Genomic DNA, 56,840 nt, shown 5'->3' with positions numbered 1-56,840 from the left:
GGCTTCTTGCTGTCGCTGTCGTTGTCCGACTTCTGCTCGGACTTCTTGGTCGGCGACGGCTTCGGCCGGTCCGGCACGACGGGCGGCGGCGGGGTCCGCTGATCCTTGGGCAGGTCCGCGTTCTCCGCGACGGCGATCTTGTTCGCGACCGTACCCCGGATCACGCCGAAGTCAGGATTGCCGGAGTGGATCAGCGGCGGGACGAAGGCGACGCTGGCGACCTTCTGTTCCTTCGTCTTCAGGGCCAGGCCGAGCAGCTTGTCGATCTCGGAAGCGGGCACGTCCGACTCGACGATCTCCTCACCCGCCTTGGCGATCTCGTTGAACTTCGACAGGACGGTCAGCGGCTCCAGCTGGTTCAGCATCGCGTTCATCACACACTTCTGCCGGGCCATCCGCTCGTAGTCCGACGACCCTTCGCGGGACCGGGCGAACCAGAGCGCGTGGTAGCCGTCCATCTTGACGTTGTCGCCGGGCTCGATCCAGCCGAAGATCCGGGACGAGCCGCCGCCGATCGGCACCCGCTTGTTCACGTCCAGGGTGATCCCGCCGACCGCGTCGATCAGCGCCTCGAAGCCCTTCAGGTCGACCATCGCGTAGTAGTTGATCTTCAGCCCGGTGGCACCCTCGACCGCCTCCTTGGTGGCCTGGACGCCGGGATCCTTGACGCCCGGGTAGAGCTCCTTGTTGTCGCTCGCGTACGTGTAGACGGCGTTCAGCATGCAGGAGTGGTCCGGGCAACCGAAGCCGTTCGGGAACTTCTCCCTCATCGGCGAGCCCTCCGGGAACGGTACGTCCTCGAGGTTGCGCGGCAGGCTGAACAGGACGGTGCGCCCGGTCTCGGCGTCGATGCTCGCCACGGTCAGGCTGTCCGGCCGGAGCCCGGTCCGGTTCTTGCCGGCGTCGCCGCCGAGCAGCAGTACGTTGATCCGGCCGGCCTGCGCCTCGGTCCGGCCGCCGCCGGCGAAGACGCCCGCGATCAGCGTCCGCTGGGACGACACGATCCCCGCGGTGGCGAACAGCGCACCGCAGATCAGCACCACCAGCACCAGGTGCGCGATCGCGAAGCCGAGCCGATGGCGCCGGGCCAGGTCCGGCGGCCGGGACAGCCGCCAGGCGTCCAGCAGCAGCAGCGACCAGCCGAGGCCGACGACGATCAGCAACACCTGCACGACCCGGAGTACCGGGTCGGCCGTGAAGAGGGTGATCGCCACGCCGCGGGCGAACACGGCCAGCAGCACCGCGATCGCGATCAGGCCCCACAGCACGGCCCAGGCCCGGAGGGCGAACCGGCCGACCCGCTTGTTCCCGGCGGCGAGTTGGGCCGAGCCGGGGAGCACCAGGGTCATGCCGAGGTAGGTCAGTCCGCGGCGGAGTTTGATCCGGTCACCGGCGCGCTCCACCGCGTCCGGCGAGGGCCCGGATTCGTGGCGTCTGAACGGGGAAGTATCCGACACCTGTCTTCCTTTCTGCCTGGTCAGCCCGCATTGGCAGATCGCCGTTCAGTATTCGTTCCTGTCGGCTCGAACGCACGCAGGCGCGCCGATCCGGACCCCTGAAATCGACGGGTACGCTTTCGAGTTATGCCGCCTAGCCAAGACGACTTCAACTGGCTGTACGGCCGCGACCGCAAGCCTGAATCCGAGCCGGAACAGACCCGTGCGCTGTCGCCGGCCGATCAGTCGACGGACCCCGGGCTGACGCCGGCGCAGCCGTACCAGGCGCCCGCGCAGCCCCCGCCGGGCCAGCCCTATCCGGCTCGGCCCGTGCAGCCGGCCCCGCCGCCCGGCGGTGGCCCAGGCGGTCCTGGTCGTCCCGGCGGCCCGGGTCGTCCCGGTGGACCCGGCGGCCCGGGGGCGCGGCCGAAGAAGCGGCGGACCGGCCGGATCGTGGCCCTGGTGGTCATCGCGGTCGTGGTGCTGTTGATCGGCGGGCTGATCGCCGGCCCGATCTATGCCTGGAACCGGATCGACCGGGTGGACAACGAGCCCGGCGGGGAGCGGCCGCCGGAGCAGCCCGGCACCGCCCTGCTGCTGGTCGGCTCCGACTCCCGGGAGGGTCTGACCCCGGAGGAGCAGAAGCGGCTCGGCACCGGCGACACGGCCGGGAAGCGGACCGACACGATCATGATCCTGTACACGCCGCCGGTCGGCCGCCCCGCACTGATCTCGGTGCCGCGGGACTCGTTCGTCGAGGTGCCCGGCAAGAGTCAGAAGCACAAGATCAACTCGGCCTACGCCTGGGGCGGCGCGAAGCTGCTGGAGCAGACCGTGGAGCAGAACACGGGGCTGCGGATCGACGGCTACCTCGAGGTCGGCTTCGGCGGCTTCGTCAACGTGATCGACTCCGTCGGCGGCATCGAGATGTGCGTCCCCAAGGACCTCAAGGACAAGAAGAGCAAGCTCAACGTGAAGAAGGGCTGCCAGCCGTTCGACGGTGCCACGGCGCTGGCGTACGTCCGGATGCGTTACAAGGATCCGCGCGGCGACCTCGGCCGGATGGATCGGCAGCGCGAGATGATCAGCGCCGTCGCCGAGAAGGCCGCCTCGCCGGTCACCGTGATCAACCCGGTCCGCTACTGGTCCCTGCTCACCGCGAGCTCCGACGCCGTCACCCTCGGCCAGGACACCACCTTCGGTGAACTCTTCGGCGCCGCGATGGCCATGCGCTCCCTCACCGGCAGCGGCGGCGGCATCACCCTCACCGTCCCGATCTCCGACCCGAACGCCTCCACCTCCGCCGGCTCGGCCATGATCTGGGACGAGGACAAGTCCAAGGCCCTGTTCTCCGACCTGGCCAAGGGCGACACCAGCAACCTCGAGAAGTACGCCAACAAGGAATAACCACCGAACGCCGACCGGGCACAAGAGCAGCCGTATTCGCGGCGTGTCGCAGCCGAGGTGACCGGTCGATCCGACCACGGTGGGGCAGCCGTCCTTGCGCAATCCCGGGCCGGCAGGCACGCTCCTGCTCATGCCGCCGATCATCCTTGACCTTCCGGTACGCCGAGCGCCGATCACGGGAGGGCCGATCGCGTGACGCCCGACTGGCTGACGGCGCGGCTGGACTGGCTCGGAGTGCCGCCCGCCGAGGCCGAGGAACTCGTCGCCACCTTCCCCACCGACCCGGCCCACCGCCGCGAGATCGTCCGGGCGGGTGAGGCGATCGGCGCCTCGATCGGTGATCATGATCACCACCCGACGGTGCCCGAGACCCCGGCCGACTGGGGTGCCGCGGCCCGCTACTTCGTCGCCTACGCGTGCCTCTCCGTGATCGAGGAGGTGATCCGCGATCATCGTGATCATGGAGTGCCGGACGCGATCTCGGCCCATTCACTGAACGCGCTGAGCCTCAACCTGGAGCGGCACCGCCGGATCTTCGGCACCGGCGGGCTGGACGGTCCCGCCTGGGTGATCGACGTCTGGCGCGGGCTGATCTTCCGGCTCGGCCGGCTCGACTACCGCCGCGAGCCGGTCGGCCCGGTGGCCGGCGCGGCCGCCGGTCACCCGGCCGACGAGCCCGGGCTCAGCGTCCACATCCCCATCGGCGGGCCGCTCGATCCGGCCGAGTGCGACGCGTCATTGGCCCGGACCGCCGCCTTCTTCCGCCGGCACTTCCCCGACGAGTATCCGCGGGACCGCCCGATCATCGGCCACTGCCGGTCCTGGCTGCTCGACCCGCAGCTCGCGGACCGGCTGCCCGCCGAGTCCAACATCGTCCGGTTCGGCCGCCGGTTCATGATCACCGACGACGCGGATCCGGGCGACCGCCAGACCGTACGGTGGGTCTTCGAGACGCCCGAGCCCGGCGAGCTCGCGGCGCTGCGCCCGCGGACCCGGCTCGAGCATGCGGTCCTTGATCACCTCACCGAGGGCGGTCACTGGCGGATCCAGTTCGGCTGGCTCGTCCTTCCCTGACTCAGCCCAGCTGCTGCGCGAGGACGGCGAGCTGGGTCCGGTTCTGGCAGTCCAGCTTGGTCATCAGCCGGGACACGTGGCCCTTGACGGTGCTCTCGGCCAGATAGAGGGTGCGGGCGATCGCGGCGTTGGAGGCGCCGTCGCCGATCAGCCGGAGCACCTCGCGTTCCCGGTCACCAAGATCATCGAGCAGCGGCGACGCGACTGGCTTTGGGCCGCCGGCCAGCGCGACCAGCCGCCGGGTCGCCTCCGGGGAGAGCACGTCGGTGCCGGAGGCGGCGGCGCGCAGCGACTCGACGATCGCCGCCACCGGCGCGGTCTTGATCGTGTAGCCGCGGGCCCCGGCGGCGAGCCCGCCGAGCAGCGCCTCGTCGGTGTCCAGCGCGGTCATCAAGATCACCGCGGGCGGCGAGTCCAGGCCGACCAGCTCCCGGGTGGCCGCGATCCCGTCGACCCCGGGCATCCGGACGTCCATCAGCACCACGTCGGGACGGGTCCGGATCACCAGGTCGACCGCCTCGGCGCCGTCGGCCGCCACGCCCGCGACCTCGACCCCGTCGGCCCGGCCGAGCGCGTCACTCAGGTAGTCGCGGACGTACGGGTCGTCGTCGGCGATGATCACCGTCACCCCGGTCATCCGGACACCGCCGCCGTCGCGGCCGCGGGCAGGTCGACCCGGACCGCGTACCCGCCATCGGGTTCGGGGCCGCCGTTCAGAGTGCCGTCGAGCAGCTGGCAGCGGCTGTCCAGGCCGCGCAGCCCGGTGCCCGAACCGGACCGGTGCAACGCGGCGTCCGGGCCCGCCGGCGGAGCCGTGTTGATCACCGAGAGCTTGACCCGGCCCGCGGCGGCGCCGAGTTCGATCACGACCGCGGCACCGGCCGCGTGCTTGGCGGCGTTGGTCAGCGCCTCGCGCACGGCCCGGACGAGACAGCTCCGGACGGCGGAGTTGATCATGGTGTGGTCGTCACCGTCGAGCTCGGCCAGCGTCACCTGGCGCCCCAGATCCCGTTCCCCGGCGACGATTCCGGCCAGCTCCGCCCGGAGTTCGGCCACCGGGGTGGCGCCGTGATCGGTCGGGGTCGGCTCGGTCGGCCGGGCCTCCGTGAGGTAGTCGCGCAGTGCGGTCAGGGTCTCCGTCGCCGTCCGTTCGATCTCGGTCAGGCCGTCCCGGACCGGCGGCTCGGTGGTGGCGGCCAGCTGCCGGGAGCGCAGCACCACCCGGGTGATCCGGTGCGTGATCAGGTCGTGCAGGTCGGCCAGCAGCCGTTCCCGGTCGGCCGCGCGGCGTTCCTGCTCGAGCGAGGCGAGTCGGTCCCGACGGGCCTGGCCGAGCCGTCCCAGCAGCGCGAAGCAGAGGCCGCCGAGCACCGGTGCGATGCCGGCCAGCACCGTGGTCGGCGACGGCTCGGCGTTGCCGATCGTGACCAGGCACCACAGCGGCAGCGGGGCCAGCCCCAAGATCAACTCCAGCCGGCTCCGCGACTCTCCGATCACCCGGTTGCTCGCGATCGTCGCCGCAAACGGGATCCAGACGATCAACTGGTGGTCGTACACGACCTGCCAGCCGGTCGGCAGCCAGGACGCCGCGACGGTGACCACGAGCAGGGCCAGCGCGGCGAACGGCGGCCGCAGGTAGCCGAGCACCACGACCCCGGCCAGTTGCACCGCCAGGCCGACCGCGCCGGTCAGCGGGTCGAGTTGCGGGAAGATCAACATCGCCGTGACCGAGGAGAGCACGGTCAGCGCGGCGAGGCCGAGGGTGTAGACCCGCTTGATCATTCGTTCACACTAGGGAACGGCGCGGGCCGGGACAACCGTACGAAAGTAGGTTCAATCGGCCGGGAGGTAGGCCTCGCCGGCCAGCACCGGGACCACGGTGCTCGCCCCGGTCCGGGCCGCGATCGCCACATCGTCGGCGAATCCGGCCGCGGCGAGTTCGCGGCCGCTCGCGCAGTCGGCGAGCGCGGCCGGCAGCCGGTCCCGGACCGCCAGGTAGGCATCGGCTGCCGCTCTCGCCTCGGCGCCGAGCCCAGCGGCGCGGCAACCGTCCAGCACGGCACCGGCACCCCACAGGTCCTCGACGGCAGGCCGCAGGGTGTCGTCCGGCCAGCGCTCCCCTGCCGCGACGACGGCGAGGGTCGCCCCGTCGACCAGCCGCGGCGCCAGCCAGCGCCCGACCGCCGCAGCGTTGCGCAGGCAGGCGCCGATCACGGTCGCGCCCGAGTCGCGGAGGCGGAACGAGAGGGCGGACCCGTTGGGTGACGGCAGCACGATCCGCTCGATCCCGGACACCGAGGCCATCGCCGCCGGGGACAGGCTGACCGGGGCCCGGAGTTGATCTTGCTCGAGGCGTCCGACGGCGAGCACGGCCTCCCGTTCGGCGGCGTAGTCGACGGCACGCCCGTCCTTCCAGCGGTACGGATACACGGTGATCCCGCGTTCGACGGCGACGGTCAGCGTGGTGGTGAAGGACAGCACGTCGACGACCACGGCGTAGTCCGCGCCGGCGACGATCGCGTCCGCGCCGGCCGGACCCCAGTCGAACCGGATCCGCTGACCGGACTGGCGATGCGCGGGCAGAAGGTCCACCACACCACCCTAGGAGGACGTACGAAAGTCGCAGCATCACACCGACGAACGGAACATCGGCCGGGCCGTCCGGTGCTGTCGCCCGGCCGGGCCGCGACGACACGCTGGTGATCATGATCAACGTCACGAAACTCGGCAAGCGGTACGGGGAGCGGTGGGCGGTGCAGGACCTCGGCTTCACCGCGCCGGACGGCCAGGTGACCGGCTTCCTCGGACCCAACGGCGCCGGCAAGTCGACCACGCTGCGGATGGTGCTCGGGCTCACCCGGCCGACCACCGGACAGGCCACCATCGACGGCGCCCGGTTCGCCGACCTGGCCACCCCGGCCCGGACCGTCGGCGCCCTGCTCGACGCCACCACGCTGCCCGAGCACCTGACCGGCGAGCAGCAGCTGCGCTGGTTCGCCGCGGCGGCTTCGCTCGACCCGGCCCGGATCCCGGTGGTGCTGGACCTGGTCGGTCTCGCCGATCATGGCCGGCGGCGGATCGGCGCCTACTCGCTCGGTATGCGGCAGCGGCTCGGGCTGGCCTGCGCGCTGCTCGGCGACCCGGCGAACCTGGTCCTCGACGAACCGGTGAACGGACTCGACCCGGCCGGCGTGCGCTGGCTGCGCGAGCTGCTGGCCGGGCTTGCCGACGAGGGCCGAACGGTGATCGTCTCCAGCCATCTGCTGACCGAGGTGCAGCTGCTCGCCGACCGGGTGGTCGTGATCGGCCAGGGCCGGCTGCTGGCCGACCAGCCGCTGGCCGAACTGGTCGGCGGCTCGGCCACCGTCCGGGTCGGCTCGGCCGACAACGACCGGCTGGCCGAGGCCCTGCGCCCGTACGCGACGATCGGGCCCGACCGGCCGGACACCTTCGCAGTGACCGGGCTCGACCCCGCCGAGATCGGCCGGATCGCCCTCACCGAAGGGATTCCGCTGGTCGAGCTGTCCCGGACCGGCGGCCTCGAGGACGCCTTCCTCGCTCTGACCCACGAACACACCCTGACGGAGGCCGGCCGATGATCACCATCCTGCACGCCGAACTGATCAAGGTCCGGCACTCCCGGACGCTGCGCGCCGTGCTGGCGATCACCGTCGGGCTGTCGCTCGGGATCACGGCCCTCGTCACCGCGTTCGGCGGTGCCGACGTGCTGGCCGAGTACCAGGCCGTCGACGGCGGCGGGCGCTACGAGATCCTGTTCTTCGGCAGCACCTTCGGGGTCTGGGCCTACGCGTTCTTCGCGGCCGGATTCGCCGCCGCCGAGTTCCGCAACGGCATGATCAACTACACCTTCGCCGCGACCGCGAACCGGAACCGGGTGCTGCTGGCGAAGGCGATCCTGGTCGCCGCCGGCGGCCTGATCATCGGCATCGTCACGTCACTGATCAACTTCGCGGTGACCCAGGGGGTGCTGGTCGCGACCGGGCATCCGTCGCTGTCGCTCGGCGAGCCCGGCCTGCTCCGGGTGATCCTGGTGTTCATCCCGGCCCAGCTGGCGGTCTGGGGCGTGCTCGCCGTGTTCCTCGGCGGGGCGCTGCGGGTGACCACGCCCACCGTGTTGATCTTGCTGCTGGGCTCCCTGCTGCCGGTGCTGGTCGCCGAGTTCCTGCCCACCGCCTGGGGCGACACCGTGCCGCGCTGGATGCCCGGCGCCCTGATCGAGAGCCTGGCCGGGCTGTCCGTCCCCGGCTCGCCCGGTTACCTGCAGCTGCCGCTGGCGATTCCCGCCGTCGCGGTGTGGCTGATCGCCTTCGCCGTCGCCGGGTTGCACTGGTACCGCACCCGGGACGTCTGAGGATCAGCTGCCGGACTGCGGGTAACCCTGCGACGGCGGGGTCTGCGGCGGCTGCCCCTGCTGCCCCTGGTGCGGTTGCTGCGGCTGTTCGGGCGGCAGCGCGCGCTGGGGCTGGGCCGGTGCGGCGGGCGACGGCTGGGCCTGCGCCGGAGCCGGTCCGGACCCCTGCTGCTCGTAGCCCTGCTGCTGCTGGTCGTAGCCCTGCTGCTGGTCGTACGCCTGCTGCCCGTACCCCTGTTGCGGGTACGAGCTCGCGGCCGGCCGGGCCGGCGCCGGCGCGGCAACGGGGGCCGGTGCCGGGGCGGCCGCGGTCGGCTTCGGCCGGCTCTCCGGGCGGACCGCGATGATCAACGCGGAGAGCAGGACGACCATGGCCAGGTAACCCCTCGCGTCGTCCTCCGAGGAGTCGAACACGAAGAAGATGATCACGACGGCGCCGATGATGCAGAGAATTCCGGCGATGGACCGCAACGCCCTCACCCCCGGCAGCAGGTAGGCCGTCAGAGTCGCCAGCACACCCAGCAAACCCAGGCCGGCGGCCGCGATCTGCAGAATCGGCGCGTCGAACACAGTCATTCTCCCGTCATCCGTGGACGATGCCGAACCCTACCGGGCCGGACGGCCACCGGACTACTGGTTCAGCGCTACTGGTTCAGCCGCGAGATCCGCTCCCCGAGCAGCAGCGCCAGCACGCTGTCGACCACCTGGACCAGCGAACCGCCGCGCCCGTCGGAGTGATCATCGAGATAGTCGTCCACCGGACCCTCGACGGGATGGATCTTCTCCTCCAGCGGCAGCGGCACCGAAGAACAGATCGCCTCGTCGGTCGCCGAGCCGTTGATCAGGAAGTTGTTCACCACGCCGTCGACGCAGTAGTTGCCCTGGATCGCGTACTGGCCGTGGAACGGGCTGTCGTCCACCCGGACCACGTTGACGCCCGGCGCCTTGCGGACCGCCTGCATCGCCTGCTCGTACGAGGTCTGCGGATCGAACTCGCCCTGCACCACCAGGATGTCGTCGCGGACCTCGCGGGGCAGCGTCGGCAGCTCCTGCAGCGGCTCATCGGTCCACGGGCCGCACACCTCGCTCAGGCCGTATTGCCAACCACCGTAGGGATACCGCGGACCCTGACGATCACTGAGCCGCTGGTACCACTCGGTCGTCTCGGTCGGCTGATCACCGCAGGCGACCGCGAACCGGGTCAGCGGAGCCGGCAGGTAGTCGTCCTGGCCGAGGTTGTTCTTGATCACCAGGGCGCGGGTCAGCTTCGTCGCCGGCACCCCGAACCGGTCCCGCGACACCCGGTCGAGGATGGAGCGGTCCTCCTTCGACAGCGAGAGGCCGTCCAGCGCCTCCTCGTCGGCGGCCATCGCCCCGATCACGAGCAGGGTGAGCACCCAGCCGGTCTGGCTGCCGTTGCCGATGAACATGCCGTCGTAGCTGTTGCCGTCGATGCCGTACTCGGCGGCGACCTCGCGGCCCCGTTCCACCGCCGCCCGCGCCTCCGCGACTGTCTCGCCGAAGATCTCCGGCGCGATCCGGGTCGCCCAGGGCAGGAACACGTCGTCGATCTGGCGCTGCCCCATCCGCGGGAAGTCCTCGAAGTCCTCCATCAGCCGGCCCTGCCAGTCGACGTTGGAGTCGAGCACCATCCGGCCGGCGTGCTCGGGGAACATCGACGCGTACTTGGCGCCGAGCCAGCTGCCGTACGAGTAGCCGACGTAGTTGATCTTGTCGACGCCGAACAGGGAGCGCAGCAGGTCAAGATCGTGAGCGGTCTGCCAGGTGGTGATGTACGGGGTGACGGCCAGGCTCTGGCAGGCCTCGGCGATGGCGCGGGCCGTCTTCTGGTTCTCCGCGATCGACTCGGGGGAACGATCCCGGGCGTCCAGCGGCCCGTCCGGCAGCCGGCCGGCCGGGACCTCGCAGGTCAGCATGTCCTTCGGCAGTTCCTCGTAGGAGCCGAGCCGGCCGGTGCCGCGGGGATCCATCCCGACCAGGTCGTAACCGGCGTTCAGCTCCGGCTGCAGTTGCGCCAGCGCGGCCGGCAGGTCGGTGCCCTGGCCGCCGGGACCACCCGGGTTGGTCACGACGATGCCGAGGCTGCCGTCCTCACCGGTCGCGACGACCCGGCTGACCTGGACCTTCAGTTCGTCCCCGGATGCCGGGTCCGCCCAGTCGCGCGGCACGGTCATCAGCGCGCACTCGACCGGGACCTCGGCCTGGAAGCCGCACGCGCCCCAGTCGAGTTTCTGTTCCGTATAAGGGGAAAGGGTGGTCTGAGCCGTGGCCGGCGGTGCCAGGGTCGCGATCATCGAGAGCGTCGCGATTGTGGCCAGGCCCGCAGTCACACCGGTCTTCCAGCGAGGCATATCCCTGCTTTCGTGTCGGAGTCGCCGCCGACACTATCGATCACGGCACGCCACCGGCGATGGGCAACGCCGGGGCCGCCTTGATCAATTCAGGACTTGAGCAACTGCCGCGCCATCACGATCCGCTGCACCTGGTTGGTGCCCTCGTAGATCTGGGTGATCTTGGCGTCGCGCATCATCCGCTCGACCGGATAGTCCTTGGTGTAGCCGTACCCGCCGAGCAGCTGCACCGCGTCGGTGGTGATCTCCATCGCAGCGTCGGAGGCGAAGCACTTCGCCGCGGCCCCGAAGTAGGTCAGGTCGGGATCGTCGCGCTGCGACTTCGCGGCCGCCGCGTAGGTCAGTTGCCGCGCCGCCTCCAGCTTCATCCCCATGTCGGCGATCATGAACTGGATGCCCTGGAAGTCCGCGATCGCCTTGCCGAACTGGGATCGCTCCTTCACGTACGACGCGGCGAAGTCCAGCGCTCCCTGGGCGATCCCGATCGCCTGCGCGGCGATGGTGACCCGGGTGTGATCAAGGGTGCGCATCGCGGTGGCGAAGCCGGTGCCCGGCTCGCCGATCATGCGGCTGGCCGGGACCCGTACCTGATCAAGGTAGACCTCGCAGGTCGGCGAACCCTTGATGCCGAGCTTCTTCTCCGGCGCCCCGAAGGACACTCCCTGATCGCCCTTCTCGATCACGAACGCGCTGATGCCGCGGCTGCGTGCCTCGGGATCGGTGACCGCGAACACGGTGTAGTACTCGGAGACCCCGGCGTTGGTGATCCACCGCTTCACGCCGTTCAGCACGTAATGATCACCGTCGGCGACCGCCCGGGTCTTCATCGCCGCCGCGTCCGAACCGGCCTCCGGCTCGGAGAGACAGTAGGAGAACATCGCCGCGCCCGACGCCACCGGCGGCAGGTACGCCTGCTTCAGCTCGTCGCTGCCGGACAACAGGATCGGCATCGTGCCCAGCTTGTTGACGGCCGGGATCAGCGAGGAGGACGCGCAGGCGCGGGCCACCTCCTCGATCACGATGGCCGTCGCCAGCGCGTCCGCACCGACCCCGCCGTAGGACTCCGGCACGTGCGGGGCGTGGAAGTCGGAGGCCCGCAACGCGTCGTAGGCGGCCTGCGGGAACGTCGCCGTCTCGTCCACCTCGGCCGCGTTCGGAGCGACCTTGGCGTCACACACCTCGCGTACCGCCGCCCGGAACGCCTCGTGTTCCTCGGTCGGCGTGTAGATCTCACTGAAGTCGGTCACCCTGGACACAGTAATCGGCCGATGAGTTTCGGGCGTATCGCGAGTCGATCACCTGGTGAACCGAGGAAGGGAACCCCTGATGTCCGAACCGAAATCCTTCACGCTGGACGTACCGGGTGCCGTGCTGCACTACGACATCCGGGAGAGCGACAGCACCGAACCGCCGCTGTTGCTGATCGGCTCGCCGATGGACGCGGTCGGGTTCACCACCCTGGCCGGCCACTTCGGCGACCGCACCGTGGTCACCTACGACCCGCGCAGCGCCGGCCGGAGCCTGCGCACCGACGGCGCCGCCCGGACCACGCCGGACGAGCACGCCGACGACCTGCACCGGCTGATCGACGTCCTCGGCGGCGGCCCGGTGGACATCTTCGCCAGCAGCGGCGGTGCCGTGAACGGGCTGGTCCTGGTCGCGCGGCATCCGGAGCAGGTCCGCACGCTGGTCGCCCACGAGCCGCCGGTGACCCAGGTGCTGCCCGACCGCGCCGCCGCCCTCGCCGCGGCAACCGACATCCACGAGACGTACCTGAAGAGCGGGATGGGCCCGGCGATGGCGAAGTTCATCCTGCTGGTCAGCCACCAGGGCGAGATCCCGGCCGACTTCCCGCAGTGGCCGGTCGACCCGGCGCAGTTCGGCCTGCCGACCGAGGATGACGGCACCCGCAACGACGCACTGCTCGGCCAGAACATGATCGACTGCAATTACCACGAGCACGACTTCGACGCCCTGCGCGACTCCCCGACCCGGATCGTGCTGGCGGTCGGCGAGAAGACCGGTGCCGCCCTCCCTCGCCGTACCGGAGAGATCGTGGCCGAGCGGATCGGCCAGCAGCCCGTGCTGTTCCCGGGCGACCACGGCGGCTTCGGTGGCGGCGAGTACGGCATGCCGCCCGGTGAGCCCGACGCCTTCGCCGCCAAGCTCCGCGAGGTGCTCGCCGGCTGACCGGGATCAGGCCAACAGTTCCCGCGGCAGCGCCTCGGCCCACCACGTCTCGATCCGGTCGGCCGACCAGGAGCGCTCCACCCGGAGCGTCGTGAAGACGTCGATGCTGCACAGCGCGGCGTAGACGTCAACGGCGGTGCGCACGTCGAGGCCGGCGCGAAGGGTGCCGTCGGGCCAGGACCTGAAGACCTCCCTGCGGTGCTTGCCGACCCGGCGCCTGCCCTTCAGATAGAAGTCGGCGAAGTCCGGTTCGGTGCGGCCGGCGTCCCGGATCAGCGCGATCAGGTCGCCCGCCCGCTCGAACAGGCGCCGGTCGTAACCGGCCATCGCGGCCAGGTGCTGCCGCGGGTCAGCGGTGGCCTCCAGTTCGTCGAGCTGCTGCGGAAGGCCCGCGGCCAGGTCGGCCGCGTCGGCCAGGGCCCAGACCAGCCCGGCCTTGTTCTGGTACGCCGCGTACACGGTGGGGACGGCGACGCCAGCTTCCCGCGCGACGTCGCGCACCGTGGTCGCCGCCCAGCCCTGAGCCACGAACAGCCGGCGCGCGGCCTCCGCGATCTCGGCGCGGGTCTGCTGCGCCTGCGACACGCGCCGCAGCGAGGTGTACCGGCGCCGGCCCGTCTCGTTCTCCACGATTGCGGTCCGACTTTCTGTAGCTTACATTCGATAGATGCACTGTAACGTGAATTCGTGGTCGCCGTGAGCATCACCGCGCTGGCGGGCGCGGCGGGACTCGGCTTCGTCCTGCTCGCCGTCGTGATCAACGTCGTGTACGTCCGCGTCGGGCTGCCGATGCCGGGCGCCCGGCTGTCCCTGGCCGCCGCCACCGACGCGCTGGCCGGAGCCGGGACCAAGATCAAGTTGCCGTCGGTGTTCGCCCCGGCCGGCTGGCTCTGCACGACCCTGTTCGCCGCCGGGCTGCTCGGCGCGCTCTGGCGCAGCGGCGCGCTCGAGAGCAACAGTTGGGCCCTGGTCGGCTTCGCCGGCGTCCTGATGCAGAACGCCGCCTTCATGGTCGTCGAGGCGCTCCGGTTCGGGGCGGCCGCGGCAGCCCGTCAGCGGCGCGACTCCGTCGCCGGCTGGTGGGCGGCCGGCAACGTGCTGTTCGGCTTCAACCAGGTCTTCCTGGCCGTCGCCGTGCTCGGCTTCACCGCCGCCGGGGCGAGCCTCGGCTTCATCCCGGCCTGGCACGCCTGGCTCGGCTGGATCAGCGCCGCGCTGCTCTTCGCGTCGGCGACCGCCGCCCCGTACAACGCCGACGGCACCAACCGGATCGCCGTGATCGGCCTGATCGGCTGGCTCGGCTGGGCCGCCTGGATCGTCGCCTACGCGATCACCCTGCTCCGCCTCTGACCTCGCCGATCTTGAGTGAATTTCCGCCGGTCAGTCGCGGCGGAAATTCACCCAAGTCTCGATGGGTCGTGGGTCAGCCCTTGCGGAGCAAGTCGCGGAGGACCTGGGGGTAGTTGGTGATGATGCCGTCGACGCCCCAGTCGCGGGCCCGGCGCATGCCCTGGCCGTCGTTCACGGTCCAGACGTGGATCTCCAGCTCCTGATCATGAACGAGGTCGACGGTCGCCTGGTCGATCACGCCGAGGGCCGGGTTCACCTGCTCGGCCCAGCCGGCGGCCGCCTCGATGTCAGCGGCGGTCGGCTTGGCTCCGTAGAGCAGGCCCACCGGAACCTCCGGGGCCAGCTCCTTGTAGTCGCGCAGCCACGCGTGATTGAAGGACTGGACGACGATCCGGCCGTCCTTCAGCGCCTTCTGCAGCGCGGGCACCGTGTTCAGTTCCCGGTCCAGATCCTTCTCGATCCCGGGGTAGAGCTCCGGCGCCTTCGGCTCCAGCAGCATCCGCGCGCTGCCGACGGCAGTGCCCCACTCGGCCAGCGTCGGCACCCGCTGGCCGGCGAAGGCGGAACCGAACCAGGAGCCGGCGTCGAGCTTCTTGATCTCGGCCAGCGTGAAGTCGCCGACGTTCCACGGCGCGCGGTCCGGGAACACCTGCTCGACGTCGGTGGTCCGGGCCAGCGTGGTGTCGTGCATGATCACCAGCTCGCCGTCCTTGGTGCGCTGGATGTCGTTCTCGACGGTGTCGGCGCGGTGCCGCAGCGCCTGCCGGACGGCCGCCAGGGTGTTCTCGGGAGCGACGCCGGAGGAGCCGCGGTGGGCGATCACCTCGGGGTCCCGATTCCGGTCCGTGGCGTACGAGCTCGGCGCCGTGGCCGGCACGATCAGGGCGGCGGCGAGAGTGGCGAGCAGGGGTACGAGGGCACGAGCAGGGCTGGGCATGGCTACCTCCGAGACGGACCGGGACGGATCGACGCGCGTCATGCTGGCCCGCCCGCGCCAACGCCCGGTTACCAGCGACTGAATGCCGGCCGTCGCCTTGGGACCCGTCGGGTGGTGCCCCTCACTGAGGGAGACTGGACGGCATGGAGCCGGCCGACCCCGTACCCGATGGATTCCTGGCTCCGTTCGAGGTGTCGCGCGCGGCCGAGGACTTGTACGGGCAGCTGCTGCGGACGGCCACCGACGGCGACCGGATCGATCACGCCGCGGTGGCGGAGCTGGCCCGGGTCGGGCTGGTGCAGGCCGAGGACGGTCACGTGGTCGCGGTGCCGGTCCGGCTGGCGGTGGAGCGGTGGGTGATCGAGCAGGAGGCGCGGATCCGCCGGGCCCGGCTCGCGGCCAGCCACTACGCGTCGATCCAGGGCACCACCTCGGGCGGGTTCCTCGAGGTGATCCGCGGCATCGACCAGGCCCGCGAGGCGATGCACCAGGTGGAGACCGGCGCGGAGCGTGAGGTGCTCTGCTTCGACCGCGCGCCGTACTTCAGCCAGCGCAAGGGCACCATCTCGCCGGTCCAGGAATCGGCGGCGCAGCGCGGTGTGAAGTACCGGGTGGTCTACCAGCAGGCGGTGCTCGAGGATCCGTTGATCATGGCCGCGGTCCGGAACTCGACCGGCCTCGAGGAGGCCCGCACCTATCCCGACGTGCCGGTCCGGATGATCATCGCCGACGAGGAACGGGCCCTGCTGCTGCTCCCGTACGGCAGCGCCCCCGACGCCGACGGCTCCCGTACCGACGAGCCGACGGACGCCGACGCGGTGCTGGTCCACCCGTCGACCCTGCTGGATGCCCTGGTCCGGCTGTTCGGCTCGATCTGGTCGCTCGCCGTCCCGATCTCATCGCTGGACGACACCTCCTGGGCCGACGAGCACCGGCAGTTGCTGCAACTGCTCGCGACCGGGCTGACCGACGCCTCGATCGCCCGCGAACTCGGCGTCAGCGAGCGTACGGTGCAGCGGCGGATCAACCGGCTGCACCAGCTGCTCGGCGCCAGCACCCGGTTCCTGCTCGGGGTCCAGGCGGCCAAACGGGGCTGGATCTAGCGCACCGGCCATCGTGTCCGAAACCGGACATTGCCGGATCGCGCCAGCTCCGGCCCTGTCGGCGACTCGGTCTCCTTTGGTTCATTGACCCCACACGAAATCCGCCCTGATCAGGGCGTTGAATTCTCGGGAGGGCATTGATGAATCAGTCAAGATCATCCTCGACTGCGGGCCGAGCCTCACGTCCACGACCGTCGTGGCGCCGCTGGATCGGCCTGTTGCTCGCGCCGGCGCTGGCGGTGTCGTCGGCCGTCTACGCGACGTCGACCCCGGCCGCCGCGGCGAGCAAGGTCCCCGACGTCGCCGCACTGGCCGGTGACCTGGCCCAGCAGAAGCTGGCCTGGGAGACCTGCGACTTCGGCGACCCGGCGCTGAACGAGCGCTTCAACGTGAAGAACGTCTCCTGTGCGACCGTCGTCGTGCCGCGGGACTGGCACGACCCGGGCAACGGCAAGACCTGGAACATCCGGATCTCGCAGGCGAAGAACCTCGACCCGGAGAACCCGCGCTACCAGGGCACGATGTTCGTCAACCCGGGCGGCCCGGGCGGCGAGGGTCTGATCTGGGGACCGGTGATGCAGGAGCGCACGCCGGACCTGAATCCTTACTACAACTACGTCGGCTTCGATCCGCGTGGGGTCGGCCAGAGCAGCCACGCCTCCTGTTCGTACGAATGGGACTCCGCCTCCACCGATCCGTACGCCGAGCTGAAGGCGGCCGGCCAGGCCTGTTCGAGCAACGCGGACGTCCGGACGATCAGCACCGAGCAGACCGTCTACGACATGGACTTCATCCGGCACCTGCTGAAGGCGCCGAAGCTCAGCTATGTCGGCTACTCGTACGGGACCTGGCTCGGCACCTGGTACGAGAACGTCTTCGGCGCGAAGTACGGCGGCCGGTTCCTGCTCGACTCCTCGATCGACGGCACCCGGCCGACCCTGCAGTCCACCTGGGATCTGCAGCCGATCGCCCGGGACCGGCAGTTCACCATGCACATGATCAACTGGATCGCCCGGCACGACAAGACGTACGGCCTCGGCGAGGATCCGTACAAGATCAGGGAGCGCTACTTCGCCGCCACGGCGAAGCTCGATCCGTTCACCGTGCTGCTGGCCTGGTCGCTGCTCGGCGGCGCCGGGGCGTTCAGCTACAACGCGGACTACCCGCTGGCCGGCGACGTGGTGCAGTTCTTGATCGAGTTCGGGGAGAGCGAGGAGGCAACCGCCCGGACGGCCGCGACCGAGAACCCGGCGGCCGCCGCCGACACGATGCTGGCCACGATCGAGAAGCAGGCCACCAAGCAGCAGCGTTCCAAGATCAAGGACGCCCGGGAGCAGCTCGCCCCGCTGACCGAGCTCGCCACCGCGGAGCAGCAGCGGCGGCGTTCGGCCCGGTCCGCCGAGACGACCGAGACCGGCGTGTTCGAGGACCCGTTCGACATGATCAGGTGCAACGACGGCCAGTGGACCCAGGGCTCCGCGTACTGGGAGGACCACAACGCCAAGCAGGCGAAGAAGGCGCCGCTGTCCAACCAGTGGGGGCTGCTCGACGTGCCGCTCTGCGCGTTCTGGCGGACCAACACGCTGATGCCGGTCGCCGACGCTGACACGTTCCCGGAAACGGTTGTGCTGCAGGGCGAGCTGGATTCGCAGACCGGCTGGGAGGGCGGCTACCGGGCCGGCACCGAGCTGCCGAACACGAGCTTGATCACGATCGACAACGAGGGGTCGCACGGCCTCTTCCCGTACGGCACGGAGCAGGTCGACCGGCCGATCATCAACTACTTCCTGTCCGGGAAGCAGCCGAAGGACATCGCGGTCACGCAGGCGTTGCCGCTGGTCCAGGACACCAAGACGTACCAGTCCTGGGCGAAGCTGAACAAGAAGGCCAAGCACGTCGGCGGCACGGTCACCTCGCCGTGGGTCCCGGCCGTGGCCGGCACCAAGATCGACGCCAGCGAGGCCGGCGCCGACCTGCTCGCCGCCGGCCTCTCGGAGCAGCTGCTGCGGCAGCGGGTCCGGGCGGTGTACGGCGAGAAGGGTGTCGACGCGCTGAACCGCAACGGAACCCTGTAGTCGCCCCAACGTTCCCTGAGCTTGTCGAAGGGCAAGGCCACTCCGGCTCTCGGCCCTTCGACAGGCTCAGGGTGTTGGCGGGCGGTTAGGGCGTGATCCGGTGCAGGTCCCTCGGGAACAGGGTGACCTCGCGGATGTTCGCGGCGCCGGTCAGCTGCGCCACGAACCGCTCCAGGCCGATCGCGAAACCGCCGTGCGGCGGCATCCCGTAACCGAAGGTGGCCAGATAGTCGGCGTACGACTCCGGGTCCTCACCGCGTTCGGCGAGCGCGGCCCGGTAGTCGGCCAGCCGGTGCAGCCGCTGACCGCCGGTGACCAGTTCGGTGCCCCGGAAGATCAGGTCGAACGAGTTCGTCCACCGATGATCATCCGGCTGCGGATGGGTGTAGAACGGCCGCTTGGCGGCCGGATACCCTTCCACGACGAGGAAATCTGAGCCGTGCTCGCGCCGCGCCCACTCACCGAGCCGGCGTTCGTGCTCCGGGGCCAGGTCCGGTTCGTCCGGGTCCGCGCCGACCAGGGCCAGCGCCTCGGCGAAGTGGATCACCGGGAACTCGGCCGGCACTGCCGGCAGCTCCAGCTCCGCCCCCGGCACCGCCGCGACGGCTTCGATCATGGCCGCGATCACCGACCGGAGCACCATGATCACGTCCCGGTGATCACGAATGAAGCCGAGCTCGGCGTCCAGCGACGTGTACTGGGCCAGGTGCCGGACCGTGTCGTGCGGCTCGGCCCGGAACACCGGCCCGACCTCGAAGACCCGCTCGAAGACACCGACCATGATCTGCTTGTAGAACTGCGGCGACTGGGCCAGATAGCCCGGCCGGCCGAAGTAGTCCACCCCGAACACGTTCGCGCCCGACTCGGTCGCGCCGCCGACCAGCTTCGGGGTGGCGATCTCGGTGAAGTCCTGCGCCTCCAGTGCGCCACGGAAGCCCTGCAGGGCCGCCGCGGCCAGCCGCCAGACCCGCTGCCGGGCCGGATGCCGCCAGGCCAGCGCGGCGTGGTCGAGCAGGGTCGGCAGCGAGGCCTTGAGACCGGGCCGCCAGAGTTCGAGCGGCGGCGGCCCGTCCGGCTCGCCGAGCACCTCCAGCTCGGGGTCGACCAGCTCGACCCCGCCCGGTGCCTGCGGGTTCGCGACGGCCCGCCCGGTGGCCCTGATCACGGTCTCCTCGCCGAGCTGCTCGGCGCGTTCGCGGTCCTCGGTGATCACCACCTGGGCCAACCCGGACCGGTCCCGGATGATCAGGAACATCACCGAGGCGAGCCTGCGCCGTCGGTGGATGAAGCCTTCGATCATGACCGTCTCGCCGGGCCGGAGATCATCGGCCAGCGTACGTTTCACGGATGTGGATGTGGTCATCTGCATTTCACCTCCTGGTAGCTGTTGCCCCGGGAGGTGTGGGCGATCGGGAGCTCGCGGTGCCACCACACCTTCGCCGGCCAGATCGGCCGGCCTCGGATCGGCCATTCGCCGCTGGCCAGACGGGCCCGGCTCGGAGGTCGTCACGCTCGTCGACACCGGGACGGGCCTAATTTAGCACCGCGCCGTCGTCCCGGGGGTACCGTTTTCCGCGCCGGCGCCGCTCACGTACCGTCGTCGGAATGAACGCCGAATCACTCACGCGCACCGACCTCGGCAGCGCCGCCGGGATCGTCTGGACCCTCAGCACCGCCGCCGCTGACCTGCCCGAGCCCTGGGCCGGACTGGCCGGCGCCGCGACGCCGGCGACCGTGCCCGGCGAGGTGTACGCCGACCTGCTGACCGCCGGGCTGATCCCCGACCCGTTCGACGGCGACAACGAGTCGAAGCTGTCCTGGATCGGCCGGACCGACTGGAGCTACCGGGCCACCTTCGCGTTCGACACCTCCGCCGGCACCCGGCACGACCTGGTCACCGACGGTCTGGACACGGTGGCGACGATCACGCTGAACGGCACCGAGATCGGCCGGACGGCCAACCAGCACCGCGGCTACCGGTTCGACGTGACCGCGCTGCTGGTCGACGGCGACAACGAACTGGTGATCGACTTCGAGGGTCCGGCGACGGCGGCACGGCGGCTGGAGGCGGAGCTCGGCGAGCCGCGGCCGGCCTCGTATGCCCATCCCTACAACGCGATCCGCAAGGCCGCCAGCACGTACGGCTGGGACTGGGGCCCCGACCTCGCCGGCGCCGGCATCTGGCGCCCGATCGGGATCGAGTCCTGGGGCACCGCCCGGATCGCCGCGGTCCGCCCGCTCGCCACACCACGCCCCGACGGCGGCGGTGTGCTCACCGCCCACGTCGACCTGGAATGGGCCGCCGGAGCGACCGCGCCGGCCACGGTCGGCGTCGAGATCGGCGGCCACCGGGCCGAGCAGGAGGTCGCGCCCGGCACCGCGGCCACGGTGATCACGGTCGACGTCCCGGAGGCCGAGCTGTGGTGGCCGGTCGGCTACGGCGATCAGCCGCTCTACCCGGTGAAGGTCACCGTCGGTTCGGCTGACAGCTGGCAGAGCCGGGTCGGCTTCCGTACCGTCGAGATCAGCACGGCACCGGACCGCGCCGGCAGCGAGTTCGTGATCGTAGTGAACGGCCGCCGGCTGTTCACCAAGGGCGCCAACTGGATCCCCGACGACGCGTTGATCACCCGGACCAGCCGGGAGACGTACCTGAATTCGATCATGGACGCCAAGGAAGCAGGGATGAACCTGCTCCGGGTCTGGGGCGGCGGGTTCTACGAGAGCGAGGACTTCTACGACCTCTGCGACGAGCACGGCCTCCTGGTCTGGCAGGACTTCCTGTTCGCCTGCGCCGCGTACGCCGAGGAGGAGCCGCTGGCCAGCGAGGTCGAGGCCGAGGCCCGGGAGGCGATCACCCGGCTCAGCCGGCACGCCAGCCTGGCGATCTGGAACGGCAACAACGAGAACCTCTGGGGCTACGTCGACTGGGGCTGGAAGGCACAGCTCCGTAAGGGTTCGGGGGTTGGCGAACTGACCTGGGGCGACGGGTACTACTCCGATCTGCTCCCGTCGCTGGTGGCGGAGCTGGACCCGCGGACTCCGTACACGGCGGGCAGCCCGTCGTCGCCGCCGAAGTACCACTACCCGAACGACTACCGGCACGGCACGATGCACATCTGGGACGTCTGGAACCGGGTCGACTACGCGCACTACCGGGACTACCCCGCCCGCTTCGTCGCCGAGTTCGGCTTCCAGGGGCCGCCGGCCTGGTCCACGTTGACCTCCGCGGTCCATGATCAACCGCTGGACCCGTTCGGGCCGCAGATGCTGGTGCACCAGAAGGCGGGCGACGGCAACCTCAAGCTGCAGCTCGGACTCGGTGATCATCTTCCGATGTGGAGCACCGAGCCGTTCCACGCCGACGACTGGCACTGGACCACCCAGCTCAACCAGGCCCGCGCGGTCGGGTACGGCATCGCGCACTTCCGCAGCCTGCACCCGCTGAACAGCGGCACCGTGGTCTGGCAGCTGAACGACCAGTGGCCGGTGATCTCCTGGGCCGCGGTCGACTCGACCGGCATCCGCAAGCCGCTCTGGTACGCCCTCAAGGCGGTCCACGCCGACCGGCTGATCACCGTCCAGCCGCGGCCGGCGAGCAACGGCCCGTTCGACCTGCAGCCGATCGAGGGCCAGGCACCGGCCGTGATCATCCACAACGACAGCGACGAGCCGTGGACCGGCACGTTGTCGATCACCCGCCGGAGCACCGGGCTCGGCAGCGAGACCCTGGCCGAGCAGCAGGTGCCGTTCGAAGCGGCGCCGCGCTCGACCGTCACGATCGAACCGGCGCCGGAGTTGATCACGCCGGAGGATCCGTCGGCCGAGTTCCTCGCCCTGACCGCGGAGGGGGCCGCGGACGCGCACTGGTACTTCGTCGAGGACACCAGCCTCCGGGTGCATCCGCAGGCCGACGCGGCGACGATCACGGTGACCAGCGAGGGCGACACCCAGCGGGTCACCGTGCGGGCGGAGGCGTTGATCAAGGACCTGGCGATCTTCCCGGACCGGCTGGATCCGGCCGCCCGGGTGGACAGCGGCCTGATCACGCTCACCGCCGGACAGTCGCACACGTTCCTGATCACCGCACCGGCGCCGCTGGACGAGGCGGCACTGACCACCAGGCCGGTGCTGCGCTCGGTGAACGACCTGATCACCGGCTGATCGGGGCCGCCGGCGGGCGCCGGAACAGCGGAGTGGGAGGTTGCGCTCGCGGAGTGACCCGTGCCAGTCTCAGGACCACGGGGCTCCGCAACACGCAGTCGCGGACCGCCGGGGGCTACGGGTCGCCTCCGGAGATCCACGGCGCCCGACCTGGAGGTCTAGATGAGTGACGTACAGGACATGGAGGCAGCGGCCGAGACGCCTGAGGAGAAACGGGCGACGGGCTTCGGGAAGGCGGCACTGACCGTCGCGATCATCGAGGTCGTGCTGTTCGTGGTCTCGATCGCGCTGCTGGTGGCCAACCTCGGAGTCCTGGTGAACGCGGTCAACCAGCTGATCCAGAACGGCACCACCGAGGCCGGTCAGGCCGTCGCGGTGGCCGGCATCATCGCCGTGATCATGCTCGTCGCGTTCGCCGTGGCCGTCGTACTGATCGGCGCCGCGATCACCCTGTCGGTGCAGGCGATCGGCACCGGCAAGGGCCGCAAACGGGGCATCCTCGCCCTGCTGCTCGCGATCTCGCCGCTGGTGCTGCCGGCGGTGTTGATCACGATCGGCGTGATCAACTAAGTCCAGAGAAGGGCCGAGCCTGCCGGAGCGATCCTCCGGCAGGCTCGGCGTACCTCATGATCAGAAGTTGATCAGAGGGTCTTCGCCTTCGGGTCCCAGTCCTCCGGCAGCAGCTCCGCCGGCGCGACGGTGCTCTCGACCGGGACGAACTGAGCCTGCTCGCCGGACTCGGCCATCGACGTCATGATGTCGAGGACGTGGTACGCCAGCGCGCCCTGGGCCCGGTGCGGCCGGTCCTCCCGGATCGCCCGGGCCAGGTCCAGCGCTCCGGTGCCGCGGCTGGACTTCTCGGTCGTGGTGCCGATGACCTCCCAGTCGTCGGAACCGGTCTTCCTGATCTTGACCTCGCCCTGGAACGTGTTCGGGTCCGGGACCAGCAAGGTGGCCTCGGTGCCGGTGATCTCCAGCAGCGTACGCGGCTGCGGCGAGTCGAAGCTGAAGATCGAGGTCAGCGACTGACCGCTGCTGAACCGGACCAGCCCGGCGGTCTGCGACGGCACCGTGACGTCGAACTCCTCGCCCGCCTTCGGGCCGGAACCGATCACGCGCTTGGCCTTCGACTTGGAGCCGATCGCGGCGACCGACTCGGCCGGGCCGAACGCCTGCACCAGGGTGGTCAGGTAGTACGGGCCGATGTCGAACAGCGGGCCGGCGCCGTCCTGGAACAGGAACGCCGGGTTGGGGTGCCAGGACTCCGGGCCGGGGCTCTGGAACAAGATCAACGCGGTCAGCGGCTCGCCGATCACGCCGTCCTGCAGCGCCTTGAAGGTGGCCTGCAGCCCGGAGCCGAGGAAGGTGTCCGGCGCGCAGCCGACCCGTACCCCCTTCTCCTCGGCCGCCTGCAGCAGCTGCTGGCCGCTGGCCCGGTCCAGGGTCAGCGGCTTCTCGTTCCAGACGTGCTTGCCCGCCGCCACGGCCGCCAGCGCCACCTCGGCGTGCGCCGCGGGGATGGTCAGGTTGACCACGATCTCGATGTCGGGGTTGTTCAGCACCACCGACGGGTCGCCGGCCTCGGCGATGCCCTTCTCCTCGGCCTTGGCCTTGGCCACCTCCGGGTAGAGGTCACCGACGGCGAGCACCTCGACGTCGGGGAAGCTCTTCAGGTTGTCCAGGTAGGTGTTGCTGATGACGCCGGTGCCGATGATGCCGACACCGACCGGTCCGGTGCGCTTGTCCGTCATGTTGATCAGGCCTCCTTGCCGGCGCTCAGGTACGCGAAGCTGGAGCCGACCGCCTCGATCAGGTCCTGCTCGCTGTCGTCCAGCTCGACCACCCGGAGCGCGTTCGGGGCGGCGTCGACGTAGTCCCAGATCGGGATCGAACCGGTGCCGAGCGGGACCTGCTTCTTGTTGTCCCGGGTTCCGTCACCGTCCTTGATGTGCAGCGCGACGACCTTCTCGCCCAGCCGCTGCAGCAGTGCCGGCACGTCGGCACCACCGACCTTCGCCCAGTAGGTGTCCACCTCCAGCACCACGCCGTCGGCCAGGTTGTCCGCCAGCACCTCCAGCGCATGCCGGCCGTCGATGATCGACTCCAGCTCGAACCAGTGATTGTGGTAGCCGACGGTCAGGCCGTGCGCGGCCGCCTTCTCCGCCGCGGCGTTCAGATCGGCCGCGATCTGCTTCACGTCCTCGGCCGACTCCCAGCGGGCCGGGTCGACGTGCGGATCGATGACCAGCGAGACGCCGAGCTCCTTGGCGACCGCGAAGATCTCGTCCTGGTCGCCCTTGAGCAGGCCGACATGGGTCGACGGAGCCGCCAGGTTGTGCTTGCTCAGCCCGGCCCGCAGCTGATCGGCGAAATCGGTCAGACCGAACGGCTCGACCTGGGTGTAGCCGAAGCCGGCGATCTTCCCCAGCGTGCCGTCGAAGTCCTCGGCCAACGCATTGCGCACGGTGTACAGCTGCACCGACAGGCCGGTCGGATGAGACATGGAGGCTCCCTCGTACTTGGTTGCGGTGGGTCAGACGGAATGGTGGCTGACCGGTGTCGTCCCTTGCGGGATCGTGGACGGTGGCCCGCTGGTGTTGGGGGCCGAAGATCCGCCGTCGCCGGGTGGCGCCCATGGGTGGATGGCGCCGTTGCATCCCATCATGTGTCCCGACTCTACCGAACCGGTTCAGTTCATGCAGTAGCGTCTCCCTTCACGGACACGAGGAGGTGTGGTGGTGGCTCGCATCACGATCAATGAGATCGCCCGCCGCTGCGGGGTGTCCAAGGGCGCGGTGTCGTACGCGCTGAACGGAAGGCCCGGCGTCTCCGACGAGACCCGGGAGCGGATCCTCAAGGTGGCCCGGGAGCTCGGCTGGGCGCCGAACTGGACGGCGCGAATGCTGTCCGGCTCGCGTACCGAGGCGTTCGGACTGGTGCTGACCCGGAATCCGCGGGTGCTCGGCAGCGAGCCGTTCTTCATGGAGTTGATCTCCGGCATCGAGAGCGTCCTCTCCGAGCGGTCGTACGCTCTGCTGCTGCAGGTGACCGCCGACCTGGACGCCGAGCTGGACACGTACCGGAAGTGGAACTCCGAGCGTCGGGTCGACGGCGTGATCTTGGTCGACCTCCGGCTCGAGGACCCGCGGATCCCGCTGCTGCACCGGCTCGACCTGCCCGTCCTCTGCATCGGCGACCCCGGCCTGGCCGCCGGCTTCCCCGCCGTCTGGACCGACGACGCGACCGCCATGATCAACGCCGTCGATTACCTGGTCGGGCTGGGCCACCGGAAGATCGGCCGGGTCTCCGGCACCGCCGACCACGGCCAGGTCGGGATCCGCAGCGAGGCGTTCCGGACCGCCACCGAACGCGCCGGGATCGAGGCCGTCGTCGCCGCCTCCGACTTCTCCGCCGAGGCCGGCCGGACCGCGACCCGCGAGTTGATCACCTCCGACGACCCACCGACCGCGATCCTGTTCGACAACGACATCATGGCCGTCGCCGGCCTCTCCACCTGCCTGGAACTCGGCGTCGCCGTCCCCGACGAGGTCGCCCTGCTCGCCTGGGACGACTCGTCCCTCTGCCAGATCACCCACCCGTCCCTGTCCGCGATGAGCCACGACGTGATGGCCTACGGCGCCCACGCCGCCCGCCGCATGTTCGAGGTCCTGGAAGGCACCACCAGCGGCGCCTACCTCGACTCCACCCCAACCCTCACCGAACGCGACAGCACCCGCCGCCCCTAACCCCCGCCGGGATCCCCGGGCCCGCCCCCACCCCACCCCACTGACCGGGCACAAAAGCAGGCGTTCTGGCGGCGTGTCGCTGCAGAGGTGCCCAGTCGAGGGAGCCGAGAGCGAGAGGTCCGCGAGCGGTAGGACCGGCCGGCACACGGGAACGAGATCGGCAGGCGCGAGGACCGGCGACGATCGGTGATGTCGCAGAGATCATGAAAGAGTCGCGGGCATGTCGAGCAGCGAATGCGCGGTCGTCCTGACGGCCGGATACGGAAGCCGCCTCTTCCCGGTAACGGCAGTCGTGCCGAAGAGCCTGATGCCGGTGCTCGACCGGCCGGTGCTGCACTACCTGCTGGCCGACCTCGTCGTGGCGGGCGTCGACGACATCGGCATCGTCGTCGACCGCGACGATCAGGCGATCCGGGCGTACGTCGCCGGCCTGCCCGAGGTGGCCGCAACGCTGCGTGCGCGAGGCTGGGCGCACAAGTTCGCCCCGATCGCGCGTGCGTACGAGGAGTTGGCGGCCGCCCGGTTCACGATCATCGAGCAGGACCTCACCTCCGGCGACTACGGCACCGCGGTTCCGGCCCGGCTGGCGGCCGACTTCGTCGGTGACCGGTCCTGCTTCTACCTCTCCGGCGACGACCTGCTGACCGCACCGGACGGCGGCGGCAACGCTGTTGATCTTGCCGACCTCCGGAGCGCAGCGACCGACTGCCTCGCCGCTATGCAGGTGACGGCGGTGCCGGCCGAGCAGGCCCACCGGTACGGCATCGTCGAACTCCGTGATCATGGAACGAGCCGTCGACTGGTCTCCCTGGTCGAGAAGTCGAGCACGGCCAACGGCAGGTACGCCAACATCAGTCGCTACTACCTGAGCCCGTCCGCCTTTCGCGTGGTCAGCGAGCAGGCGGTGAATCCTGACACCGGGGAGGCGATGATCACCGACGCACTGCTCGAACTCCTGGCCCGCGGCGGGATCGCTGTGTCGGTTGCCGGGGGCAGCTACTTCGACTGTGGATCGTTGGACGGCTGGCACCGGGCCAACGTCGCGATGATGGCGGCTCGGGAGTCGGCGACTCCCTCTATTTCCAAGGTATAGCGGACCCTGGGGCTTGCCGCAAGGCCCTGGGTGCGGGGCAGAATCATCCGCCGGCGGCAGTGGATCGAATCGGCGGGAGCACCCATGCGACATCAAGATCATTTCACCGAGGAGCGTCGGGGCACGGTGTTCGGGCTCCCCGAAGGCCTTGCCGAGAAGGCCGATCCGGAGTTGATCATGGCGGACGAGGAGCACCTGGCGACCGTTGCCGAGGCTCTCGCGGAGCGGATCGGGACGCTGGATGATCGCCTCGGCGCGCTGCGCCGCTCGCCGGGCGGCAAGGGCCGGTCCGCTTCCGACCGGGACCTGGAGATCCATCGGCTCACGGCCCAGCTGCGGCTGCTGCGACGGTTCGGGCTTGATCTGTGCCTGGGCCGGATCGTGCCCGACGACGGCGGCGAGGTGCGCTACATCGGGTGGCTCGGGCTGGCCGCCGAGGACGGGCGGCAGCTCTTGATCGACTGGCGCGCACCTGCCGCCGCACCTTATTTCGCGGCGACCCTGGCCGATCCGATGGGACTGGCCAGCCGGCGCCGTTACCGCTGGACGCGGGGCAAGATCACCGACTACTGGGACGAGGTCTTCGGCTTCGACGGCTTCGACGGCCGGGCCGCCCTCGACGACGACTCCGCCTTCATCGCCAGCCTGGGCAGCAGCCGGTCGCCGCGGATGCGGGACGTGCTGGGCACGATCCAGGCCGACCAGGACAAGATCATCCGGGCAGACTCCCACGGCGCGCTGGTGATCGACGGCGGACCCGGCACGGGCAAGACCGTGGTGGCGCTGCACCGAGCCGCCTACCTGCTCTACGCGGATCGGCGGGTCAGTGATCAACGCGGCGGACTCCTGTTCGTCGGACCGCATCGCCCGTACCTGGCCTATGTCGCCGACGTCCTGCCCAACCTCGGCGAGGAGGGCGTCCAGATCTGCACGGTGCGCGATCTCGTCCCGGAAGGAGCAGCGGCACCGGCCGAGCCCGACCCGGAGGTGGCCCGGCTCAAGGCGACCGCCGCGATGGTGGATGCGATCGAGCCCGCGGTTGCCCTGTACGAGGAGCCGCCCCGGCAGCGGCTGCTGGTCGAGACGCCCTGGTCCGATCTCTGGTTGAGCGCCGGCGACTGGGCCGAGGCGTTCGGCGCCGCCGGCCCGAGCACGCCGCACAACGAGGCCCGAGAGGAGATCTGGGAGGCCCTGGTGTCGATCTTGTACGACAAGCTCGACGCACCCGACGATCCCGACCGGCAGGAAGACTCCCCGGCCGAGGTGTCGGAGGAGGAGTTCCGGGCGGCACTCCAGCGCAACGAACTCCTGGTGACCACGTTCACCCGGGCCTGGACCTTGATCGGCGCCGCCGACCTCGTCTCCGACCTCTGGTCGGTGCCGGCCTACCTCCGCCGCTGCGCGCCGTGGCTCGCACCCGACGAGGTCCAGCGGCTGCAGCGCGAACGACCGCAGGCCTGGACCGAATCCGACCTGCCGCTCCTCGACGCCGCCCGCCACCGACTGGGCGACCCGGAGGCCGGCCGGCGGGCCCGGCAGCGGGAGCGCGCGATCGCCGCCGAACGGGAACGGATGGATCGGGTGGTCGAGGAGTTGATCACCGCCGAGGACGACTCGGCCAGCTCGCTGCCGATGCTGCGCGGCGAGGACCTGCGGCAGGCGCTGGTCGACCCGGAGGTCCTGCCGACGGTCGCGCCGGACCGGCTCGCGGGCCCGTACGCGCACATCATCGTCGACGAGGCGCAGGAGCTGACCGACGCCGAGTGGCGGATGCTGGTCCGGCGTTGCCCGTCGCGCAGCTTCACCATCGTCGGCGATCGCGCCCAGGCCCGGCGCGGCTTCACCGAATCCTGGGCCGAGCGGTTGCGCCGGGCCGGCCTCGACACCGTCAACCAGGCCACGCTGACGATCAACTACCGGACGCCGCGCGAGGTGATGGCCGAGGCCGAGCCCGTCATCCGTGCCGTGCTCCCGGACGTCCGGGTACCGACCTCGATCCGTACCGCCGGCGTGCCGGTACGCCACGGCCGGACCGGCGAGCTGGACTCGATCCTGGACGACTGGCTGGCCGAGCACGCCGACGGCATCGCCTGTGTGATCGGCCATCCCGCCGACCCGGGCCGGCCCCGGGTCCGGTCGCTGAGCCCGGCCGAGGCCAAGGGATTGGAGTTCGATCTCGTGGTGCTCGTCGATCCCGCGTCGTTCGGTACGGGGATCGCCGGCGCGGTCGACCGCTACGTCTCGATGACCCGGGCCACCCAGCAACTCGTCGTCCTGACCTCCTGAACCCCGCGGCGAGGTTGTTGATCTTGCCGCCCGCTGGATTGAGGTGGAACCTGGGGCGGGGTGGCGGTGTAGTACGGGTGACGCGGGAGGAGGCGGCTATCGGCGACGGCGCGGAGGCGGCCGGGCCGGGTGGCGAGCGAGCGGCATTCGCCGACCTGGTCCGGATCCATGCGCCCGTCGCCAAGCGGGCGGCGGTGTTGTGGGGCGCCGGGGCGGAGGCCGACGACGTGGTGCAGGAGGCGTTCGTGAAGGCGTTCCGGGCGATGCCGCGGTTCCGGGCCGGGCAGGAGTTCCGGCCGTGGCTGCTGCGGATCGTGATCAACGAGGCACGGAACCTGCATCGCGGCCGGACCCGTCGGGAGCAGCGGGAGCAGCGCTGGTGGGGCGACCGGACGGTCAGCCACCCGGACACCGAGGCCATGGTGATCACGGCGGTCTCGGCCGAGACGCTGGGCGCCGCCGTGGACCGGCTGCCCGAGCCGCTGCGCGCGGTCGTGATCTGCCGCTATCTGCTGGAGCTGTCCGAGGCGGAGACGGCGGCCAGCCTCCGGGTGCCTCGCGGAACGGTGAAGTCACGGCTGTCCCGCGCACTGGTCCGGCTGCGGACGGAGGTGAGCGACGATGAATGATCAAGAACTCGAGACCGCCCTCCGCGAACTCGGCCACGGGGTACGGGTCGGGCCCGTCCCGGATGACCTCGCCGAGCGAGTGCTGGCCCGGGTCCCGGAGCGAAGCCGGCATCCGGTCCGTCGGTTCCTGCGCCGCCTGGTGATCGACGTCCGGGCCCGGCGCCGGTTGATCGCGGTGATCATCGCCGCCCTGATCGCCGGACTGCTGCTGGTCAGCCCGGTCCGCGCGGCGGTGATCGAATGGTTGCGGGTCGGCGGCATCGCCTTCCAGTCCGCGCCGGCGCCCTCCTCCCCCGCGACCGGAACGCCCGGAAGGCCGGGCCGGCCGATCATGGTCGAGGTCACCGACATCGGCACGGCCAGGACCATGATCGACTTCCCGATCGGGCTGCCGGACGAGCTCGGCCCGCCGAGCCGGGTCGCGGTGTCGGAGGACCGCCGGGTGGTCGAGCTGGAGTTCGAGACCGCCGAGGGAAAGGTGCTGTTGTCCCAGTTCGACGGCAGCATGATCGTCTTCGTGAAACGGAACTGGGACCGGTTCACCCGGCTCGAGGTGAACGGCCAGACCGCCATCTGGCTGCCCGACCCGCACACGATCTCGTACGTCGATCCGGCCGGCGTCGAGCACCCGGACGAGGCGCGCCGGTCCGGTCCGTCGCTCGCCTTCGAGACCGTGCCCGCCGGCGCCACCCGCCCGGTCACGGCCCGGCTCGAAGGACTCCTTGACCAGGAACGCGCGGTCGCGGTCGCCGAGTCGCTCAGGTTCGGCTGACCCGCGACCTCGTCCCGGAGCAGCGCGACGGCACCCAGGGCGTCGGCCGACACCAGCCCCAGGTCGCGCCGCGGAGCCTGCGGGCCGAACAGACCGGACCGAGCAGCTCGCCGAACGGGCCGGGATCCGACGGTCTTCGCCGCCTTCGGGCTCGCTCCCGTGTTCCAGGACTGAGCGGGCCCTCTGCACCTCCCGCGATTGATCAGTTAACGTATGCCGTAGTTCAAAGTTCGGCGTACCAAACTTTCAGATCAGGGAGGGCACACGATGCTGCGGTCAACCACGACGGGGCGAGTCGGCCGGATGCGCGCGGGCCTGGTGCTGCTCGGACCTGCCTTCGTCGCCGCGATCGCGTACGTCGATCCGGGCAACGTCGCCACCAACATCACCGCCGGGGCCAGCTACGGCTACCTCCTGGTCTGGGTCGTCGTCGCCGCGAACCTGATGGCCGGGCTGGTGCAGTTCCTGTCCGCGAAGCTCGGCCTGGCCACCGGCCGCTCGCTGCCCGAGGTGCTCGGCGATCGGCTGCCCCGGAAGGCCCGACTGGCGTACTGGGTGCAGGCCGAGCTGGTCGCGATGGCGACCGACCTGGCCGAGGTGCTCGGCGGTGCGATCGCCCTGAACCTGCTGTTCGACCTGCCACTGCTGGTGGGCGGCGTGATCACCGGCATCGTCTCGATCGGCCTGCTGGCGATCCAGAGCCGGCGCGGCCAGCGTCCGTTCGAGCGGGTGATCACCGGCCTGCTCGCGGTGATCACGATCGGCTTCTTCGCCGGGCTCTTCGTCGCCCCGCCGTCGCCGAGCGAGGCGGTCGGCGGGCTGCTGCCGCGATTCGCCGACACCGAGAGCGTGCTGCTGGCGGCGGGCATGCTCGGCGCCACCGTGATGCCGCACGCGATCTACCTGCATTCGGCGCTGGCCCGCGACCGGCACGGCCTGCAGCCGGTCGACGGCGAGGGGCGGCGGGTCATCTCGACCACCCGGTACGACGTCGGCGGCGCGATGCTGCTCGCCGGTGCGGTCAACCTGGCCATGCTGCTGCTGGCGGCCTCGGCCCTGCAGGACACCCAGACCGACGGCTCGCTCGAGGCCGCGCACGCCGCCGTCGGCGCCAACCTCGGCCCCGTGATCGCACTGCTGTTCGCGCTCGGGCTGCTCGCCTCCGGGTTCGCCTCGACCGCGGTCGGCTGCTACGCCGGCGCGGTGATCATGCAGGGCCTACTGCACCGGACGATCCCGCTGCTGTTGCGGCGGGTGATCACCCTGATCCCGGCCCTGGTCGTCCTCGCCGTCGGGATCGACCCGACCCGGGCCCTGGTGCTCTCGCAGGTGGTGCTGTCGTTCGGCATCCCGTTCGCCCTGATCCCGCTGGTGATCTTGACCGCCCGCCGGGACGTGATGGGTGATCATGTCTCGCACCGGGCGACCACCACGGTCGCGAGTCTGGTGGCCGCGGCGATCGTCACCCTCAACGTGGTCCTGATCGTGCTCACCCTGACCGGCGCGAGTTGATCACCGGCCGATAGGAGAAGCTTGGGCCATGGATCGCAACGCCTTGGCCCGGGACCTCGACAGCACCTGCCGCCTGCAGGGTTCGTTCACCGTACGGTCGGGACAGGTGGTGTCGGAGTACTTCGACAAGTACCGCTTCGAGTCCCGGCCGGACCTGCTCCGCCGGGTCGCCGAGGCGATGGTGCCGCTGCTGCCGCCGGAGACCGCCCTGCTCGGCGGGCTGGAACTCGGTGGCGTCCCGATCGCGACGATGGTGAGTTCGCTGACCGGCCTGCCGGTCGTGTTCGTCCGCAAGGCGCCGAAGACGTACGGGACGCTCCGGCTGGTCGAGGGTGCCGACGTCGCAGGGACGCGGGTCACCCTGATCGAGGACGTGATCACGACCGGCGGAGCGGTCCGCGACGGAGCGACCGGGCTGCGCGACCTCGGCGCGATCGTCGACACCGTCGTGTGCGCCATCGACCGGACCGGATCCGGCGGTTCGGCACTGGCCGGCGACGGCGTGGCCATCCGGTCCGTGCTGACCAAGGCCGACCTGGACGCCCAGCGCGGCTGACGATTCCGCCTCGCCCAACCTCCCGGCAACGCCGCCGGTGAAGGTCCAGTCACGGTTTCGCCCGGACTATTGACAACCCTTAGCAAAAGCCATTGACTTAGCGCAGTCGCGGCCCAGACACCTCCGGGTGAGGCGGGCCCGACGTCGATACCGCAGACACAGTGAGGTGATTGCGTATGGCAGTGCAGCCATCCCAGCAGGGGCTCGATCTGCCTGTACGACCAGGTGACCGGGCCACCAAGGCGACCAGTACGACCTCGTTTCGGCGCGGCCTGCGGCACAGCAAGATGCTGCTGCTGATGTGCCTGCCGGCGATCGTGTTCTTCGCGGTGTTCAGCTACGCACCGATGCCCGGCGCCTGGATCGCGTTCACCAACTTCAACTACCGCGACGGCATCTTCGGCAGCCCGTTCGTCGGCCTGCGCAACTTCGAGTTCTTGATCAAATCCGGCCAGCTCTGGCTGCTGACCAAGAACACGATCCTCTACAACCTGGCCTTCATCATCATCGGCAACATCCTGCAGATCGCGCTCGCGATCATGCTCAACGAGATCCGCTCGCGGTATTTCAAGAAGGTCAGCCAGGCCTTGATGTTCCTGCCGTACTTCGTATCCGTGGTGCTGATCGGCGTGATCGCGTTCAACCTGTTGAACTACGAGACCGGGACGGTCAACACGCTGATCGTCCAGGCCGGCGGCGACCCGCTCAAGCTCTACAGCATGGCGGGGGTCTGGCCCTTCATCATCATCCTGGCGCATGTGTGGCAGAGCACCGGTTACGGCTCGATCGTCTATTTCGCGGCGATCATGGGCCTGGACCAGTCGATGTTCGAGGCCGCCGCGATCGACGGCGCGTCCGCCTGGCAGCGCATCGTCCACATCATCCTGCCCAGCCTCAAGCCGACCTTCTTCATCCTGCTGCTGTTCTCGCTCGGCGGGATCATGCACGGCAACTTCGGCCTGTTCTGGAACCTGGTCGGCAACAACGCCCAGCTCTACGCGTCGACCGACATCATCGAGACCGCCGTCTACCGGATGCTGCTCGCGCAGAACAACTTCACGTCCTCCACGGCGGTCGGCCTCTACCAGTCCCTGTTCGGCTTCGTCCTGATCCTGGTCGTCAACTGGATCATGCGCCGGATCAACCCCGACTACGCGCTCTTCTGAGGTGGCTGAGATGACGACCCTGCACGCCTCGACGAAACAGTCCGCCCGGACCGAACCGCCGGCCAAGCCGCGGAAGCTGAAGCTCGACAGCAGCGAGGCGCTCCTCCGCACGGTGTCCTACGTCGCCGTCAGCCTGTTCGCGCTGATGTGCGTGCTGCCGTTCATCCTGATCGTCTCGGCCTCCTTCTCGGAGGAGTCCAAGATCGTCGAGAACGGCTTCAGCCTGGTGCCGCAAGGTTTCTCCACAGCGGCCTACGAGTTGATCTTCAGCGCTCCCCGGCAGATCATCGGCTCCTACGTGGTGACGATCGTGATGACGGTGTCCGGCGTGGCGATCGGGCTCGCGATCACCTCCATGACCGGCTATGCCCTGCAGCGCAAGGATTTCCCGCTGCGCAACTACATCTCCTTCTTCATCTACTTCACCACCCTGTTCTCGGCCGGCCTGGCCCCGACCTACCTGTGGATCGCCCGGACCCTCGGCCTGCGGGGGAACTACCTCGCGGTGTTCCTGCAGCTGCTGCTGTCCCCCTGGCTGATCATCCTGATGAAGAACTTCGCCCGTACGGTGCCGTACGAAGTGATCGAATCGGGCAAGATCGACGGCGCCGGCGACTTCCGGATCTTCGCCCAGCTGGTGCTGCCGATGCTCAAACCGGCGTTGGCGACCATCGGTCTCTTCACCGCCCTCAGCTACTGGAACGAGTGGTACCTGTCGTCGCTCTACCTCGGCAGCACTGTCGAGTTCCCGCCGCTGCAGTACCACCTCTACAACATCATCAACACCGCCAACGCGTTACGGAACTCGGTGGCCGGATCCAACGTGACGATCACCGATCTGCCCAGTAACACGCTCAAGATGGCCAGCGCCGTCGTGGCCACCGGCCCGATCATCCTGGTCTATCCCTTCGTCCAGAAGTACTTCGTCAGCGGCATCACCGTCGGTGCCGTCAAGGGCTAATCGCTCCCGCACAGTCCCTCACCGAAAGGACCGCCATGACTGGCTCCTCCCTCTCCCGCCGTGCCGTGATGGGCATGGCCCTGGCCGCCGGTGCCACCGGCCTGGCCGCCTGCACCTCGCCGTCGGAGGAGAACTCCGACGGCGCGCCGACCAAGATCACCATGCTCGCGCTGGGCGACAAGCCGACCAACGGCCGGCTGCAGAAGATGCTCGCGAAGCTCAACCCGCTGCTCACCGAGAAGGCCAACGCGACGCTCGACCTGTTCTACGTCGAATGGGCCGACTGGCAGACCCAGTACAACGTCCAACTGCTGTCCGGCGACTCCAAGATCGACTTGATCACCACCGCCACCGACTGGCTGTTCGCCTACGAGAACGCCCAGAAGGGCGCCTTCCTCGCCCTCGACGAGGAGACGATGAAGGCCAACGCGCCCAAGACCTGGGAGGCCGTCGGCGCCCGGGGCAACTGGGAGGTGTGCAAGGCCGCGGACGGGGAGATCTACTTCATCCCCGAGGACAACTTCACCCAGTGGACGAACCACGGCTTCTTCTATCGCGGGGACTGGGCGAAGGCGGCCGGGATCCCGGACGGCACCATCACCCGGTTCGAGCAGTTCACCGACTACTTCACCTGGGTGAAACAGAACCAGAAGAAGACCTACCCGTGGGACGTGGCCGGGACCAACACGTCGGCCCTGACCGGCTACCTGCAGGGCAAGACCGACGGCCAGACGATCCAGCAGATCAGCGCCGGCAACTACTACCCGTTCCAGACCACCAAGGCCGCCCCGTTCACGGTCGGCTCGTGGTTCATGGATTCGCCACTGTTGATCGAGGCTGCCAATCTGGCCAAGCAATGGAACGAGATCGGCGTGTGGCGGGAGGATGCGCTCAACTACGACGGCGACACCCGGGAGGCGCTCTACTCCGGGAAGTCCGGGGCCGATCAGCACCACACCCAGACCTTCGTCGGCGGCATCTGGTACAACCTGTCCACTCGGCAGAAGGGCTCCGATCCCAAGATGTACTGGTTCGGGCAGGAGACCAAGAACATCTTCCGTGATCTCAAGACCCACGGTGCGATGGCGGTCAGCGCGAACTCCAAGAATCCCGAGAAGGCGTTGCAGGTCTACGAACTGATCCGCAACGACGAGGAGTGCTACAAGCTGCTCAACTTCGGCATCGAGGGTTCCGACTACGTCATGAAGGACGGCAAGCTCGGCTACCCCGAGGGCTACGACCCGACCAAGGACGGCCTCGGCGCCAACTTCTGGGGCGGCCGGATGGACGAGTTCGAGCCGCCGCGGCTGGCCGATCATCCCGACAAGGAGGCGATCTTCACCGAGCTCGAGGGGCTGTCGTCGGACTACCCGTACTCGACGCTGTTGATCAACAAGGACATGATCGACTCCGGCCTCGCGGCCATGGGCTCGGTGCTGTCGAACTACATCCCGCAACTGCAGTACGGCAAGGCCAAGGACCCGCAGGCCATGATCGACGAGATGCGCAAGGAACTCGGCACCGCCGGCTACGAGGACGTCAAGCAGTCGATCCAGCAGGACCTGGACAAGTGGGCCACCGAGAAGGGCCTGAAGTAGCCGGCTGAGCAGGCCGGCGGCAACGGAGGCAGGAGTCCAGTGATCACGATCTTCAGCGCGAACTCGCCCGCGATGCGGTTCCTGTCGAAGCTGGCCGACCTGATGGTGCTGAACCTGCTGTTCGTGGCGACCTCGCTGCCGCTGGTCACCCTGGGCGCCTCCCTCACCGCCCTCAACGCCACCGCGATCAGCCTGGTCACCGACCGCTACGACTCGGTCCCGAGGACGTACTTCGACGCCTTCCGGAGCAACCTCCGGCAGGGCACCCTGCTCGGCCTGGCTGCGCTCGGGCTCGTCGCGGTCGTGGCGGCCTGGTACGTGGTCGTCGACCGGGCCGAGCTGGACTCGGTGGTACGGCTCGTCCTGTTCGCCGCCGTCCTGCTGCTGGCCTACCGGGTGGCCGGCACGCTGATCTTCGTGTTCCCGTACCAGGCCACCTTCTCGGATTCGGTCGGCCGGGTGCTGAACAACGCCCGGCGGATGTCCGCGCGGCATCCGTTGGCGGCGCTCGCGGTCCTGGTGGTGACGGTGCTCCCCGTCGTCGTCGGCGTCTACTACCCGCAGGTCTTCGGCTGGGGCATCGTCTGGCTGGCCTTCGGGTTCTCCGGGATCGCCTTCGTCAACGCCGTCGTTCTCGTCACCGTCTTCAAGAAGTACGGTCTCGAGGCCTGACGGTCGTCCGCATCCGTACCAGGAAAGGGATTCGCATGCGCAGTACGGTCATCGAGGCCTGGTCCTTCCTACCCGCCGACGACCCCGCCGCCTGGAAGCGGAACGCGGACGAGACCGCCTTCCGGCCCGTCACGGTACCGCACGACTGGGCGGTCGAGCATCCCTTCGACGAGTCCTGTTCCAGCGGCACGGGCTATCTGCCCGGCGGAGTCGGGTGGTACCGGACCCGCTGCTCGATCGGCGCGCTGGGACTTGATCAAGCCGCGGCCGTACGGCTGGTGTTCCACGGGGTCTACAAGAACGCGCAGGTGTGGGTGAACGGCTACCACGTGGGCGGCCGCCCGTCCGGCTGGTCGGAGTTCTCGTTCGACCTGACCGAGCTCGTCGGCTACGCGCCCGACGACGACCTGGTGATCAGTGTCCGGGTCGATCACCGCGATCTGGCGGATTCCCGGTGGTACAACGGATCCGGGCTGACCCGCCGGGTCGAGCTCCAGGCCCATGACGCGGTCTCGGTCGCCCACCACGGCACCATGATCACCACGCGCACCGCGAGTGCCGACCTGGCCGAGGTCAAGGTGGTTCAGCGGCTGGAGAATCACACCGACCAAGATCGGCGGGTCATCGTCGATCACCGGCTGGAGCCCCAACCGCGCCCTGAGCCTGTCGAAGGGCCGAGCCAGATCCGCCCTGGCCCTTCGACAAGCTCAGGGCACGAAGTCACGGTGCCGGCGCACGGCACGGTCGAGGTGTCGACGCATCTGCAGGTTGCGGACCCCCTGCTCTGGTCGGATGATCATCCGCACCTGTACCGCCTGGTCACCATGATCGACAACGAGAGCCGGCACGAGCTGGTGACCGGGCTGCGCACGTTCGCCTTCGACGCCGACACGGGATTCATGATCAACGGCGAGCGCCGGATCCTGCGCGGGGTGTGTCTGCACGAGGACGCCGGGCCGCTGGGGGTCGCCGTACCTCCCGAGGTGTGGCTGCGGCGCCTGCTGTTGCTCAAGGAGGGCGGCTGCAATGCCGTCCGGATGGCGCACAACCCGCACGCGCCCGAGCTGTACGAGCTGTGCGACCTGCTCGGTCTCTACGTGATCGACGAGGCCTTCGACGAGTGGGAGAACCCCAAGAACAAATGGTGGCAGGGCCACAACGTCTATCCGCCGAAGCACGAGGGCTACGCCCACGACTTCCCCGAGTGGCACGTCCGTGATCTTGAGGCGATGGTGGACGCGCACCGGCACCATCCGTCGGTGATCGCCTGGAGCATCGGCAACGAGGTCGACTACCCCAACGATCCGTACGCCAGCCCGAAGTTCCTCGAGATGACCGGCAACAACGACGCCGACAAGCCGGCCGCCGAACGCGCCTACGACCCGAACCGCCCCGACATCCGGCGGCTGACCACGATCGCGAACGACCTCATCGCCGTCGTCAAGGCGCGCGATGCCAGCCGGCCGGTGACGTACGCCGCGGCGTTCCCGGAGCTGTCCAGCACGACCGGCCTGTTCGAGCGGCTCGACCTGATCGGCTACAACTACAAGGAGCACCTGTACGCCGATGATCATCGGCGGTTCCCCGATCAACCGTTCGTCGGGAGCGAGACCTCGCACACCTATGCGGCCTGGCGGCATGCCGCCGACCAGGACTTCGTCGCCGGGCAGTTCCTCTGGACCGGTATCGACTACCTCGGCGAGACCCCCGGCTGGCCCAGTCACGGCTCGGCCGCCGGGCTGCTGACGACGGCCGGCTTCCCGAAGGAACGCTGGCACCTGCGGCGCAGCTGGTGGTCCGAGGTCCCGATGGTCCGGCTCGCCGTCCGGCCGGCCGGATCGACCGACGACCGGAGCCTGACCCGCCGGTGGACGACCGACGGCGAGCTCGAGGTGGCCTGCTTCACCAACGCCGACAAGGCGAGCGTGACCTGCGGGGCGGACCCGGTCGAGCTGGTCTTCGACGCCGACCTCGGCTACTGGCGGGGCACCGTCACGCCGGGCGGCGACCCGCTCATCGCCGAGGCGACGGTCGGCGACACGACGGTGCGCGACGAGCTGACCCTGGGGTCGGCGCCGGCCGCGCTGACGGCCGAGGTGTGGGCCGCTCCCGAGGCCTGGCGGGCCGGGCTGGTCCGCATCGCCGGCGGCCGCGCCGACGTGCACCAGGTCGAGTGCCGGGTGCTGGACCGGGACGGGCGGGTCGCCGGCGAGGACGTCCTGGTCACCGCTGAGGTCGACGGCGGCGAGCTGCTCGGGCTGGACAACGGAGACCTGTCCGACACCACGCCCTACCGATCCGATCGCCGGTCCACCCTGGATGGCATGCTCATCGCGTACGTACGCGGAGCCGGTGCCACCGTGACCCTGCGGGCGGAAGGACTGCCCGACCTCGTCGTCCGCGTACCGAAGGACCTGGAAGCCGGTCCCGACTGAGGGAGGAGGACCCGACGACGTGAGTACGCGGTCAGCGAGCGACATCCGCAACGAGAGCCGGTTCGCCGTGTTGCGCCAGCTGCTGTCCGCCGGGATGGCCACCCGGCAGCAGCTCGCCGTGGCCACCACGCTGAGCACGGCCACCGTGGCGAACGTGGTCGCGGAATTGCAGGACGCGGGCCTCGTCCACGTGGTCGGCAAGGGCGCCTCGGCCGGCCGGCCGTCGTCGAAGCTGGCGATCAACAACGAACCGCTCCGGCTGCTCGGCGTCGACATCGCGGAGACGTACGCGACCGCCGCCCTGTACTCGCTGTCGCTGGAGCACCTGGACGAACACACCGAGCCGCTGGACGACACGGACAACCAGCCCAGCACGGTCGTCGCCGGCGTGGCCGCAGCGGTGCGCGGCGTCCTCGCCAAGGCCGACGTCACCCCGGACCGGGTCGGCGGGATCGGCGTCTCGGTGCCCGGCCAGGTGATGCCCGGCACCGGCGTCTCGGTCTTCGCACCGAACTGGGACTGGCACCAGGTCAACCTGCGCGACCAGCTGGAGGAGAAGCTCGAGCTGACCGTCGGGGTGCACCTGGACAACCCGCTCAAGGCCGTGACGGTCGCGGCGCTCTGGCTGGGCAACAGGCCGGCCACCGACACGATGGTCGTGGTCAACCTCGGCACCGGCGTCGGGGCGGGGATCGCCATCGCCGGCCGCCTGGTCCGCGGCACCTGCAACAACGCGGGCGAATGGGGCCACACCACCCTGAGCCAGGACGGGCGCGCGTGCCGGTGCGGCCGCCGCGGCTGCGTCGAGGCCTACGTCGGCGTACCCGGGATGCAGGCGACGCTGGCCGAACTCGATCCCGACCACCCCGCCGCCGCACTGCACCAGGACGCCTTCATCGCGGCCGTCGTCGCCGGGCTCGAGGCCGACGACCCGATTATGACCGAGCTGCTCGACCGGACCTGTGCCTCGCTGGCGTACGGGCTGGGCGATCTGATCAACCTGCTCAACCCGGACCGGATCATGCTGTGCGGCTGGATGTTCCGGGCCCTGCGGACCTGGATCCTGCCGCGGCTCACCGAACTGGTCGCCGCGCAGGCCATGGAGGCGTCGCTGGATGTGGTGAGCATCGAGCCGCTGGAGATCGGCCGGAACCCGGTGACCGCGGGCATGGCGATCTTCGCGCTCGAGGACGTCCTCGCCCGGCGCGGCCTGCCCAGCCGGGTCGTCTGAGCGGAACGGTTCCGCGACCGGCGGTGTATTCCGGGCATGAGTGCCTTGATTCGGGTCGGAATGATCATCCTGGGCGTGCTGGCCGCCGGGCTCCTGGCCGCCACCCCGGCCGCCGCCGGCGGGCCGACCAGCGTGCTGATCGTCAACCCCGCCCACGAGCGGACCAGCTCGGCGTACACCGGCGACGCCCGCTATGAACGGCTCGCCGGCTACGTCGGCATCGACACCGGAGCCGGCGTCGAGCAGCCGTCCGGCGGCGAGTCGCCACCGGACGGGATCGAGAACGACTTCGGCAGCGAGATCCGGCTGACCTGGCTGATCCACGACATGTCCGTGTGGCGGGTCGACCAGATCTACCTGGGCCCGGAGGAGGTCTGGATCCACACCACCCAGACCTGGGACGACTCCCCGAACGCCGGGGTCTGGCACCGGGCCACCCAGCCGAACAAGCTCCAGGCCGCCCTGGCCGAGACCGGCGTCCTGCTGCCGGCTTCGCCCGGACCGACCTACTCCGAGCCCGACGCCGCGCCGCCGCCAGCCACGGCCGCCGCGGCCGCGACCGCCGGCGGCCCACCACTGCCGCTCACCGGAACTCTGTTCGGCCTGCTCGGGGTCGCCGTCGGCATCGCCGGAACCCTGGTGTTCAGGCAGGCCCGCCGGCCGCGTCCGGAGCGGATCGTCCTCAAGGGCTGACCGATGCGCCGGCCGTTCGCCGTACCGGCGATCATGGTCCTGCTGGCGATCCTGATCGCGCTCACGCCGTCCGCAGCGCATGCCGGTGAGCCGAGCAGCGTCCTGATCGCCGATCCGGCTCACCGGGTCGCTGTCTCCGCACACCGTGGCGACCCGCGCTACCGGCAGCTCGCCGCCGCCATCGGCTTCGACGGCGCCGAACTACCGAACGACGGTGCGTCGCCGCCCGCGATCGGGGCCGTGTTCCGGGCCGACCTGCGGCTCACCTGGTTGCGGGACGACACAGAGATCTGGCGGATCGATTTGATCTTCGTGACCCCGGCCGACGGGATCTGGATCGCCACCGGACCGTCCTGGATCAGCGAACCCGGTGACGCCGTCTGGCACCGCCCCGTCGACCCGGACCTGCTCCGCACCACGCTGATCGAGGCCGGGCTGGCGAAGTCCATCGCCGGAGCGTTCGTGCCCGCAGTGGATCCGCCCGCCGAGCCGAGCCGTGGTGTCCCGATCGTGGCGTACGTCCTCGGCGGAGCCCTGGTCGGCGCCGCGATCATGATCTTGGTCAGGGAGCGGCGGTGATCACCGCCGCCGTTCGCTGAGTGGACGAGAATGGCACGGAATCATGATCAAGAGCTGCCCCTTTCGTCCAGTCGGCGACAGAAAGAGCGCCGACCACGTACCACCACACAGCCGCGACCGTTCCTCCCACGCGCGACTGTTGCACCAGTCGCGGATCGGAACAACGGTCGCGGCTGCGGGAGTGGGTTGCGGTCAGGGTAGGCGGAGCAGGTATAGGCGGGCCGAGGTCAGGTCAGTCCAGCGACCGGCGAAGTCGAGGACTGACAGGGTGGCCGGTGGGTAGCGGCGGTCCAGGGTGATCAAGGACCCCGGGTCCGAGGTGGCCGGGTCGGCGAGGTCGTGGACCGCGCCCGGAACGGCCGGCGAGTGGCCGATCACGAGGGCGGTCCGGACGTCGTCGTCGAGCACCCGTACGGACTCGAGGATCGTGTCGCTGCCGCCGGTGTAGAGCGACTCGGCGAATTCGACCGGTCCGGTCAGGGCGAGGCCGTCGAGGGTCTGCCGGGTCCGGGCCGCTGTGGAGCAGAGCACCCGGTCGACCTGGATGCCCTGCTCACGCAGCCAGTCCCCGAGCGCGGCCGCCTCGGCGATACCGCGCTCGGTCAGCCGCCGGTCCCGGTCAGCGAAGCCGGGGCGGAACTCCTCGGTCGTCGCGTGACGCAACAGCAGCAACCGGTGGCTGATCATGAACCGAACCCTAGCCTCCTAGTACGCGCGGACGGCGACCACGTGGGCGCGCGGGGCGCCGTTGGTCGCGGCGATCACCAGGCGCAGACCGGCCAGCTCGGTGTCCGCCGGCAGCAGATGACTGCGCCGCCGGCGCCGGTTCTCGGTGACCTCGGTCAGCGACGTCCAGGCCCCGTCGACCAGGCCCTCCAGCCGGTAGTCGCGGACCAGGCCGGGCAGGACGTCGAACGGGGTCCGGTGGTGGTGCAGGTTGATCAGGTCCTCCTCCACCTCGTCGTCGAAGATGATCACGACCTCGCCGACCGTCTGCGGCTCCGGCCAGGCCAGTTCCAGCCACGGCTCCTGATCATGGTCGAGCTGCTCGGAAACCCACATCCGCGGGCCGCCGTATGGCCGCGCGTACTCGCCGATCACCCGTTCCGGCGCGTACGCCGTCGTCGGCTCGGCCAGCCGCAGGCAGATCCCGGACCGGTGCCACAGGTGCTTCCAGGCCCGCCACTGTTCGGTGTACATCTCCTCCGGCCCGGGCTCGCGGTGCCGGAAGAAGATCATCCCCGGCTCCACCTGATCACTGCGGTGCAGGGCCAGCTCGGGGTTGTCGGTGATCACCAGGAACCCGTTCTGCGGCTGGTCCGGCTGCCAGTCGAACGGCAGCGTCACCCACTGCTTCTCGCCGGCCGGGACCTGCACCTCGACCCGCTGCACCAGTTCGGACGGTACGTAGTTCTGCAACCGGCCGGTCCGGTGCAGCTCCGCCACCAGGGTCGTGTCCCGGCCGGCGTCGACGAGCACCTCGACCTCGCCCAGCCGCGGCCAGACCGGAACGATCATGGCGATCGGCTCGGCCATCGGGTGGGTCCCGGAGGACACCTCGACGTCGATCCGGCGCAGCGTCGACGACGCGGACACGGTGGCACCGAGAGCCAGGTCGGCCGGGTCGTCGTTGATCACGCCGAGGGTCGAGGCGTCACTGCGTACCAGGGCCCGGTGCACCTCCGGCAGGTGCCGGTCGACCAGCTCCCGCGGCGTCACGCCGAGCTCATGGGCCAGCGCCGCCGCCGCACCGGCCGCCTCGCCGCCCACCGCACAGGTCGCCATCACCCGGGTGGTCCCGAACGCGACGTGGCTGGCGCTGATGTTGCGGCCGGCCATCCACAGGTTCCGCACGTTCGCGGAATAGAAGCTGCGCAAGGGGATGTGGTAGTTGCCGTCGGAGAACCAATGCCGCGAACCGGCCTCGGTCGCGTACATGCCGCCGGGCGGGTGCAGGTCGATCGACCAGCCGCCGAACGCGACCCGGTCCGGGAACTCGGTCTGCTCCAGCACGTCGTGCTGGGTCAGCACATGATCACCGACGAAGCGGCGGTACTCCCGCTTGCCCGGCACCGCACCGATCCATTCCAGGGTCAGGTTGTCGGCGTCGAACTTCCCGGAGTTCTTGATGTGGTCCCAGATCCCGTACACGGCGGCCTGCAGCTCGTCGCGGATCCGTTCGTTGTCGTCGACGACGTCCAGCTCGCCGCCCCACTCGATCCACCAGTACGCGCAGCCGTTCAGCTCGGTCTTGATCACCCGGCGCTCCGGGATCGACGTGGTCGTGATGTCCAGCGCGAACGGCGGCGGCACGAACTTCACCGGGTGCCCGACATCCTTGGTGTAGAAGAGGATCGTGCTGCCCAACGTGTTGCTGTCCGGCACCTCCGGCGCCCAGGACTCGCCGAACTCCGACCGCGGTTCCCGGCCGGTACGGTAACGGGCGCCGGCCAGGAAGCCGATCAGCCCGTCGCCGGAACAGTCCAGGAACACGTCGGCGGTGAACGTGATCTCCCGCTCCGAGCCCATCTGCCAGCCGGTCACCGAGGTGATCACCCGGTCGTCCTCCGGCCCGGACGCCGCGACCGTGCGCACGTCGGTGTTCAGGAACACGTCGATCTTGTCCTCGGCCCGGACCGCCTCCAAGATCGTCAGATCCCAGTAGTACGGATTGCCGTCGGGATTGCGGAACTGGTTCTCCACGAACAACTCGCCCATGATCCCGGTCTCCCGGGCGAAGTGCTGCGAGCCGTGCGCGGTGGCGCCGCAGACCCAGACCCGGACCTCGCTGGACGAGTTGCCGCCGAGCACCGGCCGGTTCTGGATCAGCGCCACCCGCTTGCCGCCCCGGGCCGCGGCGATCGCGGCGCAGACGCCGGCCAGGCCACCCCCGACCACGACGAGCTCGTACGCCAGCTGTTCCGTTCTCATGATCGCTCCTGATCGCCTTCGTGTTCTTGGTCAACTGTGTGAATCGGCATGCCCAGTGAGTCCGGGGTTCGTTGTGCCACCAGGACGAAGATCAGTCCGGCGGCGAGCGTGTCGGTGGCCCGGCCGGCGAAGTAGCCGGTCCAGTTGGGGCCGTCCCGGATGCCGGTGTCGATCACCAGCTCCGCCTGCCGCGCCATCGTGGACCCGGTCGCGCCGGTGATCAGCGCGGCGGTGGCCCCGGCCTCCGCGGCCTGGTTGAGGAAACGGACCCCGTCGCGGTGTTCCCCGGAGCGGGAGATCGCCAGCGCGACGTCGCCCGGACCGAGCAGCCGCGCCGCGACCACGGCTTCCTGGTGACCCCGGTGGAACCAGGCCGGCCGGCCGATCCGGAGCAGCCGGATCTGCAGTTCCTCGGCCGGGATCGCGTCGCCCCACTCGCCGAAGATCGCGATCCGGCCGGCGTCGACGATCAGGTCGGCGAGCCGGCCGGCCACGTCCAGGTCGATCGCGGCGACGGCCGCGCGGAGGGCCTGGGCGTGGGTGCCGGCCAGGACGTCGAGCACCCGGCCCGGCGGGTCGGTCGGCGTGATCATGGTGCCGATGTCGGCCTCCCAGCCGGCCTGCAGGTCCCGGCCGTGGTCGGTCGCGATCGCGGCCCGCAGCGCCGGGAATCCCTCGTAGCCAAGGGCCGCCGCCAGCCGGGTCAGGGTGGCCGGCGAGGTCTCCGCGGCCGCCGCCAGGCTGGTGATCGAGCTCCGCCCGGCCAGGTCCGGCTGTTCCAAGATCAACTCGGCCACCCGGCGGGACGCCCCGGCCAGGTCCGGCAACAGGTCCTTGATCGACTTCAACGGTGCGTCCATGATCAGCTGTAGAAGAACTGTCCGCTGACGGTCGCGTCCAGGTCGCTGACCAGCCGGACCCAGTGCGCCGAGAACCCCTGCGGGAACACGTGGGTGACGGTCCGGCCGGGGTCGACCTCGATCGACGCGTACGTCCCGTACCGCCCGTGACCGTGGAAGTCGATCTCGATCGTCACCGTGATCGCCAGCTTGCCGTGGTTCTCCAGGTGCACGCACTTCCCGTCGAACCCGGTCATCAGGTACGGATCCGACGGCACATCGGCGGACACCGGCTCGATCCACCACGGCCCGCCCCAGCCGGCCGGCTTGCCGTACGACCAGAGATCGTCGGTCCTGCCGAACCAGAGGTTGGACTGCGGCTCCGCGGTGGTCGGGTTGAGCCCGTGGCTGGGCGAGGCGTTGTCGGCGCCGGTGACCAGCATCCCTTGCCAGGAACAGAAATCGCCGAGCACGGCGAGATGGGTGGAGATCGGCCGGACGCCCCAGACCCGGCCGCCGTAGGCCCACGGCGACAGCTCGTAGAACATCCCGTGGTGGTCCATCAGCAGCCGTTCGTGCTCCACCTCGCGGAGCCGCGGCCACTCGGTCTGCCACTTGTGATCGAAACAGTGCGACGCCTTCGGCAACCGGTACCGGGTCCACCGGTCGTCGGCCTCGGTGTAGACCTCCAAGATCGCCGACGCGGCATCCCAGCCGGTGGCGAAGATCGTGCCGCCGAACTCGTGCCGGCCGCCGATCCCGGTGAACGGCTTCTGCTCGATGATCTTCCAGGCGGTGCCGTCGTACTCGGCGAGCCGGCCGCGGGAACGCTCCCCGGCCCACTCCTCCTCGGCGTACTCGTTGGAGCAGACCACCAGCCGGCCGAAGCTGGTGTAGCAGTCCTTGTAGTGCACCTTGAACTCGCCCTCGGTGCCCAGTTCCTCGTTCAGGTCCCACACCTGGACCGCCGTCCGGTCCAGCAGGTCGAGCTCGAACACCTCGCCCTCCATCGCGAGCACGTACACCTTGCGGTCCGGCTCGGTCAGATGCCGCGAGGTGCCGCAGAGCCGGTGCGGCCGTAGTTCCTCGATCGTGGTGATCTTGTGCTCGGGATCGATCAGGTGCGGCCCGATGATCAAGGTCGAGGTCGGGAAGTGCACGAACCGATTGGTGTAGGTCCCGTCGACGCCGAGCGTCTCGGGCACGACCTCCATGGTCAGGTCGGCCGAGATCCGGCGCAGGCTGACCCCGGCGCCGCTGGCGGCCTTGTGCGAGTTGTAGTTCTGCACGTAGAGCTTGCCGTTCCACGGCATCAGCGCGCCGATGCCGATCTCGCTGCGCGGCGGACCGAAGTCGCCGACCTGAGCGAGGGAGGGGTAGATGCCGGACACGGACAGTGGTGGGTTCATGGCGGGCCCCTGGAGTCTGGCGATGATCGCTGTGCGACTGCAAGAGATTAACCCGAAATCACGCCGATTCAACTTCGATTGCAAATTCTTTTCACCTGATGGACCGGCCGAACACCCGCCCAGGAGGGTGGCACCACCCTCCTAGGCTTCTCACTCCGCCCCGGAAAGGAACGACGATGCCCGACGCGCTGGACCGCCTGCCCACCGAGGAACGCGACTGGCTGGCCTCGATCACCCTCGTCGATGACCTGCCGCCGGTGCCCGAGGGCGCCGAGCTGCTGCACGTCCTGGCCGACCTCGGCGTACCGCACGTCGACCTGGACCGGCTGCTCCGGCTGCGTCCGGCACTGGACCGGAAGGCCGAGGTACGGGAGCTGGTCGACCGGCTGCTCAGCGTCCTGCTGACCGGTCTCGGCGACAGCGAACGGCTGGGCCGGGAGCCCGACCTCGGCGACCCGGGCGACGAACTGTTCGCCTACTGGCCGGTCTACGCCTTCGCGGCGATGGTGGGCGAGACCCGGCGCTGGCACGCCGCCCGGGACATCGACGAGGCGATCACCCGGCACACGCTGGCCGACCTGGGCCGGCAGTTGACCCTTCACCGGCGGCGGCTCGGCCGGGGCGGGCTGACCGACAACCTGGGCTGGCTGGCCGACCACTTCCAGGGCCGGCTCTACCAGCTCGGCCGGCTGCAGTTCGAGCTGGCCGGACTCGGCCGCACCACCAGCGCGGAGATCCGCTCCGCGGGCGTCGACGCCGAGCCGGGCGAGCCGGTCGTCGCCGTACACCTGCCGGACTACTGCGGCCCGATCGACGAGCGCGCCTGCACCGCGTCGTTCGAGGCGGCGCTGGACTTCTTCCCGCGCCACTTCCCGGACCATCCGGCCCGGTTCTTCACCTGTCACTCCTGGCTGCTCGACCCGCAGCTGACCGACCTGTTGCCGGAGTCCAACATCGCGGCGTTCCAGCGCCGGTTCACGATCACCCAGCGCCGGAAGCAGCGCGACGACGAGGGGCCGTTCCTGTTCGTGTTCGGCACCCGGGACGTCGCCGGCCGGGACCGGCTGCCCCGGCACAGCTCCCTGCAGCGCGCCGTGATCGACCACCTGGACGGCGGCGGCCACTGGTATCTGGGTGCCGGCTGGCGGCCGTTCGCGGCGGAAGCCTGATCCGACGGCTGGGCCGAACGGGGTGCGCCGGGAGACAATGAGGATCGTGCGCTTCCTGAAGACTCCCCCTGCCCATGACCTGACGTACAGCGACGTGTTCATGGTGCCGAACCGGTCCTCGATCACGTCCCGGCTGGACGTCGACCTGGCCAGCACCGACGGGGTCGGCACCACGCTGCCGATCGTGGTGGCCAACATGACGGCGATCTCCGGCCGCCGGATGGCCGAGACGGTTGCCCGGCGCGGCGGGGTCGCGATCATCCCGCAGGACATCCCGACCGATGTCGTCGGCGAGACGATCGGCAAGGTCAAGGGCTCCCATCCGGTCTTCGACACCCCGATCTCGGTGGCGCCGCACAGCACGGTCGGCGAGGCGATGTCGCTGCTCGGCAAGCGGGCGCACGGCGTCGTCGTGGTGGTCGAGGACGGCAAGCCGCTGGGTACGGTGAGCGAGGCCGACGCGGCCGGCGTGGACCGGTTCGCCCAGGTGCACGAGGTGATGTCGGATGACCTGGCGATCGTCTCGCCGGACACCTCACCGGAGGCGATCTTCGACGCCCTCAGCGCGCGGCACCTGCACGTCGCCCTGGTCGTCGACCAGGACCGGCTGCTCGGCGTGATGACCCGTCGGCACGCGATCCGCTCCACCCTCTACCGGCCGGCGCTGGATCCCGACGGGAAGTTGATCATCGGTGCCGCGGTCGGCATCAACGGTGACGTCGCGGGCCGGGCCGAGTCGCTGCTCTCCTCCGGCGTCGACGTCCTGGTGATCGACACCGCGCACGGCCACCAGGAGAAGATGATCACTTCGCTGAAGGCGGTCCGCGAGGTCCGGGACCGGCTGGCCGACGCCGGCGGTCGCCGGGTGCCGCTGGTCGCCGGCAACGTCGTCTCGGCCGACGGGGTGGCGGATCTGATCGACGGCGGCGCCGACGTGATCAAGGTCGGGGTCGGGCCGGGCGCCATGTGCACGACCCGGATGATGACCGGCGTCGGCCGGCCGCAGTTCAGCGCGGTGCTGGAGTGCGCCGAGGCCGCCCGGTCCGCCGGCAAGGCGATCTGGGCCGACGGCGGCGTGCGCTACCCGCGCGACGTCGCGCTGGCCCTCGCCGCCGGTGCCGGCAGCGTCATGATCGGCTCCTGGTTCGCGGGCACGTACGAGAGCACCGGCAACCTGCTCGCCGACGCCGAGGGCCGGATGTACAAGGAGTCGTACGGGATGGCCAGCGCCCGCGCCGTGAAGCTGCGCACCCGGACCCAGAGCGGCTTCGAGCGGGCCCGGGCCGGCCTGTTCGAGGAGGGCATCTCCTCGTCCCGGATGTATCTCGACCCGGAGCGGCCCAGCGTCGAGGACCTGATCGACTCGATCGTCGCCGGGGTACGCAGCTCGTGCACCTACGCCGGCGCCTCGTCGCTGGAGGAGTTCCACCGGCTGGCCACGGTCGGGGTGCAGTCCAGCTCCGGTTACGAGGAAGGCCGCCCGCTGCACGCCTCCTGGTGACCTCGGTCAGGGACCGAGGACGCGGCGGCCGACCAGGTCCCGGCACACCTCGACCGAGTACGCCATCAGCGCGCCCGCCTGGGCGTCACGGAAGTGGCGCTGGATCGGCGAGGTGCGCAGGAACCCGGAGCCGCCGCCGATCCGCAGGGCCAGGTCGGCGACCCGCTTCGCCACCTGGTTCGCGTACAGCTTGGCCTCGACGGCCGATTCCATCGCCCCCGGTTCGCCGTGATCGGCCAGCCACATCGTGCGTTCGCACAGCAGCCGGGCCGCGGTCAGTTCGGCCCGCGCATCGGCCGTGTCGAACGTGACCCACTGCAGCTCGGCCAGCGGCGCTCCGGTGGTCGGCAGCACCCGGGTCCGGGCGTGCTCGACCAGGGCGTCCAGGGCCGCCTCGGCGACGCCGATCGACAGCCAGCCCAGGCCGAGCGCGATGATGTTCGGCTCGCCGCGGACCATCCGGACGCACCGGTTCTCTTCGCGGAGGACCGTACCGCCGAAGTTGAGCAGCTGACTGCGGGTGCCGCGCAACCCCATCGCATCCCAGATCGGTACGCCCTCGATGCTGTCGTCGGCCGGCACCCCGAAGAACGCGGGACCGTCGTCGAGCAGCGCGTTGACCAGGAAGTGGTCCGCGATCTCGCAGCCGGAGACGAACCGCTTCGCCCCGTCCAGCCGATGGCCGCCTTCGACCGGCTCGGCCCGCTGCAGCGGCATCAGGAACAGGTTGCCGCCGGTCGGCTCCGACAACGCGTTGGCGAACCGCCGGCCGGCCGTGACCTCGCCGGCGTAGAAGGCCGACCGGTCCGGCGCGGTGTAGCGGACCAGGGTCAGCGCGGCGCCGATGTGCATCAGCCAGATGCAGGCGGTCGACGGGCAGGCCCGGCCGACGATCCGCAGGATCTCCCCGAGACTCTGGTACGAAAGCCCGCCGCCACCATGCTCGACCGGGAGCGCGGCGACGTCGACGCCCGCGGCCTGCAGCGCGGTCAGGTTGTCGACCGGCAGGCTGGCCTGCTCGTCGTGCTCGGCGGCGCGGGCCGCGAAGCCCGGCGCGAGCTCCGTGACGGCCTCGATCCAGCGTTGCTCTTCGACGGGTACGGCGAACGGCGATGCAGCCACGGCCGCCAGCCTAGAACCTCGACGAATCCGCCGCGCGAGGTCGGCCGAGATTCCGCCCGGGGTTCGGATCAGGCCGGCAGCGGGACGATCCGGCGGACCTTGCCGCCGGTGGTTCGTTCCGGGAGTTCGGTGGCCCGGTCCAGCGCGACCCCGGTGACGCCGTGCTCGGCGAGCACCCGGTCCAGCCCGTCCCGGACCGCGCACCAGACCTCGTCGGGGTCGGCGCCGGGGTGCGGCTGCAGCCGGACCCGCAGCACGGTCGGCGCGGTCTGGATGACCTGGTAGCGGTCCAGTCCGGGGATGCGGTCGAGCAGCGTACCGAAGAGCATCGGGGACAATTCCGCGGCCGCTCGAACGCCCGGGAAGGCCAGCAGGTCGGCCGCCCGGCCCTGCACCCGGACGGCCGGGAGCGGATTGCCGCACGGGCACGGATCCGGCCGCAGCACGACGCTGTCGCCGAGGTCGTACCGCAGGAACGGCTGCACCCGGTTGGCCAGGTTGCTGATCAACACCGTGTGCGACGGTTCGCCCGGCGGCACCGGCCGGTGCTCGGCGTCGACCGGTTCGAGGACGGCCCAGTCGGCGTTGACGTGGTACCAGTGTTCGGAGCAGCCGGTGCTCAGGAAGTAGCACTCGGTGGACCCGTAGACGGACCGGATGCGTGCCCCGAACGCCCGCTCGATCCGGGCCCGGGCCTGGTCGGTCACGGTCTCGCCGCCGGGCAGCACCAGGACCGGATCGATCGCGAGCCGGCCCGCCTCCTGCTCCGCGGCGAGCATGATCATCGAGCTGAGGAAGCCGCCCAGCATGGCCGGCCGGTACGCGTTCAGCTCCGCGACCAGTTCCGGCAACGGCTGCTGGATCGAGAACATCCGCATCATCCCGGCCAGCCGCCGGTGCTCGCGCACCATGCGCGCCGTCGAGGCGTACGTGTAGAAGTGCCCGGGCGGCGCGGCCAGCAGGGCCGTCCGCCCGCCGCGGGCGAGCAGCCGCAGCACGCCACGAAGACCGAGGTCGGGGTTGGACCGGCGACCCAGGCCGAAGATCACCCGCGAGCTGTGGTCGTCCAGCACGAACAGCCCGCGCACCCCGCTGGTGCCCGATGTCGTCGCGACCAGATGGCCGGCGTCGGTGAACCGCTCGCCGGCGCGCGCCGGATCGGCGACGAACTCCTCCACCTTCGCCAGGGTCACCGCGCGGTCGGTCACCGCCTCGTCGAAGTTGGCCATCAGCAGCTTCTTGTCGGTGACCGGCAACAGGGTCGGATCGGTCACCCGGTCCGGCAGGTCCCGGTAGAGCTCCCGGTAGAACGGCGCGTTCGCCCGGGCGTACGCGACCGCGTCAGCCAGCCGTTCCCGTTGCCGGCGCTGGATGCCCTCCGGCCCTTCCCGCAACGCACGCCGGGCGTCCCGGGCCACGGCCCGCACGCTTCCCACCATGATCAACTTCTCCTTCGTCCGAATCGAGCCTTCATGCCGGATCCCCGTTCAACGACCTGTCGACACCGACCAGCCCGTGTACGACGACGTCGCGGGCCCGCAGCATCGCCTGCCAGCCCTGGTCCCGGGACTGGCCGGATCGGATGCTGACCAGCGCCGCCTGATACATCGCACCGAACAGGGCGCCGGTCATCGCGGCCGCGGTGATCTCGTCCAGTTCCGGGTACGCCTCCCGCAGCGCGTCGGCCTGCCGCTGCTGGAGATCTTGGATCAGCGCCGCCAGGGTGGCCTGCAGCGCGGGCGTCGTCATGATCAACTTGTTCAGCCGGGTCCGCTCGGTGCGGTCCCGCGGCGGCGCCAGGAAGGGCAGCACCCGGGCCTCGAAGTCGTCCAGGACCCGGCCCAGCAGTTCACCCGGACGCTCGCCCGGCCGCCGGTCCGCGATCACGCCGAGCAGCGCCTCGTCGTACAGTCCGGGCCGGTCGAAGATCACTTCGCCCTTGCTGCGGAAGTAGTTGAAGAAGGTCTTCGGGTCGACGTCCGCGGCGGCCGCGATCTGGGCCACCGTCGTGCTCTCGTACCCCTGATCCAGGAACAGCCGGACGGCGGCGTCGACGATCCGTTCCCTGGTCAGGCGCTTCTTCCGGTCCCGCCGCGTCTCCGGTTCCATTCGACCCCTTCAATCAAACTTCCACTCACTAGAATAATCAGTCGTCAGGACTTTGGGAACGGAAGGTGACCGAGATCTCTCCCGGGTCCGGAGACAGAGTTGGGCCGCCGCGCCCCGAAGTGCGCGACGGCCCAGGTCTTTCGGGAGCCCGCCGATCTGGCGGGCTCGTGATCAGGTGCCGACTTGATCAAGCCCCGTCTTGATCAAGTCCGATGGGTGATCAAGACGGGGCTTGATCACCCATCTTGATCAAGCGCAGGGCACCCAGTTGGTTCCCGGTGTGCTCAGCCGCTTGACGTAGTACGCGGACACCCAGGTCTTGTTGTCGAGCTGGTACCAGGTGTAGTTGCTGCCGATTCCGGCAGTCGACTTCACGTAGCAGACGACGGCGACTCGCTTGCCCGACGACAGGGTGCCGAGCTTCACGTCGTTGAAGTGCGGGCCCTGACGCATGTTGAGCGCCGCGGTGGTGCGGCCGTCTCCGTACTCGGTGTCGGCGGACGGGCAGTACTTCGGCGCCGAGCCGATGTTCGAGACGTAGCGCGCCGTCACCCAGCCCTTGCCGTTGCTCAGCTTGTACCAGAGCCGGTTGCCACCGACCGAGGTGCCGGGCACCTTACAGACGATGGAGATCGTCGTCCCCTTGGCGACGTTTCCGTTGTTGCTCGTGTGGGTCGACGGTGCCGACCTGATCGTGACTCCCCCGTTGGCGGTCACCTTCCCCTTGTACGTGGTCGCGGCCTCCGCCGATCCGGCCGTCAACGCCATCGTCGCGATTGCGACGCCACTCGCCAGTGCGAGGGCCGCAACGCGCCGGATCACCCCTGAAACCCGCATTGTTCCTCCTTGGTTTGGATTCCTCCCGTGCCTCGACTACGCCAGTGCGGCGGCAACGGTTGCACCAAGGACTCAGGAATCTTCGCTGACCAGGTGGCGCGGGGTGGCGAAGAACATCGAGGCCAGGCAGGCGAGCAGGATCACGCCGGCCGGCAGCAGCAGCGCGTCGGCCATCGCCGCGGCGAAGCCGGCCCGGAGCGGTTCCGGCAGCTGGGTCGCCGTTTCCGCCATCCCGCCGTGGCCGCCGGACAGCTGCGGCAGGTGTGCGACGAGCCGGCTCTGCATCAAAGCGGCGATGCCGGCCGAGCCGAGCACCGAACCGACCTGCCGGGTCGTGTTGTAGACCCCGGCGCCCGCGCCGGCCCGCTGGAGCGGCAGGTTCCGGGTCGCCGAGGTGCCGAGCGGCGACCACATGAACGAGCTGCCGAGACCGAGCAGCGTGATCGGCAGCAGCAGCTGCCACACCGGAGCACCCGGGGCCATCACCCGGCTCAGCCAGAACAGCGACACCGCGACGGTGAACGTACCGAAGCCGGCCAGGTAGCGCGGGTGCATCCGGTCGGTCAGCCGGCCGACGAACCGGGCCAGGATGATCGACATCACCGCCATCGGGCCCATCAGCAGCGCACTCTGGGTCGGGCTGTAACCGAGCACCGACTGGGTGTAGAGCATCAGCGGGAAGCCCATCGCCGTGACGGCGAACCCGACCGCGCCGATGCCGAGGTTGGCCAGCGAGAAGTTGCGATCGGCGAACAGGCCGAGCGGGACCAGCGGTTCCCCGGCCTGCTTCGCCTGCCAGAGCACGAAGGCGGCCAGCACCAGCACGCCGACGATGATCAACAACCAGACCGAGATCGGCCCGATGATCATGCCCCAGTGGTACGTCTGCCCCTCCTGGATCCCGAACACCAGGCAGAACATGCCGACCGCGCTGAGCACGACGCCGACCAGGTCGAACCGGTGCCGGTGGGTCTCCAGCCGCGGCACCAGCCGGCCGGCCAGCACGAAGCCGACCACGCCGACCGGGACGTTGACGAAGAAGATCCACTGCCAGCCGGGGCCGTCGATCAGCAGGCCGCCGGCGATCGGGCCGACCAGGGTGGCGATCCCGGCCACCGCTCCCCACAGGCTCATCGCCCGGCCGCGCTGATCGGCCGGGAAGATCCTGGTGATCACCGCCATCGTCTGCGGCGTCATCATCGAGGCGCCGAGCCCCTGCAGCACCCGGGCGATGATCAACTGCTCGATGGTCCCGGTCAGCCCGCACCACAGCGAAGCCAGCGTGAACACGACCAGACCGGCCTGATAGAGGTTCTTCGGCCCGAACCGGTCACCCAGCCGCCCGGTGATCAACAACGGCACGGCGTACGCGAGCAGGTAGGCGCTGGTCACCCACACCACCAGGTTCACGTCGGCGTCGAAGTGCCGCATGATCACCGGCGTCGCCACCGAGACGATGGTCGAGTCGACCAAGATCATGAAGAAGCCGAGCACCAGGGCCCAGAGCGCCCGCCACGGCTTCGCCTCCGGGTCGCCGGGAGTCACGGTCGGCGCAGGTCGTGTATCGGAAAGTCCGGCCATTCCAGATCCTTGGTCTCTATTGCGTAGGCGAGTCGGCGGATCCAGTCCAGCTCGGCTCGCTTGGTGTGCAGCAGGTAGTCCCAGGAGATCCGGTAGGCCTCCGGCACCGTGTCGCCGCCGGCTCCCTCCAGGGCGGCGGTGATCTCGGCCAGCTCAGCCTCGACCGCGGCGGCGTATTCGCGGAGGTGATCGATCACCTCTTCGCGCGGCAGGTTGTGCGCCTCGTCCAGGGCGACCAGGAACTGCGGATACTCGTTCACCGGCGCCCGGAGCAGATCGGCGACCCGGGCCTGCAGCCGCCGGGCCCCGGTCTCGGTCAGCGCGTACCGGGTCCGCTCCGGCCGGTTGCCGGACCGGTCGACACCGACCGGCTTGATCAACTCGTCCTCGGCCAGCCGCTCCACCGTGTGGTACAGCGATCCCGGCCGCACCTTGACCAGGCGGTCCTCGCCGCGGGAGATCAGCAGTTGGTAGAGCTCGTACGGGTGCATCTCGCGCTCGGCCAGCAGCGCCAGCAGCATCACGGCCAGCGGCGTCAGCTGCCTGCTCATGTCACCTCGATATCCCGTACCAAATATTCCACACGGAATATATGCGCTCGATCGCCGGTGATCAAACCCGCCTGCCGTGTCACATCGACGGCCGGGGTTTCGTCAGGTCGAGGGAGAGCACGACGATGGGAGAAGACGATGGAGCCGGTGAACGCGGAGATCGAAGCCCTGCTGGAGGAGCGCGGCCGGGCGGCGTGGGACAAGGACCTGGACGGGCTGATGGCCTTCTTCACGCCCGACGTCGTCTACTTCGACGTCGTGCCGCCGCTGCGCTACGTCGGCGCGGCCGCGCTGCGGGACCGGTTCGCCGACTGGTTCGGCCGTTGGCAGGGCCCGATCGGGCAGCAGCTCCACGAGCTGGAGATCCTCGCGGACGGCGGCG

General features: G+C 70.0%; 50 protein-coding genes (2 of these 50 running past the window's edge). 28 read left to right on the top strand and 22 right to left on the bottom strand.

From position 1 onward, the window contains the following. Positions 1-1,457: the 5' portion of an LCP family protein gene (locus ACFQU4_RS31140; protein WP_377499674.1), read on the bottom strand. It extends 46 nt beyond the left edge of the window; the window shows 1,457 of its 1,503 coding nt (coding positions 1-1,457); its start codon is at positions 1,455-1,457; its stop codon lies beyond the left edge, outside the window. Positions 1,458-1,583: 126 nt separating this feature from the next. Here ACFQU4_RS31140 and ACFQU4_RS31135 point away from each other — a divergent pair, with 126 nt between their 5' ends. Next, positions 1,584-2,843 carry an LCP family protein gene (locus ACFQU4_RS31135; RefSeq protein WP_377499672.1) on the top strand — a complete coding sequence of 420 codons (1,260 nt, stop codon included), beginning with the start codon at positions 1,584-1,586 and terminating at the stop codon, positions 2,841-2,843. Positions 2,844-3,035: 192 nt separating this feature from the next. Continuing rightward, a complete protein-coding gene (locus ACFQU4_RS31130) occupies positions 3,036-3,917 on the top strand; it encodes an acyltransferase domain-containing protein (protein WP_377499670.1) in 882 nt (293 codons plus the stop codon). 1 nt (position 3,918) lies between these two features. Here the strand turns inward: ACFQU4_RS31130 and ACFQU4_RS31125 are convergent, their stop codons facing one another. The 3 genes from ACFQU4_RS31125 to ACFQU4_RS31115 are packed head-to-tail and all read right to left on the bottom strand — an operon-like array spanning position 3,919 to position 6,509. Beyond that, a complete protein-coding gene (locus ACFQU4_RS31125) occupies positions 3,919-4,554 on the bottom strand; it encodes a response regulator transcription factor (RefSeq protein ID WP_377499668.1) in 636 nt (211 codons plus the stop codon). Beyond that, positions 4,551-5,699, bottom strand: coding sequence for a sensor histidine kinase (locus ACFQU4_RS31120; protein ID WP_377499666.1), 1,149 nt, complete (start codon positions 5,697-5,699; stop codon positions 4,551-4,553). Before ACFQU4_RS31120 ends, ACFQU4_RS31125 begins: the two co-directional genes overlap by 4 nt. Positions 5,700-5,750: 51 nt before the next feature. Beyond that, positions 5,751-6,509 carry a 2-phosphosulfolactate phosphatase gene (locus ACFQU4_RS31115; protein WP_377499664.1) on the bottom strand — a complete coding sequence of 253 codons (759 nt, stop codon included), beginning with the start codon at positions 6,507-6,509 and terminating at the stop codon, positions 5,751-5,753. Positions 6,510-6,622: 113 nt separating this feature from the next. Between ACFQU4_RS31115 and ACFQU4_RS31110 the strand changes: the two genes are divergently transcribed. After that, positions 6,623-7,516: an ATP-binding cassette domain-containing protein gene (locus ACFQU4_RS31110; protein ID WP_377499661.1), complete on the top strand. Its 894-nt coding sequence runs from the start codon at positions 6,623-6,625 to the stop codon at positions 7,514-7,516. Continuing rightward, positions 7,513-8,289, top strand: a complete 777-nt coding sequence (locus ACFQU4_RS31105) for a hypothetical protein (protein WP_377499659.1) — start codon at positions 7,513-7,515, stop codon at positions 8,287-8,289. Before ACFQU4_RS31110 ends, ACFQU4_RS31105 begins: the two co-directional genes overlap by 4 nt. 3 nt (positions 8,290-8,292) lie before the next feature. Here ACFQU4_RS31105 and ACFQU4_RS31100 read toward each other — a convergent pair whose 3' ends face one another. From ACFQU4_RS31100 to ACFQU4_RS31090, 3 genes are all read right to left on the bottom strand, one after another. Beyond that, positions 8,293-8,865: a hypothetical protein gene (locus tag ACFQU4_RS31100; protein WP_377499657.1), complete on the bottom strand. Its 573-nt coding sequence runs from the start codon at positions 8,863-8,865 to the stop codon at positions 8,293-8,295. Between the two features lie 68 nt (positions 8,866-8,933). After that, a complete protein-coding gene (locus ACFQU4_RS31095; protein ID WP_377499655.1) occupies positions 8,934-10,604 on the bottom strand; it encodes an alpha/beta fold hydrolase in 1,671 nt (556 codons plus the stop codon). A 146-nt stretch (positions 10,605-10,750) separates the two neighbouring features. Continuing rightward, entirely contained in the window at positions 10,751-11,908 is a 1,158-nt protein-coding gene (locus tag ACFQU4_RS31090) for an acyl-CoA dehydrogenase family protein (RefSeq protein WP_377499653.1), read from the bottom strand. 79 nt (positions 11,909-11,987) lie between these two features. On the opposite strand from ACFQU4_RS31090, the gene ACFQU4_RS31085 reads away from it, so the two are divergent. Then, entirely contained in the window at positions 11,988-12,851 is an 864-nt protein-coding gene (locus ACFQU4_RS31085; RefSeq protein ID WP_377499651.1) for an alpha/beta fold hydrolase, read from the top strand. Positions 12,852-12,857: 6 nt separating this feature from the next. On the opposite strand, the gene ACFQU4_RS31080 is transcribed toward ACFQU4_RS31085, so the two are convergent. Continuing rightward, the gene (locus ACFQU4_RS31080; RefSeq protein WP_377499649.1) at positions 12,858-13,481 is read right to left on the bottom strand and encodes a TetR/AcrR family transcriptional regulator; all 624 of its coding nucleotides are present in this window, start codon (positions 13,479-13,481) and stop codon (positions 12,858-12,860) included. A 57-nt stretch (positions 13,482-13,538) separates the two neighbouring features. On the opposite strand from ACFQU4_RS31080, the gene ACFQU4_RS31075 reads away from it, so the two are divergent. Further along, entirely contained in the window at positions 13,539-14,201 is a 663-nt protein-coding gene (locus ACFQU4_RS31075) for a hypothetical protein (protein WP_377499647.1), read from the top strand. A gap of 73 nt (positions 14,202-14,274) precedes the next feature. Here ACFQU4_RS31075 and ACFQU4_RS31070 read toward each other — a convergent pair whose 3' ends face one another. Then, the gene (locus ACFQU4_RS31070; RefSeq protein ID WP_377499645.1) at positions 14,275-15,138 is read right to left on the bottom strand and encodes a glycerophosphodiester phosphodiesterase family protein; all 864 of its coding nucleotides are present in this window, start codon (positions 15,136-15,138) and stop codon (positions 14,275-14,277) included. Between the two features lie 143 nt (positions 15,139-15,281). Here ACFQU4_RS31070 and ACFQU4_RS31065 point away from each other — a divergent pair, with 143 nt between their 5' ends. Further along, the gene (locus ACFQU4_RS31065; RefSeq protein ID WP_377499643.1) at positions 15,282-16,241 is read left to right on the top strand and encodes a helix-turn-helix domain-containing protein; all 960 of its coding nucleotides are present in this window, start codon (positions 15,282-15,284) and stop codon (positions 16,239-16,241) included. 218 nt (positions 16,242-16,459) lie between these two features. Beyond that, entirely contained in the window at positions 16,460-18,316 is a 1,857-nt protein-coding gene (locus ACFQU4_RS31060; RefSeq protein WP_377499641.1) for an alpha/beta fold hydrolase, read from the top strand. Positions 18,317-18,401: 85 nt separating this feature from the next. Here the strand turns inward: ACFQU4_RS31060 and aspS are convergent, their stop codons facing one another. Further along, positions 18,402-19,679 (bottom strand): aspartate--tRNA(Asn) ligase, encoded by a 1,278-nt coding sequence (aspS, locus tag ACFQU4_RS31055; RefSeq protein ID WP_377499639.1) that lies wholly within the window; start codon positions 19,677-19,679, stop codon positions 18,402-18,404. A 242-nt stretch (positions 19,680-19,921) separates the two neighbouring features. Here aspS and ACFQU4_RS31050 point away from each other — a divergent pair, with 242 nt between their 5' ends. Both ACFQU4_RS31050 and ACFQU4_RS31045 read left to right on the top strand, forming a co-directional pair. Then, a complete protein-coding gene (locus tag ACFQU4_RS31050; RefSeq protein ID WP_377499637.1) occupies positions 19,922-22,480 on the top strand; it encodes a glycoside hydrolase family 2 protein in 2,559 nt (852 codons plus the stop codon). Between the two features lie 162 nt (positions 22,481-22,642). Continuing rightward, positions 22,643-23,050 carry a hypothetical protein gene (locus tag ACFQU4_RS31045; RefSeq protein ID WP_377499635.1) on the top strand — a complete coding sequence of 136 codons (408 nt, stop codon included), beginning with the start codon at positions 22,643-22,645 and terminating at the stop codon, positions 23,048-23,050. A gap of 71 nt (positions 23,051-23,121) precedes the next feature. Here the strand turns inward: ACFQU4_RS31045 and ACFQU4_RS31040 are convergent, their stop codons facing one another. Beyond that, positions 23,122-24,231, bottom strand: coding sequence for a Gfo/Idh/MocA family protein (locus ACFQU4_RS31040; RefSeq protein WP_377499633.1), 1,110 nt, complete (start codon positions 24,229-24,231; stop codon positions 23,122-23,124). Between the two features lie 5 nt (positions 24,232-24,236). Continuing rightward, entirely contained in the window at positions 24,237-24,983 is a 747-nt protein-coding gene (locus ACFQU4_RS31035; protein ID WP_377499631.1) for a sugar phosphate isomerase/epimerase family protein, read from the bottom strand. A gap of 235 nt (positions 24,984-25,218) precedes the next feature. Between ACFQU4_RS31035 and ACFQU4_RS31030 the strand changes: the two genes are divergently transcribed. From ACFQU4_RS31030 to ACFQU4_RS30960, 15 genes are all read left to right on the top strand, one after another. Next, on the top strand, positions 25,219-26,226 hold the full coding sequence (locus ACFQU4_RS31030; protein ID WP_377499629.1) for a LacI family DNA-binding transcriptional regulator: 1,008 nt from the start codon (positions 25,219-25,221) through the stop codon (positions 26,224-26,226). A 220-nt stretch (positions 26,227-26,446) separates the two neighbouring features. Continuing rightward, positions 26,447-27,319, top strand: coding sequence for a sugar phosphate nucleotidyltransferase (locus ACFQU4_RS31025; RefSeq protein WP_377499627.1), 873 nt, complete (start codon positions 26,447-26,449; stop codon positions 27,317-27,319). An 84-nt stretch (positions 27,320-27,403) separates the two neighbouring features. Next, positions 27,404-29,605, top strand: coding sequence for an RNA polymerase recycling motor ATPase HelR (gene helR / locus ACFQU4_RS31020; protein WP_377499625.1), 2,202 nt, complete (start codon positions 27,404-27,406; stop codon positions 29,603-29,605). A 77-nt stretch (positions 29,606-29,682) separates the two neighbouring features. Next, complete coding sequence (locus ACFQU4_RS31015; RefSeq protein WP_377499623.1) at positions 29,683-30,234, top strand: RNA polymerase sigma factor; 552 nt, start codon at positions 29,683-29,685, stop codon at positions 30,232-30,234. After that, a complete protein-coding gene (locus ACFQU4_RS31010; RefSeq protein ID WP_377499621.1) occupies positions 30,227-31,006 on the top strand; it encodes a hypothetical protein in 780 nt (259 codons plus the stop codon). The genes ACFQU4_RS31015 and ACFQU4_RS31010 overlap by 8 nt, the downstream gene beginning before the upstream one ends. Positions 31,007-31,273: 267 nt before the next feature. Next, entirely contained in the window at positions 31,274-32,518 is a 1,245-nt protein-coding gene (locus ACFQU4_RS31005; protein ID WP_377499619.1) for an Nramp family divalent metal transporter, read from the top strand. A 28-nt stretch (positions 32,519-32,546) separates the two neighbouring features. After that, positions 32,547-33,074, top strand: a complete 528-nt coding sequence (locus tag ACFQU4_RS31000) for an orotate phosphoribosyltransferase (RefSeq protein WP_377499617.1) — start codon at positions 32,547-32,549, stop codon at positions 33,072-33,074. A 176-nt stretch (positions 33,075-33,250) separates the two neighbouring features. Further along, a complete protein-coding gene (locus tag ACFQU4_RS30995; RefSeq protein WP_377499615.1) occupies positions 33,251-34,240 on the top strand; it encodes an ABC transporter permease in 990 nt (329 codons plus the stop codon). A 10-nt stretch (positions 34,241-34,250) separates the two neighbouring features. Then, positions 34,251-35,201, top strand: a complete 951-nt coding sequence (locus ACFQU4_RS30990) for a carbohydrate ABC transporter permease (RefSeq protein ID WP_377499613.1) — start codon at positions 34,251-34,253, stop codon at positions 35,199-35,201. 35 nt (positions 35,202-35,236) lie between these two features. After that, the gene (locus ACFQU4_RS30985) at positions 35,237-36,799 is read left to right on the top strand and encodes a DUF3502 domain-containing protein (RefSeq protein WP_377499611.1); all 1,563 of its coding nucleotides are present in this window, start codon (positions 35,237-35,239) and stop codon (positions 36,797-36,799) included. Between the two features lie 39 nt (positions 36,800-36,838). Beyond that, positions 36,839-37,471: a DUF624 domain-containing protein gene (locus tag ACFQU4_RS30980; protein WP_377499609.1), complete on the top strand. Its 633-nt coding sequence runs from the start codon at positions 36,839-36,841 to the stop codon at positions 37,469-37,471. Between the two features lie 35 nt (positions 37,472-37,506). After that, positions 37,507-39,906, top strand: a complete 2,400-nt coding sequence (locus ACFQU4_RS30975) for a glycoside hydrolase family 2 TIM barrel-domain containing protein (protein WP_377499607.1) — start codon at positions 37,507-37,509, stop codon at positions 39,904-39,906. A 19-nt stretch (positions 39,907-39,925) separates the two neighbouring features. After that, positions 39,926-41,137: an ROK family protein gene (locus ACFQU4_RS30970; RefSeq protein WP_377499605.1), complete on the top strand. Its 1,212-nt coding sequence runs from the start codon at positions 39,926-39,928 to the stop codon at positions 41,135-41,137. A gap of 36 nt (positions 41,138-41,173) precedes the next feature. Further along, the gene (locus ACFQU4_RS30965) at positions 41,174-41,830 is read left to right on the top strand and encodes a hypothetical protein (RefSeq protein ID WP_377499603.1); all 657 of its coding nucleotides are present in this window, start codon (positions 41,174-41,176) and stop codon (positions 41,828-41,830) included. Between the two features lie 3 nt (positions 41,831-41,833). Continuing rightward, positions 41,834-42,409, top strand: coding sequence for a hypothetical protein (locus tag ACFQU4_RS30960; RefSeq protein ID WP_377499601.1), 576 nt, complete (start codon positions 41,834-41,836; stop codon positions 42,407-42,409). A gap of 192 nt (positions 42,410-42,601) precedes the next feature. Here ACFQU4_RS30960 and ACFQU4_RS30955 read toward each other — a convergent pair whose 3' ends face one another. Genes ACFQU4_RS30955 through ACFQU4_RS30940 form a run of 4 tightly spaced genes read right to left on the bottom strand, consistent with a single transcriptional unit; the run spans position 42,602 to position 47,588 of the window. Continuing rightward, positions 42,602-43,096, bottom strand: a complete 495-nt coding sequence (locus tag ACFQU4_RS30955; RefSeq protein WP_377499599.1) for a SixA phosphatase family protein — start codon at positions 43,094-43,096, stop codon at positions 42,602-42,604. Between the two features lie 18 nt (positions 43,097-43,114). Beyond that, entirely contained in the window at positions 43,115-45,340 is a 2,226-nt protein-coding gene (locus ACFQU4_RS30950) for an FAD-dependent oxidoreductase (protein ID WP_377499597.1), read from the bottom strand. Further along, a complete protein-coding gene (locus ACFQU4_RS30945) occupies positions 45,337-46,200 on the bottom strand; it encodes a MurR/RpiR family transcriptional regulator (protein ID WP_377499595.1) in 864 nt (287 codons plus the stop codon). The genes ACFQU4_RS30950 and ACFQU4_RS30945 overlap by 4 nt, the downstream gene beginning before the upstream one ends. A 2-nt stretch (positions 46,201-46,202) precedes the next feature. Further along, on the bottom strand, positions 46,203-47,588 hold the full coding sequence (locus tag ACFQU4_RS30940; protein ID WP_377499593.1) for a hypothetical protein: 1,386 nt from the start codon (positions 47,586-47,588) through the stop codon (positions 46,203-46,205). Between the two features lie 176 nt (positions 47,589-47,764). Here ACFQU4_RS30940 and ACFQU4_RS30935 point away from each other — a divergent pair, with 176 nt between their 5' ends. After that, positions 47,765-48,757: an acyltransferase domain-containing protein gene (locus ACFQU4_RS30935; protein WP_377499591.1), complete on the top strand. Its 993-nt coding sequence runs from the start codon at positions 47,765-47,767 to the stop codon at positions 48,755-48,757. A 37-nt stretch (positions 48,758-48,794) separates the two neighbouring features. After that, positions 48,795-50,258 (top strand): GuaB1 family IMP dehydrogenase-related protein, encoded by a 1,464-nt coding sequence (locus ACFQU4_RS30930; protein WP_377499589.1) that lies wholly within the window; start codon positions 48,795-48,797, stop codon positions 50,256-50,258. Positions 50,259-50,264: 6 nt separating this feature from the next. On the opposite strand, the gene ACFQU4_RS30925 is transcribed toward ACFQU4_RS30930, so the two are convergent. From ACFQU4_RS30925 to ACFQU4_RS30900, 6 genes are all read right to left on the bottom strand, one after another. Then, positions 50,265-51,380 carry an acyl-CoA dehydrogenase family protein gene (locus ACFQU4_RS30925; protein WP_377499587.1) on the bottom strand — a complete coding sequence of 372 codons (1,116 nt, stop codon included), beginning with the start codon at positions 51,378-51,380 and terminating at the stop codon, positions 50,265-50,267. A gap of 68 nt (positions 51,381-51,448) precedes the next feature. Continuing rightward, entirely contained in the window at positions 51,449-52,819 is a 1,371-nt protein-coding gene (locus ACFQU4_RS30920) for a phenylacetate--CoA ligase family protein (RefSeq protein ID WP_377499585.1), read from the bottom strand. A 31-nt stretch (positions 52,820-52,850) separates the two neighbouring features. After that, a complete protein-coding gene (locus tag ACFQU4_RS30915) occupies positions 52,851-53,489 on the bottom strand; it encodes a TetR/AcrR family transcriptional regulator (protein ID WP_377499583.1) in 639 nt (212 codons plus the stop codon). Positions 53,490-53,738: 249 nt separating this feature from the next. Beyond that, positions 53,739-54,257: an SH3 domain-containing protein gene (locus ACFQU4_RS30910; protein ID WP_377499581.1), complete on the bottom strand. Its 519-nt coding sequence runs from the start codon at positions 54,255-54,257 to the stop codon at positions 53,739-53,741. 141 nt (positions 54,258-54,398) lie between these two features. Further along, positions 54,399-55,907 (bottom strand): DHA2 family efflux MFS transporter permease subunit, encoded by a 1,509-nt coding sequence (locus ACFQU4_RS30905; RefSeq protein WP_377499579.1) that lies wholly within the window; start codon positions 55,905-55,907, stop codon positions 54,399-54,401. Then, positions 55,868-56,458, bottom strand: a complete 591-nt coding sequence (locus ACFQU4_RS30900; RefSeq protein ID WP_377499577.1) for a PadR family transcriptional regulator — start codon at positions 56,456-56,458, stop codon at positions 55,868-55,870. Before ACFQU4_RS30900 ends, ACFQU4_RS30905 begins: the two co-directional genes overlap by 40 nt. A 138-nt stretch (positions 56,459-56,596) precedes the next feature. Between ACFQU4_RS30900 and ACFQU4_RS30895 the strand changes: the two genes are divergently transcribed. Next, positions 56,597-56,840: the 5' portion of a YybH family protein gene (locus ACFQU4_RS30895; RefSeq protein WP_377499575.1), read on the top strand. 185 nt of this gene lie beyond the right edge of the window; 244 of the gene's 429 nt are visible here — the first part of the coding sequence; the start codon lies at positions 56,597-56,599; the stop codon falls past the right edge of the window.

Source organism: Microlunatus sp. GCM10028923 (assembly GCF_042666975.1).
Taxonomy (GTDB): Bacteria; Actinomycetota; Actinomycetes; order Propionibacteriales; family Propionibacteriaceae; genus Microlunatus.
The sequence above is the reverse complement of the archived record's forward strand: the minus strand, read 5'-3'. Positions and strand labels throughout refer to the sequence as shown.

Excerpts from the sequence above, each read along its gene's own strand:
- ACFQU4_RS30900 (WP_377499577.1), bottom strand. The coding sequence starts at position 56,458 with ATGAGCAGGCAGCTGACGCCGCTGGCCGTGATGCTGCTGGCGCTGCTG.
- helR (WP_377499625.1), top strand. The coding sequence starts at position 27,404 with ATGCGACATCAAGATCATTTCACCGAGGAGCGTCGGGGCACGGTGTTC.
- aspS (WP_377499639.1), bottom strand. The coding sequence starts at position 19,679 with ATGACCACATCCACATCCGTGAAACGTACGCTGGCCGATGATCTCCGG.
- ACFQU4_RS31120 (WP_377499666.1), bottom strand. The coding sequence starts at position 5,699 with ATGATCAAGCGGGTCTACACCCTCGGCCTCGCCGCGCTGACCGTGCTC.
- ACFQU4_RS30960 (WP_377499601.1), top strand. The coding sequence starts at position 41,834 with ATGCGCCGGCCGTTCGCCGTACCGGCGATCATGGTCCTGCTGGCGATC.
- ACFQU4_RS31025 (WP_377499627.1), top strand. The coding sequence starts at position 26,447 with ATGTCGAGCAGCGAATGCGCGGTCGTCCTGACGGCCGGATACGGAAGC.
- ACFQU4_RS31100 (WP_377499657.1), bottom strand. The coding sequence starts at position 8,865 with ATGACTGTGTTCGACGCGCCGATTCTGCAGATCGCGGCCGCCGGCCTG.
- ACFQU4_RS31000 (WP_377499617.1), top strand. The coding sequence starts at position 32,547 with ATGGATCGCAACGCCTTGGCCCGGGACCTCGACAGCACCTGCCGCCTG.
- ACFQU4_RS30940 (WP_377499593.1), bottom strand. The coding sequence starts at position 47,588 with ATGAACCCACCACTGTCCGTGTCCGGCATCTACCCCTCCCTCGCTCAG.
- ACFQU4_RS31110 (WP_377499661.1), top strand. The coding sequence starts at position 6,623 with ATGATCAACGTCACGAAACTCGGCAAGCGGTACGGGGAGCGGTGGGCG.
- ACFQU4_RS31125 (WP_377499668.1), bottom strand. The coding sequence starts at position 4,554 with ATGACCGGGGTGACGGTGATCATCGCCGACGACGACCCGTACGTCCGC.
- ACFQU4_RS30905 (WP_377499579.1), bottom strand. The coding sequence starts at position 55,907 with ATGGCCGGACTTTCCGATACACGACCTGCGCCGACCGTGACTCCCGGC.
- ACFQU4_RS31105 (WP_377499659.1), top strand. The coding sequence starts at position 7,513 with ATGATCACCATCCTGCACGCCGAACTGATCAAGGTCCGGCACTCCCGG.
- ACFQU4_RS30920 (WP_377499585.1), bottom strand. The coding sequence starts at position 52,819 with ATGGTGGGAAGCGTGCGGGCCGTGGCCCGGGACGCCCGGCGTGCGTTG.
- ACFQU4_RS30995 (WP_377499615.1), top strand. The coding sequence starts at position 33,251 with ATGGCAGTGCAGCCATCCCAGCAGGGGCTCGATCTGCCTGTACGACCA.
- ACFQU4_RS31070 (WP_377499645.1), bottom strand. The coding sequence starts at position 15,138 with ATGCCCAGCCCTGCTCGTGCCCTCGTACCCCTGCTCGCCACTCTCGCC.
- ACFQU4_RS30930 (WP_377499589.1), top strand. The coding sequence starts at position 48,795 with ATGAGGATCGTGCGCTTCCTGAAGACTCCCCCTGCCCATGACCTGACG.
- ACFQU4_RS30935 (WP_377499591.1), top strand. The coding sequence starts at position 47,765 with ATGCCCGACGCGCTGGACCGCCTGCCCACCGAGGAACGCGACTGGCTG.
- ACFQU4_RS31040 (WP_377499633.1), bottom strand. The coding sequence starts at position 24,231 with ATGACGGACAAGCGCACCGGACCGGTCGGTGTCGGCATCATCGGCACC.
- ACFQU4_RS30950 (WP_377499597.1), bottom strand. The coding sequence starts at position 45,340 with ATGAGAACGGAACAGCTGGCGTACGAGCTCGTCGTGGTCGGGGGTGGC.
- ACFQU4_RS31045 (WP_377499635.1), top strand. The coding sequence starts at position 22,643 with ATGAGTGACGTACAGGACATGGAGGCAGCGGCCGAGACGCCTGAGGAG.
- ACFQU4_RS30975 (WP_377499607.1), top strand. The coding sequence starts at position 37,507 with ATGCGCAGTACGGTCATCGAGGCCTGGTCCTTCCTACCCGCCGACGAC.
- ACFQU4_RS30915 (WP_377499583.1), bottom strand. The coding sequence starts at position 53,489 with ATGGAACCGGAGACGCGGCGGGACCGGAAGAAGCGCCTGACCAGGGAA.
- ACFQU4_RS30965 (WP_377499603.1), top strand. The coding sequence starts at position 41,174 with ATGAGTGCCTTGATTCGGGTCGGAATGATCATCCTGGGCGTGCTGGCC.
- ACFQU4_RS30985 (WP_377499611.1), top strand. The coding sequence starts at position 35,237 with ATGACTGGCTCCTCCCTCTCCCGCCGTGCCGTGATGGGCATGGCCCTG.
- ACFQU4_RS30910 (WP_377499581.1), bottom strand. The coding sequence starts at position 54,257 with ATGGCGTTGACGGCCGGATCGGCGGAGGCCGCGACCACGTACAAGGGG.
- ACFQU4_RS30955 (WP_377499599.1), bottom strand. The coding sequence starts at position 43,096 with ATGATCAGCCACCGGTTGCTGCTGTTGCGTCACGCGACGACCGAGGAG.
- ACFQU4_RS31010 (WP_377499621.1), top strand. The coding sequence starts at position 30,227 with ATGAATGATCAAGAACTCGAGACCGCCCTCCGCGAACTCGGCCACGGG.
- ACFQU4_RS31005 (WP_377499619.1), top strand. The coding sequence starts at position 31,274 with ATGCTGCGGTCAACCACGACGGGGCGAGTCGGCCGGATGCGCGCGGGC.
- ACFQU4_RS31065 (WP_377499643.1), top strand. The coding sequence starts at position 15,282 with ATGGAGCCGGCCGACCCCGTACCCGATGGATTCCTGGCTCCGTTCGAG.
- ACFQU4_RS31085 (WP_377499651.1), top strand. The coding sequence starts at position 11,988 with ATGTCCGAACCGAAATCCTTCACGCTGGACGTACCGGGTGCCGTGCTG.
- ACFQU4_RS31035 (WP_377499631.1), bottom strand. The coding sequence starts at position 24,983 with ATGTCTCATCCGACCGGCCTGTCGGTGCAGCTGTACACCGTGCGCAAT.
- ACFQU4_RS31050 (WP_377499637.1), top strand. The coding sequence starts at position 19,922 with ATGAACGCCGAATCACTCACGCGCACCGACCTCGGCAGCGCCGCCGGG.
- ACFQU4_RS30945 (WP_377499595.1), bottom strand. The coding sequence starts at position 46,200 with ATGGACGCACCGTTGAAGTCGATCAAGGACCTGTTGCCGGACCTGGCC.
- ACFQU4_RS31095 (WP_377499655.1), bottom strand. The coding sequence starts at position 10,604 with ATGATCGCGACCCTGGCACCGCCGGCCACGGCTCAGACCACCCTTTCC.
- ACFQU4_RS31135 (WP_377499672.1), top strand. The coding sequence starts at position 1,584 with ATGCCGCCTAGCCAAGACGACTTCAACTGGCTGTACGGCCGCGACCGC.
- ACFQU4_RS30990 (WP_377499613.1), top strand. The coding sequence starts at position 34,251 with ATGACGACCCTGCACGCCTCGACGAAACAGTCCGCCCGGACCGAACCG.